General features: G+C 63.6%; 62 protein-coding genes (2 of these 62 running past the window's edge). 21 read left to right on the plus strand and 41 right to left on the minus strand.

The genetic code is table 11. From position 1 onward, the window contains the following. A protein-coding gene (locus FN835_RS06970; RefSeq protein ID WP_142662483.1) for an adenine deaminase crosses the window boundary here: on the minus strand, nucleotides 1-1083 show its 5' portion. It extends 699 nt beyond the left edge of the window; only the first 1083 of its 1782 coding nucleotides appear in the window; its start codon is at nucleotides 1081-1083; its stop codon lies off the left edge, out of view. 63 nt (nucleotides 1084-1146) lie between these two features. Here FN835_RS06970 and recO point away from each other — a divergent pair, with 63 nt between their 5' ends. Further along, nucleotides 1147-1863 (plus strand): DNA repair protein RecO, encoded by a 717-nt coding sequence (recO, locus tag FN835_RS06975; RefSeq protein WP_142662484.1) that lies wholly within the window; start codon nucleotides 1147-1149, stop codon nucleotides 1861-1863. Here the strand turns inward: recO and FN835_RS06980 are convergent, their stop codons facing one another. Then, nucleotides 1864-2286 (minus strand): META domain-containing protein, encoded by a 423-nt coding sequence (locus tag FN835_RS06980; protein WP_142662485.1) that lies wholly within the window; start codon nucleotides 2284-2286, stop codon nucleotides 1864-1866. It lies immediately after the preceding gene. 78 nt (nucleotides 2287-2364) lie between these two features. After that, nucleotides 2365-4017, minus strand: a complete 1653-nt coding sequence (locus FN835_RS06985) for an acyl-CoA dehydrogenase family protein (RefSeq protein ID WP_142662486.1) — start codon at nucleotides 4015-4017, stop codon at nucleotides 2365-2367. 148 nt (nucleotides 4018-4165) lie between these two features. Between FN835_RS06985 and FN835_RS06990 the strand changes: the two genes are divergently transcribed. Genes FN835_RS06990 through FN835_RS07010 form a run of 5 tightly spaced genes read left to right on the plus strand, consistent with a single transcriptional unit; the run spans nucleotide 4166 to nucleotide 8460 of the window. Then, complete coding sequence (locus FN835_RS06990) at nucleotides 4166-4927, plus strand: sulfite exporter TauE/SafE family protein (protein WP_142662487.1); 762 nt, start codon at nucleotides 4166-4168, stop codon at nucleotides 4925-4927. A 38-nt stretch (nucleotides 4928-4965) separates the two neighbouring features. After that, nucleotides 4966-6114, plus strand: coding sequence for a succinyl-diaminopimelate desuccinylase (dapE, locus tag FN835_RS06995; protein ID WP_142662488.1), 1149 nt, complete (start codon nucleotides 4966-4968; stop codon nucleotides 6112-6114). Further along, on the plus strand, nucleotides 6111-6527 hold the full coding sequence (locus FN835_RS07000) for a GNAT family N-acetyltransferase (RefSeq protein WP_142662489.1): 417 nt from the start codon (nucleotides 6111-6113) through the stop codon (nucleotides 6525-6527). The genes dapE and FN835_RS07000 overlap by 4 nt, the downstream gene beginning before the upstream one ends. Continuing rightward, on the plus strand, nucleotides 6528-7031 hold the full coding sequence (locus FN835_RS07005; protein ID WP_142662490.1) for a hypothetical protein: 504 nt from the start codon (nucleotides 6528-6530) through the stop codon (nucleotides 7029-7031). A gap of 49 nt (nucleotides 7032-7080) precedes the next feature. Beyond that, nucleotides 7081-8460 (plus strand): glutamate--cysteine ligase, encoded by a 1380-nt coding sequence (locus tag FN835_RS07010; RefSeq protein WP_142662491.1) that lies wholly within the window; start codon nucleotides 7081-7083, stop codon nucleotides 8458-8460. Between the two features lie 37 nt (nucleotides 8461-8497). On the opposite strand, the gene FN835_RS07015 is transcribed toward FN835_RS07010, so the two are convergent. From FN835_RS07015 to FN835_RS07040, 6 genes are all read right to left on the minus strand, one after another. Next, complete coding sequence (locus FN835_RS07015; protein ID WP_142662492.1) at nucleotides 8498-8908, minus strand: DUF2852 domain-containing protein; 411 nt, start codon at nucleotides 8906-8908, stop codon at nucleotides 8498-8500. A gap of 86 nt (nucleotides 8909-8994) precedes the next feature. Beyond that, on the minus strand, nucleotides 8995-9606 hold the full coding sequence (locus FN835_RS07020) for a TetR/AcrR family transcriptional regulator (protein WP_142662493.1): 612 nt from the start codon (nucleotides 9604-9606) through the stop codon (nucleotides 8995-8997). Between the two features lie 11 nt (nucleotides 9607-9617). Next, nucleotides 9618-9908 (minus strand): HPr family phosphocarrier protein, encoded by a 291-nt coding sequence (locus FN835_RS07025; protein WP_142662494.1) that lies wholly within the window; start codon nucleotides 9906-9908, stop codon nucleotides 9618-9620. Beyond that, the gene (locus FN835_RS07030) at nucleotides 9905-10330 is read right to left on the minus strand and encodes a PTS sugar transporter subunit IIA (RefSeq protein WP_142662495.1); all 426 of its coding nucleotides are present in this window, start codon (nucleotides 10328-10330) and stop codon (nucleotides 9905-9907) included. Before FN835_RS07030 ends, FN835_RS07025 begins: the two co-directional genes overlap by 4 nt. A 31-nt stretch (nucleotides 10331-10361) precedes the next feature. Further along, a complete protein-coding gene (rapZ, locus tag FN835_RS07035) occupies nucleotides 10362-11312 on the minus strand; it encodes an RNase adapter RapZ (protein ID WP_425467461.1) in 951 nt (316 codons plus the stop codon). A 51-nt stretch (nucleotides 11313-11363) separates the two neighbouring features. Next, complete coding sequence (locus FN835_RS07040) at nucleotides 11364-11945, minus strand: HPr kinase/phosphorylase (protein WP_342778589.1); 582 nt, start codon at nucleotides 11943-11945, stop codon at nucleotides 11364-11366. Between the two features lie 73 nt (nucleotides 11946-12018). Between FN835_RS07040 and FN835_RS07045 the strand changes: the two genes are divergently transcribed. Both FN835_RS07045 and FN835_RS07050 read left to right on the plus strand, forming a co-directional pair. After that, a complete protein-coding gene (locus FN835_RS07045) occupies nucleotides 12019-13617 on the plus strand; it encodes a phosphoenolpyruvate carboxykinase (protein WP_142662497.1) in 1599 nt (532 codons plus the stop codon). Nucleotides 13618-13826: 209 nt separating this feature from the next. Continuing rightward, the gene (locus tag FN835_RS07050) at nucleotides 13827-14465 is read left to right on the plus strand and encodes a DUF3885 domain-containing protein (RefSeq protein ID WP_185958607.1); all 639 of its coding nucleotides are present in this window, start codon (nucleotides 13827-13829) and stop codon (nucleotides 14463-14465) included. A 56-nt stretch (nucleotides 14466-14521) separates the two neighbouring features. Here the strand turns inward: FN835_RS07050 and rnr are convergent, their stop codons facing one another. Next, nucleotides 14522-16777 carry a ribonuclease R gene (gene rnr, locus FN835_RS07055; protein ID WP_142662499.1) on the minus strand — a complete coding sequence of 752 codons (2256 nt, stop codon included), beginning with the start codon at nucleotides 16775-16777 and terminating at the stop codon, nucleotides 14522-14524. A gap of 138 nt (nucleotides 16778-16915) precedes the next feature. Between rnr and FN835_RS07060 the strand changes: the two genes are divergently transcribed. Then, nucleotides 16916-18553, plus strand: a complete 1638-nt coding sequence (locus FN835_RS07060) for an FMN-binding glutamate synthase family protein (RefSeq protein WP_142662500.1) — start codon at nucleotides 16916-16918, stop codon at nucleotides 18551-18553. Nucleotides 18554-18992: 439 nt separating this feature from the next. On the opposite strand, the gene FN835_RS07065 is transcribed toward FN835_RS07060, so the two are convergent. The 8 genes from FN835_RS07065 to purC all read right to left on the minus strand — a co-directional run bounded on the left by FN835_RS07065 (nucleotide 18993) and on the right by purC (nucleotide 26991). Next, nucleotides 18993-19232: a formate dehydrogenase subunit delta gene (locus FN835_RS07065; RefSeq protein ID WP_142662501.1), complete on the minus strand. Its 240-nt coding sequence runs from the start codon at nucleotides 19230-19232 to the stop codon at nucleotides 18993-18995. Beyond that, nucleotides 19229-20032, minus strand: a complete 804-nt coding sequence (gene fdhD / locus FN835_RS07070) for a formate dehydrogenase accessory sulfurtransferase FdhD (RefSeq protein ID WP_142662502.1) — start codon at nucleotides 20030-20032, stop codon at nucleotides 19229-19231. Before fdhD ends, FN835_RS07065 begins: the two co-directional genes overlap by 4 nt. Nucleotide 20033: 1 nt before the next feature. Beyond that, nucleotides 20034-22913, minus strand: a complete 2880-nt coding sequence (fdhF, locus tag FN835_RS07075) for a formate dehydrogenase subunit alpha (protein ID WP_142662503.1) — start codon at nucleotides 22911-22913, stop codon at nucleotides 20034-20036. Further along, the gene (locus FN835_RS07080) at nucleotides 22910-24436 is read right to left on the minus strand and encodes a formate dehydrogenase beta subunit (protein WP_142662504.1); all 1527 of its coding nucleotides are present in this window, start codon (nucleotides 24434-24436) and stop codon (nucleotides 22910-22912) included. Before FN835_RS07080 ends, fdhF begins: the two co-directional genes overlap by 4 nt. Next, on the minus strand, nucleotides 24433-24912 hold the full coding sequence (locus FN835_RS07085) for a formate dehydrogenase subunit gamma (RefSeq protein WP_142662505.1): 480 nt from the start codon (nucleotides 24910-24912) through the stop codon (nucleotides 24433-24435). The genes FN835_RS07080 and FN835_RS07085 overlap by 4 nt, the downstream gene beginning before the upstream one ends. A 78-nt stretch (nucleotides 24913-24990) precedes the next feature. Then, complete coding sequence (locus FN835_RS07090; protein WP_142662506.1) at nucleotides 24991-25863, minus strand: LysR family transcriptional regulator; 873 nt, start codon at nucleotides 25861-25863, stop codon at nucleotides 24991-24993. Nucleotides 25864-25973: 110 nt separating this feature from the next. After that, on the minus strand, nucleotides 25974-26213 hold the full coding sequence (purS, locus tag FN835_RS07095; RefSeq protein ID WP_142662507.1) for a phosphoribosylformylglycinamidine synthase subunit PurS: 240 nt from the start codon (nucleotides 26211-26213) through the stop codon (nucleotides 25974-25976). A 13-nt stretch (nucleotides 26214-26226) separates the two neighbouring features. Further along, on the minus strand, nucleotides 26227-26991 hold the full coding sequence (gene purC / locus FN835_RS07100; protein WP_142662508.1) for a phosphoribosylaminoimidazolesuccinocarboxamide synthase: 765 nt from the start codon (nucleotides 26989-26991) through the stop codon (nucleotides 26227-26229). Between the two features lie 147 nt (nucleotides 26992-27138). Here purC and FN835_RS07105 point away from each other — a divergent pair, with 147 nt between their 5' ends. Then, nucleotides 27139-27453, plus strand: coding sequence for a DUF1476 domain-containing protein (locus tag FN835_RS07105; RefSeq protein WP_142662509.1), 315 nt, complete (start codon nucleotides 27139-27141; stop codon nucleotides 27451-27453). Between the two features lie 109 nt (nucleotides 27454-27562). Here the strand turns inward: FN835_RS07105 and FN835_RS07110 are convergent, their stop codons facing one another. The 3 genes from FN835_RS07110 to FN835_RS07120 form a co-directional block, all read right to left on the minus strand. Next, entirely contained in the window at nucleotides 27563-27985 is a 423-nt protein-coding gene (locus FN835_RS07110; protein WP_142662510.1) for a hypothetical protein, read from the minus strand. A 115-nt stretch (nucleotides 27986-28100) separates the two neighbouring features. Further along, nucleotides 28101-28604, minus strand: a complete 504-nt coding sequence (locus tag FN835_RS07115) for a PaaI family thioesterase (RefSeq protein WP_142662511.1) — start codon at nucleotides 28602-28604, stop codon at nucleotides 28101-28103. 3 nt (nucleotides 28605-28607) lie between these two features. After that, nucleotides 28608-29057 carry a PaaI family thioesterase gene (locus FN835_RS07120; protein ID WP_142662560.1) on the minus strand — a complete coding sequence of 150 codons (450 nt, stop codon included), beginning with the start codon at nucleotides 29055-29057 and terminating at the stop codon, nucleotides 28608-28610. 139 nt (nucleotides 29058-29196) lie between these two features. On the opposite strand from FN835_RS07120, the gene FN835_RS07125 reads away from it, so the two are divergent. From FN835_RS07125 to FN835_RS07150, 6 genes are all read left to right on the plus strand, one after another. After that, nucleotides 29197-29595: a MerR family transcriptional regulator gene (locus FN835_RS07125; RefSeq protein ID WP_142662512.1), complete on the plus strand. Its 399-nt coding sequence runs from the start codon at nucleotides 29197-29199 to the stop codon at nucleotides 29593-29595. Nucleotides 29596-29693: 98 nt separating this feature from the next. Further along, nucleotides 29694-30083 (plus strand): MerR family transcriptional regulator, encoded by a 390-nt coding sequence (locus FN835_RS07130; RefSeq protein ID WP_142662513.1) that lies wholly within the window; start codon nucleotides 29694-29696, stop codon nucleotides 30081-30083. Between the two features lie 27 nt (nucleotides 30084-30110). Then, a complete protein-coding gene (locus tag FN835_RS07135) occupies nucleotides 30111-31889 on the plus strand; it encodes an acyl-CoA dehydrogenase C-terminal domain-containing protein (RefSeq protein WP_142662514.1) in 1779 nt (592 codons plus the stop codon). A 278-nt stretch (nucleotides 31890-32167) separates the two neighbouring features. After that, nucleotides 32168-32812 carry a glutathione S-transferase family protein gene (locus tag FN835_RS07140; RefSeq protein WP_142662515.1) on the plus strand — a complete coding sequence of 215 codons (645 nt, stop codon included), beginning with the start codon at nucleotides 32168-32170 and terminating at the stop codon, nucleotides 32810-32812. Continuing rightward, nucleotides 32809-34020, plus strand: coding sequence for an acetyl-CoA C-acetyltransferase (locus tag FN835_RS07145; protein ID WP_142662516.1), 1212 nt, complete (start codon nucleotides 32809-32811; stop codon nucleotides 34018-34020). Before FN835_RS07140 ends, FN835_RS07145 begins: the two co-directional genes overlap by 4 nt. An 11-nt stretch (nucleotides 34021-34031) precedes the next feature. After that, nucleotides 34032-36215 carry a 3-hydroxyacyl-CoA dehydrogenase NAD-binding domain-containing protein gene (locus FN835_RS07150; protein WP_142662517.1) on the plus strand — a complete coding sequence of 728 codons (2184 nt, stop codon included), beginning with the start codon at nucleotides 34032-34034 and terminating at the stop codon, nucleotides 36213-36215. 85 nt (nucleotides 36216-36300) lie between these two features. Here the strand turns inward: FN835_RS07150 and FN835_RS07155 are convergent, their stop codons facing one another. Beyond that, entirely contained in the window at nucleotides 36301-37308 is a 1008-nt protein-coding gene (locus FN835_RS07155; RefSeq protein WP_142662518.1) for an adenosine kinase, read from the minus strand. Beyond that, complete coding sequence (nth, locus tag FN835_RS07160) at nucleotides 37305-37973, minus strand: endonuclease III (RefSeq protein WP_142662519.1); 669 nt, start codon at nucleotides 37971-37973, stop codon at nucleotides 37305-37307. Before nth ends, FN835_RS07155 begins: the two co-directional genes overlap by 4 nt. A gap of 91 nt (nucleotides 37974-38064) precedes the next feature. Between nth and FN835_RS07165 the strand changes: the two genes are divergently transcribed. Next, nucleotides 38065-38664 carry a methylated-DNA--[protein]-cysteine S-methyltransferase gene (locus tag FN835_RS07165; RefSeq protein WP_142662520.1) on the plus strand — a complete coding sequence of 200 codons (600 nt, stop codon included), beginning with the start codon at nucleotides 38065-38067 and terminating at the stop codon, nucleotides 38662-38664. A 161-nt stretch (nucleotides 38665-38825) separates the two neighbouring features. Beyond that, nucleotides 38826-39491 (plus strand): YiaD family glycine zipper/OmpA-like lipoprotein, encoded by a 666-nt coding sequence (locus FN835_RS07170; RefSeq protein ID WP_142662521.1) that lies wholly within the window; start codon nucleotides 38826-38828, stop codon nucleotides 39489-39491. 64 nt (nucleotides 39492-39555) lie between these two features. Here the strand turns inward: FN835_RS07170 and FN835_RS07175 are convergent, their stop codons facing one another. From FN835_RS07175 to FN835_RS07200, 6 genes are all read right to left on the minus strand, one after another. Beyond that, nucleotides 39556-39735: a DUF294 nucleotidyltransferase-like/CBS domain-containing protein gene (locus FN835_RS07175; protein ID WP_142662522.1), complete on the minus strand. Its 180-nt coding sequence runs from the start codon at nucleotides 39733-39735 to the stop codon at nucleotides 39556-39558. Nucleotides 39736-40077: 342 nt separating this feature from the next. Further along, nucleotides 40078-40632, minus strand: coding sequence for a F0F1 ATP synthase subunit B (locus tag FN835_RS07180; RefSeq protein WP_142662523.1), 555 nt, complete (start codon nucleotides 40630-40632; stop codon nucleotides 40078-40080). After that, nucleotides 40629-41276 carry a F0F1 ATP synthase subunit B' gene (locus FN835_RS07185; protein WP_142662524.1) on the minus strand — a complete coding sequence of 216 codons (648 nt, stop codon included), beginning with the start codon at nucleotides 41274-41276 and terminating at the stop codon, nucleotides 40629-40631. Before FN835_RS07185 ends, FN835_RS07180 begins: the two co-directional genes overlap by 4 nt. 76 nt (nucleotides 41277-41352) lie before the next feature. After that, nucleotides 41353-41586, minus strand: coding sequence for a F0F1 ATP synthase subunit C (locus tag FN835_RS07190; protein ID WP_036740245.1), 234 nt, complete (start codon nucleotides 41584-41586; stop codon nucleotides 41353-41355). Nucleotides 41587-41646: 60 nt separating this feature from the next. After that, nucleotides 41647-42399, minus strand: a complete 753-nt coding sequence (locus FN835_RS07195) for a F0F1 ATP synthase subunit A (protein WP_425467460.1) — start codon at nucleotides 42397-42399, stop codon at nucleotides 41647-41649. Nucleotides 42400-42401: 2 nt separating this feature from the next. Next, nucleotides 42402-42695 (minus strand): AtpZ/AtpI family protein, encoded by a 294-nt coding sequence (locus FN835_RS07200; RefSeq protein ID WP_246098665.1) that lies wholly within the window; start codon nucleotides 42693-42695, stop codon nucleotides 42402-42404. Between the two features lie 237 nt (nucleotides 42696-42932). On the opposite strand from FN835_RS07200, the gene FN835_RS07205 reads away from it, so the two are divergent. Further along, nucleotides 42933-43286 (plus strand): ArsR/SmtB family transcription factor, encoded by a 354-nt coding sequence (locus FN835_RS07205; protein WP_142662527.1) that lies wholly within the window; start codon nucleotides 42933-42935, stop codon nucleotides 43284-43286. A 2-nt stretch (nucleotides 43287-43288) separates the two neighbouring features. Here FN835_RS07205 and FN835_RS07210 read toward each other — a convergent pair whose 3' ends face one another. Further along, nucleotides 43289-44890: a bifunctional metallophosphatase/5'-nucleotidase gene (locus FN835_RS07210; protein WP_142662528.1), complete on the minus strand. Its 1602-nt coding sequence runs from the start codon at nucleotides 44888-44890 to the stop codon at nucleotides 43289-43291. A gap of 128 nt (nucleotides 44891-45018) precedes the next feature. On the opposite strand from FN835_RS07210, the gene FN835_RS07215 reads away from it, so the two are divergent. Both FN835_RS07215 and FN835_RS07220 read left to right on the plus strand, forming a co-directional pair. Beyond that, nucleotides 45019-45351 (plus strand): DUF952 domain-containing protein, encoded by a 333-nt coding sequence (locus tag FN835_RS07215; protein WP_142662561.1) that lies wholly within the window; start codon nucleotides 45019-45021, stop codon nucleotides 45349-45351. Continuing rightward, a complete protein-coding gene (locus FN835_RS07220) occupies nucleotides 45348-46418 on the plus strand; it encodes a quinone-dependent dihydroorotate dehydrogenase (RefSeq protein ID WP_142662529.1) in 1071 nt (356 codons plus the stop codon). The genes FN835_RS07215 and FN835_RS07220 overlap by 4 nt, the downstream gene beginning before the upstream one ends. Nucleotides 46419-46422: 4 nt before the next feature. Here FN835_RS07220 and cysE read toward each other — a convergent pair whose 3' ends face one another. From cysE to FN835_RS07275, 11 genes are all read right to left on the minus strand, one after another. After that, nucleotides 46423-47265, minus strand: coding sequence for a serine O-acetyltransferase (cysE, locus tag FN835_RS07225; RefSeq protein WP_142662530.1), 843 nt, complete (start codon nucleotides 47263-47265; stop codon nucleotides 46423-46425). A gap of 66 nt (nucleotides 47266-47331) precedes the next feature. Continuing rightward, a complete protein-coding gene (locus FN835_RS07230) occupies nucleotides 47332-48042 on the minus strand; it encodes a DUF2793 domain-containing protein (RefSeq protein ID WP_142662531.1) in 711 nt (236 codons plus the stop codon). Next, nucleotides 48035-51925 carry a baseplate multidomain protein megatron gene (locus tag FN835_RS07235; RefSeq protein WP_142662532.1) on the minus strand — a complete coding sequence of 1297 codons (3891 nt, stop codon included), beginning with the start codon at nucleotides 51923-51925 and terminating at the stop codon, nucleotides 48035-48037. The genes FN835_RS07230 and FN835_RS07235 overlap by 8 nt, the downstream gene beginning before the upstream one ends. A gap of 15 nt (nucleotides 51926-51940) precedes the next feature. Continuing rightward, entirely contained in the window at nucleotides 51941-52366 is a 426-nt protein-coding gene (locus FN835_RS07240) for an NlpC/P60 family protein (protein WP_142662533.1), read from the minus strand. Beyond that, complete coding sequence (locus tag FN835_RS07245; protein ID WP_142662534.1) at nucleotides 52363-53181, minus strand: DUF2163 domain-containing protein; 819 nt, start codon at nucleotides 53179-53181, stop codon at nucleotides 52363-52365. Before FN835_RS07245 ends, FN835_RS07240 begins: the two co-directional genes overlap by 4 nt. Further along, entirely contained in the window at nucleotides 53178-53810 is a 633-nt protein-coding gene (locus FN835_RS07250; RefSeq protein ID WP_142662535.1) for a DUF2460 domain-containing protein, read from the minus strand. The genes FN835_RS07245 and FN835_RS07250 overlap by 4 nt, the downstream gene beginning before the upstream one ends. A gap of 1 nt (nucleotide 53811) precedes the next feature. Further along, nucleotides 53812-54477 carry a phage tail tape measure protein gene (locus tag FN835_RS07255; protein WP_142662536.1) on the minus strand — a complete coding sequence of 222 codons (666 nt, stop codon included), beginning with the start codon at nucleotides 54475-54477 and terminating at the stop codon, nucleotides 53812-53814. Nucleotides 54478-54495: 18 nt separating this feature from the next. Further along, on the minus strand, nucleotides 54496-54717 hold the full coding sequence (locus FN835_RS07260) for a phage tail assembly chaperone (protein WP_142662537.1): 222 nt from the start codon (nucleotides 54715-54717) through the stop codon (nucleotides 54496-54498). Further along, complete coding sequence (locus FN835_RS07265; protein ID WP_142662538.1) at nucleotides 54714-55031, minus strand: gene transfer agent family protein; 318 nt, start codon at nucleotides 55029-55031, stop codon at nucleotides 54714-54716. Before FN835_RS07265 ends, FN835_RS07260 begins: the two co-directional genes overlap by 4 nt. A gap of 1 nt (nucleotide 55032) precedes the next feature. Beyond that, entirely contained in the window at nucleotides 55033-55446 is a 414-nt protein-coding gene (locus FN835_RS07270) for a phage major tail protein, TP901-1 family (RefSeq protein ID WP_142662539.1), read from the minus strand. A 3-nt stretch (nucleotides 55447-55449) separates the two neighbouring features. After that, nucleotides 55450-55602, minus strand: the final stretch of a protein-coding gene (locus tag FN835_RS07275; protein WP_142662540.1) for a DUF3168 domain-containing protein. 276 nt of this gene lie beyond the right edge of the window; 153 of the gene's 429 nt are visible here — the last part of the coding sequence; its start codon lies beyond the right edge, outside the window; the stop codon is at nucleotides 55450-55452.

Here is a 55602-nt window from a genome sequence, read left to right on the forward strand (position 1 = left end):
CCCCTGCGCCACGACCAGCTCGATCGGCAGGGTCGCAAGATCGCTGGTCAAGATCACATCGGCCCGCCGCCCCGGCGTGATGCTGCCCAATTCACGCTCCAGCCCGAAATGGCTGGCGGCGTTGATCGTGGCCATCTGGATCGCGACCAGCGGGTCGCAGCCGCAGTCGATGGCGTGGCGCACCACGCGGTCCATATGACCGTCATGGACCAGCGTGCCGGAATGACTGTCATCGGTGCACAGGATGAAGAAACGCGGGTCGAGCCCCTTTTCGGTGATCGCGGTGATCTGCGTCTGCACGTCATACCACGCGCTGCCCAGCCGCATCATGCAGCCCATGCCCTGACGGACGCGGGCGATACCCTGAGCCTCGGTCGTGGTTTCATGATCATCCGCCGCGCCGCCCGCGACATAGGCGTGGAAAGGCCGGCCCAGATCGGGGCTGGCATAATGTCCGCCGACCGTCTTGCCCGCGGCGCGGGTTGCGGCGATCTCGGCCAGCATCTGGCGGTCGCCTGCGGCCACGCCGGGAAAGTTCATCATCTCACCCAGACCGATGATGCCGTCCCAGCCCATGGCCTGAGCTACCTCGCCCTCGGTGATGGGCTGGCCGGTGGTTTCCAGACCGGGGGCCGAGGGTGCGCAGCTTGGCATCTGCGTGAACATGCTGATGGGTTGGATCAGCGACTCGTCCCGCATCAGCCGCACGCCTTCCAGCCCCATGACATTCGCAATCTCATGCGGGTCGTGGAAAATCGTCGTGGTGCCATGCGGGATGACGGCGGCGGCGAAACCGGCGGGCGTCAGCATCCCCGATTCCACGTGCATATGCGCGTCGATCAGTCCCGGCACCATGAAGCGTCCCTGCGCGTCGATCACCTGCGTCTCCGGCCCGATCGCGGAGCCTGCATCGGGGCCGACATAGGCGATGCGGCCACAGGCCACCGCCACATCCGTCGCAGGGATGGTTTCGCGGGTATGGACATTGACCCAGACGCCGCCCCGGATCACCAGATCGGCGGGCGCGCGGCCTGCCGCGATCTCTACCAGTCTTGCCTGTGCCTCGATCCAGGGTTTCAACATGGCTGTCTCCTTGTCCATTCCGCCCAATTTGCGGCAGGGTGATTGCGAAGGAAAGGTGAATGCATGGAATGGCACGGTGAGGCAAGCGTGATGCGGACCCGCAGGCACGGCGAAAACGCTGTGATCCTGACGGTGCTGGCACGCGATGCGGGGCTGGTCTCGGGGGTGGTTCCCGGCGGCGCCAGCGCAAAGCGCGCCGCCATGCTGCAACCCGGCAATCGCATCAGCCTGCGCTGGCGGGCGCGGCTTGAGGATCAGCTGGGCACCTTCAGCGCCGAACCTGCGCGCGCCCGTCCCGGTCTGCTGAACAGCGCCGATGCCTTGGCGGGCATCAACGCGGTGACGGGACTTCTGACCTATGCCCTGCCCGAACGCGACCCCCATCCGCGCCTGACCGACGCGACCGAGGCGCTGATGGACCGCATGGATACCGGCGACCCATGGGCCGAGGATTATCTGCGATGGGAGCTGGGCCTGCTGGATGAGTTGGGCTTTGGCCTTGATCTGGGCAGTTGCGCCGTGACCGGATCGCGCGACGGTCTGGCCTATGTCAGCCCGCGTTCGGGTCGTGCGGTCAGCGCACAGGCGGCGGGTGATTGGGCACCCAAGCTGTTGCCTTTGCCCGCGATGCTTGGCGGGCGCGGCAATGGCGGGGTCGCGGACGCCCTGGCGCTGACGGGGTATTTTCTGGAAACCCGGCTGGCCGAGCTTCACGCAGGCAAGCCCCTGCCGCCATCGCGCGCCAGACTGGTTGCGCGGCTGATGGCGGCAGAGCGGTGATCACTGTTCCTTGCGGTAGCCCGGCTCATAGGTCAGGTAGGTCGGGCCGGTGATGATCAGCACGCCACCCTCATATTTGATGCCATCGGCCTGTGACAGCGCCTCGAAATAGCGGTTCTCAAGGCGGCCGGCATTGCCCGAACAGGCCATGCGGGTGTTGGTCACCGCACCCAGCTTGAAGGCCGGCGGTTCGGCGGTCTGGGGCGCGTTATAGTGGTTGCAGGGCGCCTGCCCGGAAAGCGAGCCATCCGCCTCGATCGTCAGGCCGACATTGCGCTGGGGCACGGTATCCGAACCGATCCCCACCAGAACATATTGCCCGGTCGGGATGTTATGCGCCGGATCGGTCGGCGCGGCAGGTTCGCAGGCGGCCAGCGCGGTGACGGCAGCCAGCGCGGCAGAAAGGGTCAGGATACGGGTCATATGAGGCTCCATTCTGTCATGTTGCGGCCATAATGCCCGAACGCCCCCCGCTGTCCAGCCGGAGGCGATATTTTCCCGCTACCCCAGTAACCTGCGTGCAATAACCTGAGCCTGAATCTCGGCGGCACCCTCGAAGATGTTCAGGATACGGGCGTCGCACAGCACGCGGCTGATGGTGTATTCCAGCGCAAACCCGTTTCCGCCGTGGATCTGCAGCGCATTATCGGCCGAGGACCACGCCACCCGTGCGCCCAGCAGCTTGGCCATCCCAGCCTCAAGATCGCAGCGGCGACCGTGATCCTTTTCCCAGGCGCTGAAATAGGTCAGCTGGCGGGCGATCATGATTTCCACCGCCATCATGGCCAGCTTGTCGGCCACGCGCGGAAACTGCACCAACGAGCGCCCGAACTGCTTGCGGTCCAGCGCATATTGCAGCCCGGTCTCGCACGCGGACTGGGCCACCCCCACAGCACGAGCAGCGGTCTGAATACGGGCGGATTCAAAGGTTTCCATCAACTGTTTAAAGCCGCGTCCAGGTTCGCCGCCCAACAGGTTTTCGCCGCGCACCCGGAACCCGTCAAATGCCAGTTCGTATTCCTTCATGCCGCGATAGCCCAGCACCTCGATCTCACCCCCCGTCATGCCGGGGGTCGGGAACGGCTCGTTATCCGTGCCGGGGGTCTTTTCGGCCAGAAACATCGACAGCCCGCGCCAGTCGCTGCTGGCCGGGTCGGTCCGGGCCAGAAGCGTCATCACATGGGTGCGCTGCGCATGGGTGATCCATGTCTTGTTGCCGGTGACAACCCAATCGTCACCGTCCTGCACGGCCCGCGTCCGCAGGCTACCAAGGTCCGAGCCGGTATTTGGCTCGGTAAACACAGCCGTCGACAATATTTCGCCCGAGGCCAGACCGGGCAGCCATTTCGCCTTTTGCGCCTCTGTCCCGCCGCACAGGATCAGCTCTGCGGCAATCTCGCTGCGCGTGCCCAGCGAGCCTACGCCGATATAGCCGCGCGACAATTCCTCGGTCACGACCGCCATCGAGGCTTTGGACAGGCCCAAGCCCCCATATTCTTCTGGGATGGTCAGCCCGAAAACGCCAAGTTCGGCCAGTTCCTGAATGATTTCAATGGGGATCAACTGATCCGTCAGGTGCCATTCATGGGCGTTCGGGATCACGCGTTCATCGGCATAGCGACGGAACTGGTCGCGGATCATCTCCAGTTCCTCGTCCAGACCCGAGGCGCCAAAGGTCGCACGGCCCTGATTTTCCTGCATCAAGGCCACAAGTTCGGCACGTGCGGCAGGGGTGTTTCCGGCCATCAGGCGGCGCAAATCGGCATCGGGCTGCCAGTCCAGCCCAAGATCCGACAGGCGGGCGAATTCCGTCTGGCTCATCGGGATGCCGCCCGCGATCTGGGACAGGTATTCGCCCAGACCGATCTGCAGGATCAGCGCCTCGGCCCGGCCCAAGCCGACCGTTTGCGCCAGACGGTCCGCCCAACCCGTAAGCTGGCGCAACGATTCGACATAGGTGGCCAGCCAGGACAGCGCATGGGCCGCGTGCTGATGTTCGTCCAAAAGCGCGGGATCAGGCTTGCCCGCTGGTGCCACAAGGGCGCGCAAAGCTTCGGTCGCATCGGTCAAAATCACGCCAAGGCCGGGCATCGCGGCCTTGGCGGCATCAAGCAGGGCGGCGGGCTGGTCGGCCATGGCAGGCGCATCCTTCATCGGCATTTCCCCTATGCGGCAATGCAGCATGTTTAGCCGCTTCGCAGCGTTCGCGCAACTATCATGCCAATTGCTGGCATAAAAAGAACGATTGTAACCTTCGCGATCCCGCTTGCATCCGGTCGCACAGCGGTTATCCCATGCTGCCATGTTCGGCCTTGATCCCTTTCACCTATGGACCGCCATTGCCGTCACGCTGTTTGCGGGCTTCGTGAAGGGCGCGATCGGCTTTGCGATGCCCATTATCATGGTGTCGGTGCTTGGATCGTTCCTGACCGCGCAGCAGGCATTGGCTGCGGTCATCCTGCCTGTCCTGATCACTAACATTCATCAGGCACTGCGGCATGGCTGGGGTCCGGCTTGGCAGGCCGTGGTCAGCTATCGCTGGCATATCGGCGCAGTACTGGCGATGATCCCGGTCAGTGCGGGGCTTGCGACCTTAATTCCGCAATGGCTGATGTATGGGCTGCTGGGCCTGCCGATCACGCTATATGCGGTCTGGCAGCTGACCGGGCGCAGCATGGTGGTGCCGCTGCATCACCGGCGCCGGGCCGAGATCGTCACGGGCATCATCGGCGGGCTTTACGGCGGCATCTCGGGTATCTGGGGGCCGCCGCTGATCGTATTCCTGCTGTCCACCAACGTCCCCAAGGAAGAACAGATGCGCGTGCAGGGCGTCGTGTTCTTTCTGGGCGCTGCGGTTCTTAGCGTCACCCATATCCAGACCGGCGTGCTAAATGCCGACAGCCTGCCGTTTTCGGCGCTGCTGGTCATTCCGGCGATCATCGGCATGGCCATCGGCTATCTGGCGCATGACCGGCTGGACATCGCCCAGTTCCGGCGCTGGACGCTGATCCTGCTGGTGCTGACGGGCCTGAATCTGCTGCGGCGCGCGCTGGAGCTTTTCTGACGCGCGGTGTAACCCTGCCTCCACGACAGGAGGCCGCTATGACCCATATCCCCGACGCCGCCGCGCTGACCGCGCAACTGATCCGCTGCCCCTCGGTCACCCCCGAGGAAGGCGGCGCACTGGTCCTGCTGACCGAAGTGCTGGCCGAAGCGGGTTTCGAATGTCAGCGCATCGACCGCAATGGCACGCCGAACCTGTTTGCCCGCTGGGGTGCCAAGGGGGCCGAACGGACCTTTGGCTTTAACGGCCATACCGATGTCGTGCCGCCCGGCGATGTGGCCGCATGGACCCATCCGCCGTTTTCGGGGCACGAGGCGGACGGGCTGATCTGGGGGCGCGGCGCGACCGACATGAAATCCGGCGTCGCGGCCTTCGTCGCGGCAGCCGTCGCGCTGGTGACGGAAAACCCGCCAGACGGCGCGATCATCCTGACCATCACCGGCGATGAGGAAGGCCCAAGCCGCGACGGCACACGCGCCCTGCTGGACTGGATGGCCGCTGCGGGTGAACGCATGGATGTCTGCATCGTGGGCGAGCCGTCGAACCCTGACCGCATGGGCGAGATGATCAAGATCGGGCGGCGCGGCTCGATGACGTTGCAGATTGCGGCGCGTGGCATTCAGGGCCATGCCGCCTATCCGCATCGGGCCAGAAACCCGCTTCATGCACTGGTCGCGCTGCTGAATGACCTGACCGCCCGACCGCTGGACAATGGGACCGAGCATTTCGATCCCTCGGGGCTGCAGGTCACCACCGTCGATTGCGGCAATCCGGCATCGAACGTGATCCCGGCCCTTGCGCGCGCCACCGTGAACATCCGCTTCAACGACGCGCATAGCTCGGAAAGCCTTGACCGGATGATCCGCGACAAGGCCGCAGCGATCGCCGAAGCCACCGGCGTCAGCTTCGAGATCGAAACCGAGGTATCGGGCGAAAGCTTCCTGACCCGCCCCGGCCCCTTTGTCGATCTGGTGCGCGGCGTCGTGCAGCAGGCGACGGGGCTTGATCCGGTCCTGTCCACCTCGGGCGGGACTTCGGATGCGCGTTTCGTCAAAGACCACTGCCCGGTCCTTGAATTCGGCCTTGTGGGCCATTTCATGCATCAGGTCGATGAGCGTGTGCCCGCAGATCAGGTCCGCCAGCTTGCCGCCATCTATCGCACCATTCTGGAACGCTATTTCGCATGATCGAAAAGACCCAAGACATCGCCACCTGCCGCCAGATCCGCCATGAAGTTTTCGTGGTCGAGCAACTGGTCCCCGAAGCCGAGGAATGGGACGACCTCGACGGCGATGCGATCCACCTGATCGCCCGCGACGACAGCGGACAACCCATCGGCACGGCGCGCATCCTGTTCGACGGTGAAACCGGCAAGATCGGCCGCGTCGCCGTGCGCAAGGCTGGACGCGGCACCGGCATCGGCGCGGCCCTGATCCGCGCCGCGCTGGAGGAACTGGCCCAGACCCCCGGCATCACCCGCGCGAAGCTGGGTGCGCAGACCCATGCCATCGGTTTTTACGAAAAGCTGGGTTTCACCGTCTATGGTCCCGAATATCAGGACGGCGGCATCCCCCATCGCGACATGACGCGGGAGCTGTGATTGATCCGCCCCGAGCTGCGTCCATGGGCTGAAACGGTTGCCGCGCTGGCCGCGACGGCCTTCGGCATCTGGGTCTTCTCATTGGGTGGGTTCATCCTGTGGCCTGTCGGCACGCTGATCGCGGGCGCGTCGGCCATCTGGGCGCTGGACGCGCGGCGGCGCATGCGATTTCACAGCAATGCCTCGGCCCCCGGCGTGGTCGAACTGGATGAGGGCGCGATTCGCTATCTTTCCCCAGACCGCGTGCTGGGCGGAGAGATCCCGCTGCGCGACCTGTCCGAAATCCGGCTGATGCGCCTGAATGAACGGCGGCACTGGCGGCTGAAAAGCCTTGACGGTCAAGCCCTTCTGATCCCGGTCGAGGCGAAGGGCGCCGAAGGTCTGGCCAGCGCCTTTGCCGCGCTGCCGGGCGTGGACATGGGGCGCATCGCAAATGCCCTGTCAAGTGACGGCCCCGCAATCCAGACCCTTTGGACGAGGACGGATCGCCCCCGCTTGACTTGAGCCGCTGGGATTGCCACCTGTGGCGGATAAAGGCAACGAAAGGCCACCGATGTCCATTCCTCAACAGGGCGGCGGCCCGATCGAGCGTCCCGAACAACTGGCGGAATATATCGCCTCGGGCGAAAAACCCAAGGATCGCTGGCGTATCGGCACCGAGCACGAGAAATTCGGCTATCGCCATTCCGACCTTGCCCCCCTGCCCTATGACGCGCCCGAAGGTCAGGCCAGCGTCAAGGCGATGCTGGAAGGGATCGGCAACCGCTATGGCTGGTCACCGGTGCGCGAGGCCGGGCATATCATCGGGCTGGAACGCGACGGCGCGAATGTCAGCCTTGAACCCGGTGGGCAACTGGAACTGTCCGGCGCCCCGGTCGAAACCATCCATCAGACCTGCGACGAGGTGAACCAGCATCTGGCCGAGGTGAAATCCGTGGCCGACGATCTGGGCGCCGGCTTCATCGGTCTTGGCGCGGCCCCGGTCTGGTCGCAGGACCAGATGCCGATGATGCCCAAGGGCCGCTACCGGCTGATGACCGACTATATGGGCCGGGTGGGCGAACTTGGCACGCAGATGATGTATCGCACCTGCACCGTGCAGGTGAACCTGGACTTCGGGTCGGAAGCCGACATGGTGCAGAAGCTGCGCGTGGCGCTGGCACTGCAACCGGTTGCGACGGCGCTGTTTGCGAACTCGCCCTTCCTCGACAACAAACCCAACGGCATGAAAAGCTGGCGGGCGCATATCTGGCAGAACCTGGACGAGGCCCGCACCGGCCTGCTGCCCTTCGCCTTTGAAGACGGCATGGGCTATGAACGCTGGGTGGATTACGTTTTGGACGTGCCGATGTATTTCGTCTATCGCGACGGCAAATACATCAACGCGCTGGGGCAAAGCTTCCGCGACTTTATGAAGGGTCAGCTTCCCGCGCTGCCGGGCGAGATCCCCACACTGTCGGACTGGGCCGATCACCTGACGACCGTTTTCCCCGAAGCCCGCGTCAAGAAGTTCATCGAAATGCGCGGCGCCGATGGTGGCCCGTGGCGCCGCCTTTGCGCCCTGCCCGCGCTGTGGGTCGGCCTGATCTATGACCAGTCGGCGCTGGATGCGGCATGGGATCTGTGCAAGGGCTGGACGCATGAACAGCGCAACGGTCTGCGCGTGGCGGCGGCGCGTCAGGGTCTGCAAGGCGAATATGACGGGCTGCGCCTGCATGACATCGCCCGCGACGTGCTGGAAATCGCCGAGCATGGGTTGAAGAACCGCGCGCGCCCCGGCCAGAACGGTCTGGTCCCAGATGAAACCCATTTCCTGAACGCGCTGAAGGAAAGCGTCGATAGCGGCAAGGTTCCGGCGGATGAGTTGCTGGCACGCTATCACGGCGAATGGGGCGGCGATCTGTCCAAGATCTACGGCGAATATTCTTACTGAAAAGCGAAGGGCCGGGGATCACCCGGCCCTTTTGGCATCACGACTGCAATTCGCGCGGTTCCTTGCGGCTTTGCATGAACTGGTCGAATTCCGACTTGTCCTTGGCTTCGCGCAGCTTCTGCAGGAAGTCCAGAAACTCATTATGTTCATCTTCCAGACGCTTCAGGGTTTCTTCGCGGTAGGCGTCAAAAACCGTGTTGCCGCTGGACTGGAACTGGCTGCTGTGGCGGCTGCGACGGTCATGGCGGTGGCGGCAGGAAAACATACGTTTGCTCCAGATCATATATCCCAGAATGGCAAGGCCGACAGGCCAGGCCGCGACAAAGGCCAGGATCATCGCGACGATCCAGGCGCCCTTGCCACGCTCATCCAGCCAGTCGCGGATGGCGGCCAGGGCCGTGCCGATCCGGTCCATGACGGACGGGCGTGTGGCGAAGTCAGTGTTCATTTGGCTCCCTTTCTCTATGTGAATGTTAATCACATTTACATAGATGGAGAGCCTTGGCCCGCCTTCAATGGGTCGGGTGCAAAAATTTATGCCGAAATTACGCCAAGCCCGCGCAGATAGATCAGCGCCCCGCTTTCCAGCATGTCTTCTGGCGAAATGGGCGAACGGCCACCCGGCTTGCCGCGGCTGAACAGTTCGACCACGCCATGGCTCATGGCCCAGATGTGATCGGCGACCATCCAGGCGGGCGGGCGCTGCCCCCCTGTGGCGTTGCGAAACAACTCTTCGGCACCGCGCACCAGCACGCCACGCGCGCGGTCGGCAGCCTGGGTCAGGCCGGAATTCCCGGTGATCGAGATGCCCGATTCGAACATGGCGATGTAAGAGCCGCGCCGTTCTGCGGCAAAGGCCAGATAGGCTTTGCCCATATGCAGGAACGCGGTCAAAGCTGTGGGACGTCCATCGGCAAAGGCGGCTTCCAGCCGATCGGCGAATTCCTCGAAGCCCTGCCGGGCGACTTCCTCAAGCAATTCGTCCCGACCGGCAAAATGGCGATAGGGCGCGGCGGCGCTGACGCCCGCCTGACGCGCAGCCTCAGCCAGAGTAAAGGCTTGCGGGCCCTTCTCCTCGATCAGTTGCACGGTCGCTTCGACCAGCGCCTGACGCAGATTGCCGTGATGGTATGAGGAACGGGCCAAGTCAGCGGCCCTTACATGCCTTCGCCGAAGTAATCCCCGACCAGCGCGGACAAGGCATCGGCCAATTCACCTGCCTGCGCGCCCTTAGTCGTGACGCGGATCGTGCTGCCGCGCGGCGCGGTCAGCATCAAAAGACCCATGATCGAATCGCCGGACACGCTCATCCCATCCTTTTCGACGGTGGCGCGGGCATCGAAACGCTCGACGGTTTCGACGAATTTGGCGCTGGCCCGCGCGTGCAGACCTTTTTCGTTGATGATTTGCAGTTCGCGGGTAACTGACCCGTGGCTTAGATCATTCATGAGGCGGCGCGGCTTGGAACGGGGATGATGTCGGCAGGCAGCACATCGTAACTGTTGATGTATTTCCGACCCGCGTCCTTGGCCAGCGTTACCGCATCCGCCACCGACAATTTGCGCGATTTTGCCAGCTTTACCAGCATGGGCAGGTTCGCACCGTATAGGATTGAGCGATTGCGCGCATGACACGCCATCAGCGAAAGGTTCGAGGGCGAGCCGCCAAACAGATCCGTGACCACCACGACCCCATCCCCGGTATCGACCGAGTCGGCGGCGGCGCAGATTTCGGCCTGCTTTTCGCCGCGATCATGGTTTTCCTCAATCGTCACGGCGCGGATACCCGATTGTGGCCCAACGACATGCTCGACCGCCGAGAGATATTCTCGGGCGAGCCCCCCATGTGCCACGATGACAATTCCGATCAAATTTCCCCACCACGCATGGTCTGCCGCATGTTCACGCCGAAACTGCGCGGGGACTGGCGTTCTGGCCATCATCCGCAGGTGCCGGCGCCTTTTCACGGCGTTCAAGTTCCCGATGTCTAGTTGACACTTGCCAGCCTGCTTTCGCAAGCGCATCTGCCATTTTTTCCGCCATTGTGACGGAACGGTGTTGCCCTCCGGTGCAGCCAAAGCCGATCACCAGATGGGCTTTGCCCTCCTCCAGATGTGCGGGAAGGACAAAAAGCAGCAATTCCAGAATGCGGTCAAAGAATTCGGCGAATCGCGAATCAGCGGCGACGTATTCCTGCACCGCAGCATCGCACCCGTTCAAAGGGCGCAAAGACGGCTCCCAATGCGGATTTGCCAGAAAGCGGCAGTCGAACATCGTATCGACCCCGCGCGGCACCCCCCGCTTATAGGAAAACGACTGGACCGAGACGGTCAGCCGCCGCCCTGGCTCGGTATCGAACCAGCGCGCCAGCTCGGCCTTCAGGTCATGGGGTGACAGTTCGGATGTATCGACCAGCACATCGGCCCGCGCCTTGATCGGGGCCAGCATGTCGCGTTCAGCCAGAATCGCGTCCAGCGGCGCACCTTCGGACCGTAAAGGATGGCGGCGGCGCGTTTCGTTGAAGCGGCGCAAAAGCTGTTCGGTGGCGCAGTCCAGAAACAGCACCTCGGGTTCATAAGCGGGCAGACGGGTCAGCCGATCAATCAGTTCGATCAGGTTCGCCGCCGAAAAGTCACGATTGCGCACGTCCAGCCCCAGTGCCAGCGGAACCGGCCGCGCAGGCCCGTCCAGCAAGCGCGGCACCAGCGACAAAGGCAGATTGTCGATTGCCTCGTAACCCAGATCTTCCAGCACGTTGATCGCGGTCGAGCGCCCGGCCCCGGATGGGCCGGTGATCAGGACCAGCCGCTGGGTCTGGTCGTCAGGCTTGATGTCTGTGGTCATGGCGGGCATCGACATGATGGTTCGGGGCACTGCCTTTAGGGCGACCGATGGCCACTGGGGTCAAGTCTCCTCGGGGTCGGCACGCCTTGCGATCAGATATTGCAACAGGACTGGTGCAAGATGATCACGCCCCCGCCCCCAGACAAGAGGCAGGGACCGTCCCAGAAGATCAAGTTTTCTGTGAGGCGGCAGGCGTTGCGGTTCACTGCGGTCCAGATCGACGACAAGCGCCAGTTCGACCGGTCCCGCGGGCGCGGCGTGAAGAATGCCGACGCCCCGCGCCTCGATCCGACCCAGAATGGCGTCGGGGCAATGCGCGATCAAACGCCCGTCCCGCAGGGTCACGATCACGCGGTCGTCCGCGACCAGAGCCGCGCCCAAAGCCATCAACGCAAGCGCGAGCGTCGATTTTCCCGCCCCCGAGGCGCCAAGAATCATTAACCCCCGATTTTGCACCGCCACGCAGGTGCCATGCAGCATGATTTGGGCTTTATCATCCATTGGGCGAAACTGCTTCTTTGTTTGAATGAAGAACAATGGGAACTGCGCACATAAAAACCCCAGCAAAACCCCTATTTGATGATTGTTTGCGCCAACATCCTGTGGTTGCGCTAAACTTGTCCATAAGTGCGCTTTCGTCACTCAATTGCCATGCTATAGCACGAACCAACTGCTGGGCCCCACGGCCCGTCGATCATCAGGAGTTAAGCAGGACATGTCCGAACCGCGCGTAAATCCGAATTGCCGTCTCGAAGATCAGGGGATCTCGGGCCTTGGCAATGTCCATTACAATCTGGTCGAACCCGCGCTGATCGACGCCGCCCTGCAGCGCGGCGAAGGCAAGCTGGGTCTGGGCGGGACGTTCCTTGTCTCGACCGGCGCGCATACCGGCCGTTCGCCCAAGGACAAGTTCGTCGTCCGCACGCCCTCGGTGGAGGATTCGATCTGGTGGGAAAACAACAAGCCGATGGCCCCCGAGGCTTTCGACGTGCTTTACGCCGACATGCTGGCCCATATGAAGGGCAAGGACTATTTCGTTCAGGACCTGTTCGGCGGCGCCGATCCCGCGCTGCGCCTTGACGTCCGCGTCGTGACCGAACTGGCATGGCACAACCTGTTCATCCGCCACCTGCTGCGCCGCCCCGAGGCTGCGGAACTGGCGACCTTCGTTCCCGAATTCACCATCATCAACTGCCCGTCGTTCAAGGCCGACCCGGCCAAGCACGGCTGCCGTTCGGAAACGGTGATCGCGCTGAATTTCGACAAGAAGCTGATCCTGATCGGTGGCACCGCCTATGCGGGCGAAAACAAGAAGTCGGTCTTCACGCTGCTGAACTACATCCTGCCGGAAAAAGGCGTGATGCCGATGCACTGTTCGGCCAACCACGCCATCGGCAACCCCGATGACAGCGCGATCTTCTTCGGCCTGTCGGGCACCGGCAAGACCACGCTTTCGGCAGACCCCTCGCGCACGCTGATCGGCGATGACGAACATGGCTGGTCGGATCACGGCATCTTCAACTTCGAAGGCGGCTGCTACGCCAAGACGATCAACCTGTCGGCGGAAGCCGAGCCGGAGATCTATGCGACCTGCAGCAAGTTCGGGACCGTGATCGAGAACATGGTCTATGATCCCGAAACGCTTGTGCTGGACTTCGAGGACAACTCGATCACCGACAACATGCGCTGCGCCTATCCGCTGGACCAGATCTCGAACGCCTCGGCGGACAGTCTGGGCGGGATGCCGAAAAACGTCATCATGCTGACCTGCGATGCCTACGGCGTGCTGCCGCCCATCGCGCGTCTGACGCCGGCGCAGGCGATGTATCACTTCCTGTCGGGCTTCACGTCCAAGACGCCGGGGACCGAGGTGGGTGTGGTCGAGCCGACCCCGACCTTCTCGACCTGCTTCGGCGCGCCCTTCATGCCGCGCCGCCCCGAGGTTTACGGCAAGCTGCTGCAGGAAAAGATCAACGCCACCGGCGCACATTGCTGGCTGGTGAACACCGGCTGGACCGGCGGCGCCTTCGGCACCGGCAAGCGCATGCCGATCAAGGCGACCCGCGCGCTGCTGACCGCCGCGCTGGACGGTTCGCTGAACGACGTGCAGTTCCGCAAGGATCCGAATTTCGGCTTCGAGGTTCCGGTCTCGGTTCCGGGCGTTGACGACAAGCTGCTGGACCCGCGCCAGACTTGGGCAGACGGTTCGGCCTATGACGCGCAGGCATCGAAACTGGTGGGCATGTTCAGCGACAACTTCGCGCAATATGCCGACAAGATCGACGACGACGTGAAAGCCGCTGCGATCGGTTGAAGCCTTGGGACGGGGGCTCTGCCCCCCGCCTTTTTTGACCCCTGAACGGGGTCATAAAAGGCGCCCCCGGGGTATTTTCAGAACAGAGAAGAGCGGTCCTGCGGGGCCGCTTTTTCTTTTTCCATATGTGTTGGTGCAACCTTGCGGACATTGCTCAGCTTCGCAGTTTCGCAGATGATCCCGTAGCATCGGCGCATGGGATCAAAGCAGTGCAGCGACTCGAACAGGTATTCGGATGGGCCGACTTCCCCCAGCCATTATTTTACGAATGCGATTTCGCGCTCAGATTCGAGTTAGGCGGCACTCATGAAATGGGACCGATGCGCTTCTTGCAGGCAATGGACCGCGCTCGTTTAATCGCGTCTGAGGTGTTCGCCGGTGTTGAAACGCTGACCGTGATCATTCCCTTCCGAAGCCGTGGCTCCGGGGAAGAGATTCCTTTCCGATTGCGTAAGACCGCGCAGGCCATTGGCCTGTCCATAGCAAATGGCGCGACGACATATATGCCTCCTCGAGATTCAGGCGAGGCCGCGGATGAGATGGCAGGCTGGTGCCGCTTTCTTTTCTCCTTCGAGATTCGTAACGGCCCGGAGCAGATTTCCTGCTTGATCTGGGCGGCAGTCGCGAACGGAATGGGAATCAGACCTTCTTTCCCTCATATGGCCGCCAACTACATTGTAGACCTTGCAAGAGGTATTGCCATGCGTGTCTATGATGACCGTGGTATGGATTTGGTTGCAATCAGGCCTTCGCTACTGCGTCCCAGTTACGAACGATTCAATGGGTGGTTGCTTGACTATGATCGCGAACGGATGGCTGCGATGTTCGCCGCTGATCCGATGCAATAACAGTTCAGCAACATCCCGATGAATCACCGGTCCTGCAAACCGGCGCACACGCCCCATTAAACCCGCTTGCGCCGCCTTTTCGCCGCGCGCTTCACCTCGGCCAGCCGGGCCTGCGTGGCGCGTTTGCGCATCGGGCCCTTGCCGCGTCCGCGCGTGCCAGCGGATGGCATCGCCCGACCCTCGACCTCCAGCAATTCCAGCATCAGCCCGCCGGTCAACGGCACGGCTTCGGACAGGCGCACGGTGACGCGCTGGCCGATGCCGATTTCCAGCCCGGTCTCGGAACCCATCAGCACCTGCGCCTCGGGGTCGTAATGGAAATATTCGCGCCCGATTTCGCGGATCGGCAGCAACCCGTCGGCGCCAGTTTCATCCAGCCGGATGAACGCGCCGAATTTCTGCACGCCCGAGACTCTGCCGCTGAATTCCGCGCCCACCCGGTCAGCCAGATAGGCCGCCAGATAACGGTCGGTCGTGTCGCGTTCGGCGGCCATGGATCGGCGTTCGGTATCGCTTATCTGTTTCGCGGTTTCGGACAGGTTTTCGATATCCCAGTCTGACAGCCCGTCATTGCCCCATTTATGCCCAAGGATCAGTGCGCGATGCACGATCAGGTCGGAATAGCGCCGGATGGGTGAGGTGAAATGCGCATAGGACCGCAATGCCAGACCGAAATGGCCGTAGTTTTCGGGGTGGTAATAGGCCTGCTGCATCGACCGCAGCGCCGTCATGTTGATCAGTTCGTCGAAATCAGAACCCGCGGCCTGTTCCAGCAGCCGGTTCAGGTGACGGGTCTGCAAGACCTGCCCTTTGGCAAGGGTAAAGCCCGACGCCTCGGCCACCTCGCGCAGCGCATCCAGTTTCTCGGTGCTTGGTTCTTCATGGACGCGATACAGCAGCGGGCGGCGCAGCTTTTCCAGCTCCTCGGCGGCGGCGACGTTTGCCAGCACCATGAATTCCTCGATCAGCTTATGCGCATCGAAGCGTTCGCGGAAATTCACCGATTTCACCCGCCCGTCCGGGGTCAGGATGATCTTGCGTTCCGGCAGGTCCAGTTCCAGCGGCTGACGACGCGCGCGGGCGGATTTCAGCAGCGCGTATGCGTGCCATAGCGGCCTGATCACAGCGTCGATCAAAGGCGCGGTCTGGTCGTCAGGGTTGCCATCCGCCGCAGCCTGCGCCTGTTCATAGGAAAGGCTGGCCGGGCTGCGCATCATGCCGCGATGAAAGGTATGGCTGGTCTTGTTGCCGTCCGCGTCCAGCCGCATCCGCACCGCGATGACCGGGCGGTCTACGCCTTCGTGCAGCGAGCACAAATCGCCCGACAGCACATCGGGCAGCATCGGCACCACGCGGTCGGGGAAATAGCTGGAATTGCCGCGTTTGCGCGCCTCGCGGTCCAAAGCGGTGTTGGGGCGAACGTAATGCGCCACATCGGCAATGGCGACCCAGATATCGGCGCCGCCATCGTCGCGGATTTCGGCGGCCACAGCGTCGTCGTGGTCGCGCGCGTCCGACGGGTCGATGGTGACCAGCGGCAATTGGCGCAGATCCTCGCGCCCCTTCATGGTTGCGGGCTTGGCGGCATCGGCTTCGGCGATGACCTCATCGGGGAAATCGTCGGGGATGCCGTGCTGGTGAATGGCGATCAGGCTGACCGCGCGCGGGGCCGAGGGATCGCCCAGCCGTTCCGTCACCCGTGCCAGCGGCAGGCCGATACGACCGCGCGGGCCGACCTGTTCCGCCTCGACCAGCTCGCCGTTCTGCGCACCGTGGGCGTCGCCCGCGCGGACCTGCCATTCCTTGTCGCTGCCCTTGTCGATGGGCATGATCCGGCCACCTGCATCGGGGTTCGCACCCGCGCGATAGATACCCACGACGCGATGCGTGACCGTGCCGATGCGGCGGATCAGACGGGCCTGATAGGCGTGATCCTCGCCGCCTGTGGGGATCAGCCGGGCCAGAATGCGTTCACCGGGGGCCAGCGCCGGATCGGATTTCAGCGCCGCATACAGGATGCGCGGCATCGGACCGTCGCCCTGCCATTCCATGGGACGCGCGAAGATATCGCCGTCCTTGTCTGGCGGCAAAAGCTGCACCACGGTCACGGGCGGCAGTTTTTCGGCATCGTGGTAATGCCTGCGGCGGCGTTCCAGCAGCCCTTCCGCCTCAAGCTCTTTCAAAAGGCGCTTCAGCTCAATCCGCTCTGCCCCCTTGATGCCGAAGGCCTTGGCGATGTCGCGCTTGGCGGTGGCGTCGGGATGGGCCGAAACCCAGTCGAGAATCTGTTGTCGGGAAGGAAGCTGTGCCATGGGGCCACGCTATCACGCCGCATTGCCGCGCGGCAGATGCAAAAATGCGGGAGATGCTAAACGGAAAATTCACCGAATCGTCGTATATGTTGCACGTTACCTCGTCACAGGAGATCCCGCCCCAGGCAGGAGGAAAGATTGCCCCGGCTGCATAACCTGACCCGCTTTACCGTGCTGGGGCTTTGCGTCCTGTCATCCTTGTTCTTTGCCATCGTGCTGGCCGCAGGCTGGCGTTTCAGTGGGCTGTTTCTGCTGCTGTCGTTGGCGCTGGTCGCCTTGGGTATCCGCGATCTTTTTCAGCGCAACCACTCGATCCTGCGCAATTACCCCATCATCGGGCACATGCGTTTCATGTTCGAAGACATCCGCCCCGAGATGCGGCAATATCTGATCGAAAGCGACACGGACGAGCTGCCCTTTTCCCGCGAGACGCGCAGTCTGGTCTATCAGCGCGCTAAGGGGCAGGAAGATAAGCGCCCCTTCGGCACGACGGAAAAGGTGTATGAGGCGGGCTATGCTTGGGTGACGCATTCGGTCGCGCCCAAGACGATCACCGATACGGATTTCCGCTTGCTGATCGGCGGGCCGGATTGTCGCCAGCCCTATTCGGCATCGCTTTACAACATCTCGGCCATGAGCTTCGGGGCGCTGTCGGCGAATGCCATTCAGGCGCTGAACCGTGGGGCCAGCCTTGGCGGGTTTGCGCATGATACCGGCGAAGGCGGGATCAGCAGGCATCACCGTCAGCATGGCGGCGATCTGATCTATCAGGTCGCCTCGGGCTATTTCGGCTGCCGCGACGACCATGGACGCTTCGACCCGGAAAAATTCCGTGCACAGGCTGCCGATCCGCAGATCAAGATGATCGAGCTGAAGCTGAGCCAAGGGGCCAAACCCGGTCATGGCGGCATGTTGCCCGCCGCCAAGATCAGCCCCGAGATTGCCGAGGCGCGCGGCGTGCCCATGGGCGTCGATTGCATCTCTCCGCCGTCGCATAGCGCGTTCTCGACCCCGATCGAGATGATGGAGTTCATCAGGCAGCTGCGCGAATTGTCGGACGGCAAGCCCGTGGGCTTCAAGCTGTGTATCGGGCATCGTCGCGAATTCATGTGCATCGTCAAGGCGATGCTGCAAACCGGGATCACCCCCGATTTCATCGTCGTGGACGGTAAAGAAGGCGGCACCGGCTCGGCCCCGATGGAATTTGCAAGCCGCGTGGGGATGCCCATGCGCGAGGGGCTGCATTTCGTCCACAACACCCTGCGCGGCGCGGGTCTGCGCGACCGCATCAAGATCTGTGCGGCGGGCAAGATCGTGACCGCTTTCGACATCGCCCGCGCGTTGGCGCTGGGGGCTGACTGGTGCAATTCGGCGCGCGGCTTCATGTTCGCCATCGGCTGTATCCAGTCCCAGTCCTGCCACACCAACGCCTGCCCCGTCGGCATCGCGACGCAGGACAAGCTGCGTCAGCGCGCGCTGGATGTGGGCGACAAGGCCGAACGGGTGGCGCGTTTCCACCGCAACACGCTGCATGCGCTGGCCGAGATCGCAGGGGCAGCGGGCCTGAACTCTCCGGCAGAGTTTCTGCCCTATCACTTCATGTTCCGCCACAATGACGGGACTTTTCAGGATGGCAACGAAGCCTATCCCTATATGCCCGAGGGGTTCCTGTTCAGCGACCAACCATCGGAAGAACTGGATGTGTGGCGCCGCAGATGGGGCCGCGCCATGGCCGACACCTTCTCGCCCAAGGAAATCCCCAGCGGACGGTTCTAGGATTGCACAGCAAAGCGGACGACAGGAACGCCAACAGCCTTTGCCCGCTTTGCTGCACGAGAACGGAAGAAACCGAATGGCTGCGGGGTGCGACCTGTGCTTACGGCTGCCGCCACCGGAACCAAGCTGGCAGTAACGTTCAGAAGCAGCCAAGGATCGCATAAGCGGCAAGCGCGCTGGTCCTGAAAATTCCTGCCGAAATGCCGTCAGGTCAGCTGAATTCCTTGCCTCGGGTTATGCCCAAATACACGCTTTAAACCTGCGCTTTGCACAAGCCGCGGCAGCGGCGTTCGAACCGAAGCAAAGACTGCGGCGTCCACGAAGCGGGCGCGGGTCAAAACCGGGGCGCATCGTATCGCACCGGCAATCTGCGTTCGATCGGGATCGCATGTCATCCCGCCATACACGCCTCGATCCCGACGCCCGGTCGCAATATCCGTCAGGTCGGGGCGTCGCAGCCCTGCTGCACCAGCCGCACAAAGGCTGCGGCATCGCGCACGATCGGATCGGCCTCGGCCCCCGAATTGATCAGCGCCACGAAATCCTGCCGCATCCGGGGTGCCCAGTTGTGGTTGATATGGTCGGCCACCGCCTCGGGGGCGGGGCGGTCGGGCTGGCTGCGAAAGAAATCGGCCATCTGCGTGGCCATGCGGATCAGCTTGTCGTTCGGATTGCTCATTCAGGCGTCCTGATGCGTCTTGGATGGGTATGAAGATCGAAGCGGTCGCCGCGTGCGCGCGCAATGACGGTGATGCCCGCGCGCGCGGCCCAGTCCAGCGCCAAGCCGGTCGGCGCGCTGGCGCCGATCAGGACCGGCGCACCGATCCGCGCCGCTTTCTGCACCAGATCGACCGACAGACGCGATGACATGACGATGGCACCCTGCCCCGCGTCGATGCCGCGATCCGCAAGCGCACCTGCCAGCTTGTCCAGCGCATTGTGGCGGCCCACATCCTCGCGCACCACAGCGGTATGGCCGTTCCAGAACGCCGCGCCGTGGATCGCCGGAGTATCACGGCGCAGAACTTGACCAGCGGCCAAGGCCTGCATCGCGCGGCTCACGTCTTCAGGCGGCATGGCCCAGTCTGAGGTGACGGGAACGATGGCGGGCAATGCCTGCGCGATACTGTCCACGCCGCACAGCCCGCAACCCACAGGCCCGACCATGCTGCGCCGCCGTTCGGCCAGACCCGCCGCCAGACCGGGGCGCAACCACAACCGCGCCTCGTGCGCCGGGAAACCGTCCGCGGCCACCTCGGCCTGCTCGAATTCCAGCACATCGGCGGGGTTGGCGATCAGCCCCTCGGTCAGGGCAAAACCCAGAGCGAAGTCGCGCAGATCATGCGGGGTCGCCATCAGCACGGCCTGAGACATGCCGTCGATGACGATAGCGACCGGACATTCCTCTGGCTCGGGGGGCAGCGCGGCATCGTGCCACGCGCCGTCCCAGCGCAGCGCGCCGTCATGGCCGTCCCGCATCTTATTCGGCTGCGGTGGGCAGGATGCGGCGCGACTGGTCCGAATGGCTCTGATACTCCTCTTGCCATTCCGACGGGCCGTTCGAGGGGCTGACCTGCACGGCCGTCACCTTGAATTCGGGGCAGTTGGTGGCCCAGTCGGAATTATCCGTCGTCACCACATTGGCCTGAGTCGTCGGGTGATGGAAGGTCGTATAGACCACCCCCGGCGCGACGCGATCGGTGATCAGCGCCCGCAGGCTGGTATCGCCGGAACGCGATGCCACGCGCACCCAATCCCCATCCCGCACGCCACGGTTCTCCGCGTCCGAGGGGTGAATTTCCAGAATATCCTCGGGGTGCCACGCCGTGTTGTCGGTGCGCCGGGTCTGCGCGCCCACGTTATATTGCGACAGGATACGCCCCGTCGTCAGCAGCAGCGGGAAGCGTGCGCCGGTGCGTTCCTCGGTCGCGACGTATTCGGTATGGATGAACTTGCCCTTGCCGCGCACGAAGCCATCGATATGCATCAGGGGCGTGCCCAGCGGCGCGGCCTCATTACACGGCCACTGGACCGAGCCTTCGCGTTCCAGCAGGTCATAGGTCACATTGGCAAAGCTGGGCGTGGTCAGGGCAATCTCGGCCATGATCTCGCGCGGATGTTCATAGGTCCAGTTCGCGCCCAAACGGTTCGCCAGCAGCTGCGTGACTTCCCAATCCTCATAGCCGTTCTTCGGCGTCATGGCGCGGTTCACCAGATTGATGCGGCGTTCCGCATTGGTGAACGTCCCGTCTTTCTCAAGGAAGGACGACCCCGGCAGGAAGACATGCGCGTAGTTCGAGGTCTCGTTCAGGAACAGGTCATGGACGATGACGATGTCCATTGCCGACAGCGCGCCGGTGACGTGGCGGGTGTCGGGGTCGGATTGGACAATGTCCTCGCCTTGGCAGTAAAGCCCGCGGAAACGACCGGCCAGCGCCTCGTCGAACATATTGGGGATGCGCAGGCCGGGTTCGGGCGACAGCTCGACCCCCCAGACGCGCTGGTAAAGTTCGCGCGTGGCATCGTCGCTGACATGGCGATAGCCCGGATATTCATGCGGGAAGCTGCCCATATCGCAGGAACCCTGCACGTTGTTCTGACCGCGCAGCGGGTTCACACCCGTGCCCGGCACGCCGATATTGCCGCACATCATGGCAAGGTTGGCGATCGCCATGACGGTCGTGGACCCTTGCGAATGTTCGGTCACGCCCAGCCCGTAATAGATGCTGCCACGGGGGGCGCTCGCATAGGCGCGGGCGGCCTTGCGGATCAGGTCTGCCGGAACCTTGGACAGCTTCTCGACTTCCTCGGGCGAATGCTTGGGATCCAAAGCGAAATCGGCATAGGCGAGGAATTCATCCCAATCGCATTTCTCGCGGATGAACGCCTCGTCATACAGCTTCTCGGCCACGATCACATGCGCCAGCGAGGTCACCACGGCGACGTTCGTTCCCGGACGCAGCGGCAGGTGCATGCTGTCGCCCATATGCGGCGTGGACAGCAGGTCGATCTCGCGCGGGTCGATGACGATCAGCCCCGCCCCCTGCCGCAACCGCTTGCGCAGGCGGCTTCCGAAGACCGGATGCCCGTCCGTCGGGTTCGCGCCGATGACCAGCGCCAGATCGGTGTCCTCGACCGAGTCGAAGTCATGCGTGCCTGCCGAGGTGCCGAACGCGGTCTTCAGACCATAGCCGGTCGGCGAATGGCAGACGCGGGCGCAGGTGTCGGTGTTGTTGTTGCCAAAGACCGCGCGGGCCAGCTTCTGCACCAGATAGGTTTCTTCATTGGTGCAGCGCGACGAGGTAATCACCCCGATGGAATCGCGCCCATGATCGGCCTGCGACTTGCGAAGCCGGTCGGCGGCAAAGCCCAACGCCTCGTCCCACGACACCACCCGCCACGGATCGGTGATCTTTTCGCGGATCATCGGCTCCAGCTTGCGGTCTTGGTGCGTAGCATAGCCCCAGGCAAAGCGGCCCTTGACGCAGCTATGGCCACGGTTCGCCTTGCCATCCATCGACGGCACCATGCGGACCACTTCCTCGCCACGCATATGCACGTCAAATGAACAGCCGACGCCGCAATAGGCGCAGGTGGTTTTCACGATATGCTCGGGCGTGCCGATTTCGATCACTTTGTTTTCGATCAGCGTCGCGGTCGGGCAGACCTGCACGCAGGCGCCGCAGGACACGCAATCCGAGGACAGGAAGCTGTCGCTTTCCATCCCCGCCGAGACGCGGCTGTCAAAGCCCCGGCCCTCGATGGTCAGCGCGAAAGTGCCCTGCACTTCCTCGCAGGCGCGGACGCAGCGCGAACAGACGATGCATTTCGCGGGATCGAAGGTGAAATAAGGGTTCGACTGATCCTTGGGCCGGTATTCCGGGTTCGGCCCTTCGGCGGAACGCTTGGCGAAATGGTTCTGGCCGGGCTCATAGCGGACCTCGCGCAGGCCCACGGCCCCCGCCATGTCCTGCAATTCGCAATCACCATTGGCGGCGCAGGTCAGGCAGTCCAGCGGGTGGTCGGAGATATAAAGCTCCATCACGCCCTTGCGGATCTGCGCGACCTCATCGGTCTGGGTTCGCACGACCATGCCTTCGCCCACGGGCGTCGTGCAGGACGCGGGCGTGCCGCGCATCCCGTCGATCTGCACCACGCACAGGCGGCAGGATCCAAAGGCCGAAACGTGATCGGTGGCGCACAGCTTCGGGACCGAGATCCCGGCCACAGCCGCCGCCCGCATGACGCTGGTGCCCGACGGCACGCTGACCGGAATACCGTCCACGGTCAGATTGACAATCACATCGGATTTGACCGCCGGGGTGCCCATGTCGCGGCTGGGAATGATGAAGTCCTTCATTCTGCGGCCTCCTTGCGGGGTTGGCCCCGCCCGCTGAAATCTTCGGGGAAATGGGTCAATGCGGACATGACCGGGAAGGGCGCAAAGCCCCCCAGCGCGCAAAGCGAGCCCCATTTCATGGTGTTGCACAGGTCTTTCAGGATCGGGATGCCGTCTTCGTCACCCGATGCGATGCGGTCGATGGTTTCCACCCCGCGGATCGAACCGATGCGGCAGGGCGTGCATTTGCCGCAGCTTTCGACGGCGCAGAACTCCATCGCGAAACGCGCGAGGCTCAGCATGTCGGCCGTGTCGTCAAAGACGCTGATTCCGGCATGGCCCAGCAGCGCGTCCTTGGCCCCCAGTTCCTCATACCCAAAGGGCGCATCGAAATTCGACACCGGGACATAAGCCCCCAGCGGCCCACCGACCTGCGCCGCGCGCACTGGACGACCCGAGGCCGTGCCGCCTCCGATGTCATTGATGATCTGGCCCAGTGTCATGCCAAAGGCCGCCTCGAACAGACCGCCATATTTCACGTTCCCGGCAATCTGGATCGGGATCGTGCCCTTCGACCGCCCGATGCCCAGCTTGGCATATTCCGCCCCGCCATGTGCCATGATCCACGGCACCGAGGCCAGCGAGATCACGTTGTTCACCACGGTCGGACGGCCAAGGAAGCCTTCCAGCGCCGGGATCGGCGGCTTGGCGCGGACTGTGCCGCGCTTGCCCTCAAGGCTGTTCAGCAGGCTGGTCTCCTCGCCGCAGACATAGGCGCCCGCGCCGACGCGCACCTCCATGTCATAGGCATATTGCGACCCGAGGACAGATTGCCCAAGGATGCCCGCCTGCCGCGCCTTTCCGATGGCAGCTTCGAAGATGCGGATCGCGTCGGGGTATTCGCTACGGATATACAGGTATCCCTGCACCGCACCGACGGCGATGCCGGCAATCGCCATGCCCTCGATCAGGGTCAGCGGGTCGCCTTCCATCAGCATCCGGTCGGCAAAGCTGCCGCTGTCGCCCTCGTCGGCATTGCACACGATGTATTTGCGCGGCGCTTTCGCCCCGGCCACGGTCTTCCACTTGATGCCGGTCGGGAAACCCGCACCGCCGCGACCGCGCAGACCGGAATCGGTCACCTCGGTCACGATCGCCTCGGGTCCGATTTCGATGGCGCGTTGCAGACCCTGCAAGCCGCCATGCGCTTCGTATTCGCTGACCGACAGGGGGTCGGTCACGCCGACACGGGCAAAGGTCAGCCGGGTCTGCTGGCGCATCCACGGCAGTTCCTCGACCGGCCCCAAGGCCAGCGGATGATCGCTGCCATCACGGATCGCCTGCGCGACGGATGCGGCATCCTCGGGCTCGACCGGGCCATAGCCGTAACGAATGCCGTCGCGCTCGACCTCGACCAACGGCTCAAGCCAGATCATGCCGCGCGTGCCATTTCGGGTGACGGCGAAATCCGGCGCGAGCGCCTCGGCGACCTCATCAGCCCCCAACGCACGGGCGGCGGCATCAAGCGGAACCCAGACCCTCATGCGCCTGCCCCCGCAACCAGCCGCTGCACCTTGGCCAGCGTCGCGCGGCCCATCAGCCGATCGCCCATCTGCGCCGAGGGCGCACAGGCACAAAGGCCAAGGCAAAACACCGGCTCAAGCGTCAGGCGTCCGTCCGGCGTCGTTTCGTGCCAATCCAGACCCAACGCGGCCTGCACCTGCGCGGCCAGCGCATCCGCACCCATCGACTGGCACGCTTCGGCCCGGCAAAGCCGCAGCACGTGACGCCCAGAGGGATGGTCACGGAAATCGTGATAGAAGCTTACAACCCCATGCACCTCGGCCCGCGTCAGGCCAAGCGCCTCGGCGATGATGGGCTGCGCGGCTTCGGGCACGAACCCCCATTCTTCCTGAATATCATGCAAAATGGGCAACATCGGACCTTCACGATCCTTATGCGCGGCGATGATTTCGGCAATGCGCTCGGTCAGCTCGACGGGGCTTGCAGGTAAACTCATGGCTAGGGACAGTCCAGGCTAGGGTTAGTTGGACTAGGCTAGGCCCGCATCATAGCCAGAACAATCGCGAAGTCCCGTCTATTGATTGACGATATCTATCGCTTCGACGGTCTTCAGCAGGGCATCGACCAATGGCGGGTGCGGTTCTCGGCGGGCGACGACAAGACCGACCATATGACCTTCGCCGCTAAGATCGCGGGCGCTTACGCCGTCCGGCAAAGGCAATCCGCGCGCGATGCTATGGGGCAGGATGGCAGCCCAGTCGCCGGTCGCCACATGCGCCAAAATCGCCAGCATCGACGTAGATTCCACGCGCGGCATGGCATCCGCACCTGCGTCCAGCAAGTGGCGCGTGACAATGCGGCGGTTTTGCATATCGGGCGTCAGAAGGCACAAAGGCCGCGCCGCAGCATCTGCCCAGCCGACGGGGCCGGTTTCCGGGTCGCGCGACACAAGGCAATAGGTTTCGCGGTAAAGCGGCAGGCTTTGCACACGGCCCAGCGGCTCGCTGTCCAGATAGGTGACGCCCGCGTCCAGCTCCATCGCCTCGATCTGTTCGCGGATCTCGTCCGAGGAACGCGACAGGATCGAGACCCCGGCATTTGGATGGCGGCGCAGGAACGGGCCGGTCAGTTCGGCGATGCGCGGCATGGCGGTCGGGATCACGCCTAGTCGCAGCAAGCCGGACACGCCTTTGCGCCGCGCCTGCATTTCCGCCTGCATGGCGCGGGCATCGCCCACGATGCGGCGCGCCCAGCCCAAGACCCGCTCACCCTCGGGTGTCAGGCCCTGATAACGGGAGCCGCGCCGGACCAGTTGCACGCCAAGCTGATCCTCAAGCGCCTTGATGGCGGATGACAATGTGGGCTGGGTGACGCCAAGCGCCTCGGCGGCGCGACCGAAATGCTCTTCGCGCGCCAGAACCATGAACATGGATAGCTTGTCGATCATGCGCGCGCCCCTCCCCGGCGCCCGTCATGGCCGCGCCCTTGCGGGGCGCGTCCGACCGGCCCCATCCAGGGGCCGACCGGCCGGGGGTCACGCCCCCTTGCCTGCAAAGATCAGACGATCTCGACCGCGTATTTCTCGATGACGGTATTGGCCAGCAGACCTTCGCACATGCGCGCGACTTCGGCACGGGCCGCCTCGGCATCGCCTGCGGCCAGATCGAGTTCGATCACCTTGCCCTGACGCACGCCCGAGACGCTTTGAAAGCCAAGCCCCCCAAGCGCGTGGCGGATCGCCTCGCCCTGCGGGTCAAGGACGCCGTCTTTCAGCATGATGGTGACACGGGCTTTCATGGTCGGCAGTCCTTCAGTTGATCAGGGTCGGCTTGGTCAGCGAGGTGGTGTTGGCAGGCATAAGGCCCAGCCGGCGCGCCACTTCGGTATAGGCATCGGTCAGGCTGCCAAGGTCGCGGCGGAACACGTCCTTGTCCAGCTTCTGGCCGGTCTTCACGTCCCAAAGGCGGCAGCTGTCAGGGCTGATTTCATCGGCCACGACAAGGCGCATGAAATCACCGTCCCAGATGCGCCCGATCTCGATCTTGAAATCGATCAGCTTGATGCCCGCGCCAAAGAACACGCCCGACAGGAAGTCGTTCACGCGCAGCGCCAAGGACACGATGTCGTCCAGATCCTGCTGCGACGCCCAGCCGAAGGCGATGATGTATTCTTCGGAAACGAAGGGGTCGCCCAGCTCGTCGTTCTTGAAGCTGTATTCCACGATCGGGCGCGGCAGAGGCGTTCCCTCCTCCATGCCCAGACGCTTGGCGATCGAGCCGGCGGCGAAGTTGCGCACGATCACTTCCAGCGGAATGATCTCGACCTGGCGGACCAGCTGTTCGCGCATGTTGATGCGACGGATGAAGTGGTTCGGCACGCCGATATTCGTCAGGCCGGTCATGAAGAATTCGGACAGGCGGTTGTTCAGAACCCCCTTGCCTTCGATCGTCGCCTTCTTCTGCGCGTTGAAGGCGGTGGCATCATCCTTGAAATACTGGATCAGGGTGCCCGGCTCGGTGCCTTCGTAAAGGATCTTCGCCTTGCCTTCGTAGATTTTCTTGCGCCTTGGTGCCATGCTGCGCGTCTCCCGTCCGCAAGGTAACCGTTCTTTTATTGGCCTATAGGCCAGAAACGGGGTCAGGGGCAATACAGGCTTGCGATGGGATGCGGGCGTCGGCATATCTGAAACGGTGTCATCCCGACACGGAAGCCGGAGGCCGCCATGACCACTTTTGACGACCGCGAACGCGCATACGAATCCAAATTCGCGCATGATGCCGAGCTGAACTTCAAGGCCGAGGCCCGGCGCAACCGACTGCTGGGCGAATGGGCCGCCGCGATTCTGGGCAAGACCGGCGACGACGCACGCGCCTATGCGCTGACGGTCGTGACCTCGGATTTCGACGAGCCGGGCGACGAAGACGTGTTCCGCAAGCTGTCGGCCGATCTTTCCGACAAGGCCGATGAGGTCACGATCCGCACCAAGATGGCCGAACTGCGCCTGACCGCCCGCGAGCAGATCCTGAACGAAAGCTGATCCACCCGCAAAGCGCCTGAAACGCCCCGCAATCACTGCGGGGCTTTTTTTGTTTGGGGTTGGGCTTATGAGGGGCGGCTTAGCGGACGAAGCGGCCGTTCGCCCTCCATCACATCGTGTCAGGCAACTCGATCTCCCGCTGCTCAGCAACGTCGATGAAGCGGATCCTGCGCCCGCCTTGGGATGTCTCTTCGAAGCGACCGATGTAGAACAGATCAGCGTAAAACTGCGATTTGCTCGCCTCTGCTCCTGTGACCTGCGCTACAGCAGGTTCTAGCTGAAGCGGCCCGCCGCTCTTCTCGCAGGAGATACCGTTCCCAGCAACGAATGCAGGCGGGCTGATCGTAAAGTATGTGCAGCCTCCCTGTCCCTCGTGAAGGACATAAACCCCGGATTTGTGAACATAAAGGTTTGACCCTCGCCACCAGCCGGTATCTGTCTGCAGTTCGATTTCTTCACTGGCATCAGGCCCGCTTATAAGCAGAGACCGATGCCAGTCACTCTGCAAGCTCCACATGGTACGAACGCTCATTGCCACTTCATCTCCATGAGGCAGTGACGCGGTATGTCTAGGGAGCAGATACGGCGCTTTGGAACTTCCGCAACGGGCTCAAAGCCGCCCACCCATCGAATTAACCCCTGCCCTATCACCCCTGCTCGGGCATCACGAAATGCCCCGTCGCCTGCGCGAACAAGCGCGATCGGTTGTCCTGCCATGCTTCAACCTGCACGCTGGCATAGCGGCGGCCTGACCGCACCACGCGGGCGCGGGCATAGGCGTCGCGGGGCAGGCCAGAACGCAGATAGTCCACGGTAAAATCGATGGTCTTGGGCAGCCGCGGCAGGCTTTCGGGAACGGCGGCATCGGGGGCGATGCGCCCTTCCTCCATATCCTGCCAGATGGCGGTCCATGTCAGCTCGACGATGGCCGTCACCTCCAGAAAGGCGGCCGTGACCCCGCCGTGGATGGCGGGCAGCATCGGATTGCCGATCAGCTTTTCGTCAAAAGGCAGGATCGCCGTCAGCTCATCCCCGCGCCGGTCAAAGGTGATGCCCAGAAACCGGATATAGGGCACGCCCGCGACAAGTGCGTTCAGCGTGTTGTTGCGGCGCGATTTGATGGCGGCAAGGGGTTCGTTGCGGTCGGCCATGGCTCAGCGCTCAAAGGTAAAGGCCCCGGTGGCGGCGGCCACGGGGCGGGTTTCGTCGTCATCCATCGCCCATGCCCGCACGAAGGCGACCGAGCGTGTGACGTGATAGCACTCGGCCCGCGCGCGTATCCCCTGCCGGGGCGTCGCCGCGCGCATATAGTCGATGCGCAGATCAATTGTCGCCGTGACCTTGGCCCCGTCGGGATGCGCCATGACCGCAGCACCGCAGCAGGTATCCATAAGTGCAGAGATCACGCCGCCATGAATGACGCCGCTATGCGGATCGCCGACCAGATCGGCGTTCCAGGGCATCGAAATCGCCGCATTGCCCGGCCCCAATTCGTCCAGTTGCATCCCCAGCGCGCGGGCATGGGGAATGGCCTGAATGAACTGCCGCGCGATGCGGCGGCGTTGTTCGTCCTGGGTTTCGACGCTGTCCTGATCTGCGGTCATCGCAACCCCTTTCGGCTGGCTTTCGGGCTTGGCCATGGCTTAAACCTGTCGATACTGTGTCACAAGTCCGTATCATTTCCGATGGTTGAGTTTGCCCAAGGCCTGGGCTAGGCTCGGCCCAACCTGCCAGGTCCCATTGATGACAGACAGCGGATATATCAGTTTCAAGGAAATGTGCGCACGCTTCGACGTGACGCCGCGCACGCTGCGCTATTACGAGTATATCGAACTGCTCGACCCCAAAAAGGAAGGCCGCTCGCGCTTTTACGGCGCGCGCGAGATTGCGCGGATGAAGCTGATCCTGCGTGGTCGGCGCTTCGGCTTCTCTCTTGAGGAGATCCGGCAATGGCTGCTGATCTATGAAGAAAAGGGCACGCGCGAACAGTATCGTGTCTGGGTCGATCTGGCCGATCGGCAGCTGGACACGCTGACCAGGCAGCACGAAGAAATCGAAACCGCCATCACCGAGTTGCGCGCGCTGCGCGACGAAACCTCGGGGATTCTGGCGGGTATGGGGCCGGATCGCGACAAGGATTAGGGCGCAGCCGCCACAGGCTGACGCCACGTCGCCCCTTACGTTCACGTCAACTTCACATATATTCCGGACAACCATCTGGAGTTTGGGGAGGGACGGCCATGAGCGATCGGTTAATGACCATCCGCGAGATGTGCGACACCTATGACGTGACGCCCCGCACCCTGCGCTTTTATGAATCGCGCGAGCTTTTGTTTCCCGAACGCCGCGGCCAACACCGGCTTTACGACCGCAAGGACCGGGCGCGGCTGACGCTGATCCTGCGCGGCAAACGCTTCGGTTTTTCGCTGGAACAGATCCGCCAGCTTCTGGAACTTTACGATCCGGCCGAGCGTAACCTGACGCAGGCCACCGCGACCATCGCCACCGCGCGCGAGCGGCTGGCCGATATGGAACGCCAGCAAGAAGAGCTTGCGGCAGCCATCACCGACCTGCGCCAGCAGATCGCCGAGGGCGAAACGATGCTGAAAACCCTGCAATCCGGCGCCTGATCCGGCGTGACTTCCTTCGGAGGAAACATGACGACCTATACCGCCCCCGTCCGCGACCTTCAGTTTGTCCTGCATGACCTGCTTGACATCTCGACGCTGGACCTGCCGGGCTATGGCGATCTGGACCGCGAATTCACCGAAGCCGTGCTGGACGCCGCAGGCAAGCTGGCATCCGAGGTGCTGGCCCCGCTGAATGGCGTGGGCGACCGGCAGGGTTGCCGTCTGGAAAACGGCGTGGTGCGCACGCCCGACGGCTTCAAGGCCGCGTTCGACCAGATGCGGGACGGCGGCTGGACGGCACTTGATTGCGACCCCGAATATGGCGGCCAAGGCATGCCCTATGTCATGGGCCTGTCGGCAGGAGAGATGTTTTCCGGCTCGAACATGGCATTTGCAATGTATCCGGGCCTGACGCACGGCGCCTATTCCGCGATTCACGCCCATGGCACCGATGCGCAAAAGGCCACGTATCTGCCACGCATGGTCAGCTGCGAATGGACCGGCACGATGAACCTGACCGAACCCCATGCGGGCACGGATCTTGGCCTTTTGCGCACCAAGGCCGAGCCGCAGGACGATGGCAGCTATCTGATCACCGGTCAAAAAATCTTCATCTCGGCCGGGGATCACGACATGGCCGATAACGTCATCCATCTGGTGCTGGCCAAAGCGCCGGGTGGCGGAGAAGGCACGCGCGGTATCTCGCTTTTCATCGTGCCCAAGTTTCTGGTCAATGATGACGGCAGCCTTGGCGAACGCAATGCGGTGTCGGTCGGCAATCTGGAAGAAAAGATGGGCATCCACGGCAATGCCACCTGCGTGATGAACTATGACGGCGCACGCGGCTGGCTGCTGGGCGAGCTGCACAAGGGCATGCGCGCCATGTTCACCATGATGAACGAAGCCCGTATCGGCGTTGGCCTGCAGGGATACGCCGTGGCCGAGGCCGCCTATCAGAACGCCGTCGCATATGCCCGCGACCGCCTGCAAGGCCGTGCAGTGACGGGCGATGCCAATCCGGCAGGCCCCGCCGATCCGCTGATCGTGCACCCGGACATCCGCCGCAACCTGATGGACCAGAAAAGCTTCGTCGAAGGCGCGCGGGCCTTGGCGACATGGTGCGCGCATCTGATCGACCGCAGCCATCTGGCGCAGGATGCGGATGCCGAGGCGCTGGTTTCGCTGCTCACCCCCGTGGTCAAGGGTTTCTTGACCGACAAGGGCTTCGAGACGGCCGTCCAGGCGCAGCAGGTCTTTGGCGGCCACGGCTATATCGAGGAACAGGGCATGTCCCAGTTCACCCGCGACGCCCGCATCGCCATGATCTATGAAGGCGCGAACGGGGTTCAGGCGCTGGATCTGGTGGGCCGCAAACTGGCCGCTGAGGGTGGCAAGCCGATCATGGCCTTTTTCGAGATGATCAAGGCCGAGATCAAAGCCCATGACACCGACGAAGATCTGAAAACCTCCTTCTGCGACCCCCTGAAAACCGCATCAAAGGATCTGCAAACCGCCGCCATGTTCTTCATGGAACAGGGCATGAAAAACCCGAACGCGGCACTCTCGGGGTCCTATGACTTCATGCACTTGTTCGGCCATGTAGCGCTTGGGCTGATGTGGACCCGCATGGCAGCCGCCGCCGGCAAGGCGCTGGCCGAAGGCACGGGCGACCGCAGTTTCTATGAAGCCAAAATCGCCACGGGCCGCTATTACATGGCACGGCAGTTGCCAATGACCGGGGCGCATCTGGCACGCATCCGTTCGGGGGCCGAGCCGGTGATGGCGCTGGATGCCGGGCAGTTCTGAAAGATCGAGGGATAGCGCCGGGTGGAGGGGTCGCATGGGTATTTGCAGAACTGAGAAATCCCAAGGTTGCGCCCCGATCGCCCCGCTGTGCCGGCGGGAAAGGTTATTGGCCAAGCGACCGGGGCGACTTCTCAGTTCGCGGTCATCGGGTCCCCACCCTGTACCGCTCCCTCAGCCTTAGACTTAAAAGGTTAAAAAAGCCCTAACGACTTCTTAGTTCTAAAAATACCCACAGCAACTGCTCAATTCGGCGTCACCGCAACCAGTCAGGGAACCAAATGGCAGCAAAACTTCACTGTTTCGGCGAATCCGGCCATTCCTACAAGGTCGCGTTGATGCTGGAATTGACCGGAACGCAATGGGAACCGATTTTCATCGACTTCTTCGGTGGCGCGACCCGCAGCCCAGAATACCGTGCGCAATTGAACGAAATGGGCGAGGCTCCGGTCTTCATCGACGGCGACACGACCTTGACCCAATCCGGGGTCATCCTGCTGCATCTGGTGGAACGGACCGGACAATTTGGCGATGGCGATCCGAACGAAATCCTGCGCTGGCTGTTTTGGGACAATCACAAAGGCTCGGCGCAATTCGGGATGCTGCGTTTTCTGCGCAACTTCCTGCCCGAGGACAAACGCCCGACCGAGGCGATCGCATTCCTGCAGGGCCGGGTCGATGCAGCACTGGCCACGCTGGACAAGCGGCTGCAAGACCGCAGCTGGCTGGCTGGCGATAAGCCCACCATCGCGGACCTGTCCTGCTGCGGATACCTGTTCTATCCTGAACCTTTTGGCTTCACGCCCGAAAAGCACATCCATATCGCCGCATGGCTACAGCGCATCGCCACGCTGCCCGGCTGGAAACACCCCTATGACCTGATGCCCGGCAATCCAGCGGACCGGGCCGCCAAGGAGGACGCATGACCGACGCCTATATCTATGACGCCGCCCGCACCCCGCGCGGCAAGGGCCGCCCCGATGGCAGCCTGCATGAGGTCACCTCGGTCGCGCTGTCGGCGCGTCTGCTGAACGCCGTCAAGGCGCGCAACGGGCTGGAAGGTCATGCGGTCGAAGATGTGATCTGGGGCAATGTCACGCAGGTCAAGGAACAGGGCGGCTGTCTTGCGCGCTCGGCCGTGCTGGAATCCGAACTGGACGAGTCGATCCCCGGCCTGGCCATCAACCGCTTCTGCGCCTCGGGCATGGAGGCGGTGAACCTTGCGGCCAATCAGGTCAAGGGCGGCGCGGGCCAGGCCTATATCGCGGGCGGGGTCGAAATGATGGGCCGCGTCGCCATGGGCAGCGACGGCGCGGCGATTGCCGTCGATCCGACGCTGACCTTTGGGACATATTTCGTGCCGCAGGGCATCTCGGCCGACATCATCGCCACGGAGTACGGTTTTACCCGCGAAGATGCCGACAAGCTGGCCGTCGAAAGCCAGCGCCGCGCGGCACTTGCGTGGCAGGAAAACCGTTTCGCCAAATCCATCGTCCCGGTTCTGGATCAGAACGGCCTGACCATTCTGGACCGCGACGAATACATGCGCCCCGGCACCTCGTTCGAGGATCTGGCCAAGTTGCGCGCCAGTTTCAAGGACATGGGCGAATCCATGCCCGGCTTCGACAAGGTGGCGATGCTGAAATACCCGCATCTGTCGCATATCGAACATATCCACCATGCCGGGAACAGCTCGGGCATCGTGGACGGGGCCGCCGCCGTGCTGATCGGCAACGAGGAATTCGGCAAGGCTTACGGCCTGAAACCCCGCGCCCGCATCCGCGCCACCGCCAAGATCGGCACCGATCCCACGATCATGCTGACCGGCCCGGTGCCGGTAACCGAGAAAATCCTGCGCGACAGCGGCATGTCCATCAGCGACATCGACCTGTTCGAGGTAAACGAGGCATTCGCCAGCGTCGTTTTGCGCTTCATGCAGGCGTTCCAGGTCGATCCGGCGCTGGTCAACGTCAACGGCGGCGCCATTGCCATGGGCCACCCGCTGGGCGCAACCGGCGCCATCATCATCGGCACGCTGCTGGACGAACTGGAACGGCAGGACAAGACCGTCGGCCTTGCCACGCTGTGCATCGCGTCCGGCATGGGCGCGGCCACCATCATCGAACGCGTCTGAGGGAGGAAACCATGACCGATTTCACCATCCAGAAAGACGCGGACGGCGTGGCCGTCATCACCTGGGATGTGCCGGGCAAGTCGATGAACGTGCTGTCGCTGGACGGCGCGGCGGACCTGAACGCGCTGATCGACGACGCGCTGGCCGATGATGCCGTCAAGGGCATCGTGCTGACCAGTGGCAAGAAGGATTTTGCCGGCGGCATGGATCTGAACGTCATCGCCGGCATGAAGCAGGGCGGCGCGCAGGCGGTCTTTGACGGGATCATGGGCCTGCATCACCTGCTGCGCAAGATCGAGCTTGCGGGCATGGACCCCAAGACGAAAAAGGGCGGCAAGCCCATCGCGACCGCTCTGCCCGGCACGGCGCTTGGCATCGGGCTGGAGCTGCCCTTGGCCACGCATCGCATCTTTGCCGCTGACAACCCCAAGGCCAAGATCGGCCTGCCCGAGATCATGGTCGGCATCTTCCCCGGCGGCGGGGGCACGACGCGGCTGGTGCGCAAACTGGGCGCGATGGCCGCAGCCCCCTTCCTGCTGGAGGGTAAGCTCAGCGACCCGGCCCGCGCCAAATCGGCAGGGTTGATCGACGAAGTGGCCGCCGATCCGGTCGCCGCCGCCCGCGCATGGGTGCTGGCGGCAGGTGATGCCGATCTGGTCAAGCCGTGGGACGCCAAGGGCTACAAGATGCCCGGCGGCGAGCCCTATCACCCGGCGGGCTTCATGACCTTCGTGGGTGCCTCGGCGATGGTGCATGGCAAGACGCTGGGCGTCTATCCCGCCGCCAAAGCTTTGCTAAGCGCGGTCTATGAAGGCGCGATGGTCCCCTTCGACACCGCACTGAAGATCGAGGCGCGCTGGTTCACCAACGTGCTGATGAACCCCAGCAGCACGGCGATGATCCGCAGCCTGTTCATCAACAAGGAAGCGTTGGAAAAAGGCGCGAACCGCCCCGACGCCCCCGACCAGACCGTGCGCAAGGTCGGCATCCTTGGCGCGGGCATGATGGGTGCGGGCATCGCCTATGTCAGCGCCATGGCCGGGATTCAGGTGGTGCTGATCGACGCGGCGCAGGATTCGGCGGATCGCGGCAAGGCCCATTCCGCCGATCTGCTGGACAAAGCCATCAGCCGCAAGAAATCCACCGAGGAGAAAAAGACCGAGGTTCTTGCCCGCATCACCGCCACCACCGATTATGCCGCCCTGCAAGGCTGCGACCTGATCGTGGAAGCCGTGTTCGAAGACCCCAAGGTCAAGGCCGAGGTCACCGCCAAGGCCGAAGCCGTGATCGGCGCAGATGCGGTTTTCGCCACCAACACCTCGACCCTGCCAATCAGCGATCTGGCCAAAGCCAGCGCGCGTCCTGAACAGTTCATCGGCATTCACTTCTTCAGCCCGGTGGACAAGATGCTGCTGGTCGAAATCATCAAGGGCCAACAGACTGGTCCGGTCGCCGTTGCCAAAGCGCTGGATTTCGTGCGCCAGATCCGCAAGACGCCCATCGTGGTGAATGACGCACGCTTCTTCTACGCCAATCGCTGCATCATCCCGTATATCAACGAAGGCATCCGCATGGTGGCCGAAGGGGTCAGCCCTACGCTGATAGAAAACGCCGCCAAGATGATGGGCATGCCGCTCGGGCCGCTGCAACTGGTCGATGAGACGTCGATTGATCTGGGCGTCAAGATCGCCAAGGCCACCAAGGCGGCAATGGGCAACGCCTATCCCGACGGCGCGGTGGATGACGTGATCTTCAAGATGGCAGATCAGGGACGTCTGGGCCGCAAGGCCAAGGCGGGCTTCTACGATTACGACGACGCGGGCAAACGACAAGGCTTCTGGCCCGGTCTCGGCACCGATTGGCCCGTATCTGACGACCAGCCCGAACTGACCCAGATCCAGCACCGCCTGATGTTCGCCCAAAGCCTCGAAGCCGTGCGCGCTCTGCAAGACGGTGTTCTGGAAGACATCCGCGAAGGCGACGTGGGCGCCATCCTCGGCTGGGGCTTTGCACCTTGGTCGGGCGGACCCTTCGGCTGGCTCGATATGCTGGGCGCGCCCCGCGCCGTGGAAATCGCCGACGACCTGACAGAAAAATTCGGCCCCCGCTTCGTCGCGCCCGACCTGCTGCGTGACATGGCGGCGAAAGGCGACAGCTTCTATGCCCGCTTCGGCGCTGGCAAGAAAGCCGCCTGACAAACCGCAACAACGACAAGGGCAGGGGCGCAAACCCCTGCCCTTCTCAGTTCTTCAAATACCCAAAGACCGCGCAATCAGCGCCTCAGATCAGCCCCTCGGCACGGAAGGCCGCAACCAGATCGCTTTCGGGCCGCGGGCCCACGTGGCCGATTACCTCGGCCGCTGCGATACAGCCCATCCGTCCGGCGACCGCCAGCGGCAGCCCGCGCGCCAGACCATAGATCAGCCCGGCCGCAAACTGATCGCCCGCACCCGTCGCATCGACCGGCACCACGCGATGCACCGGTGCCGTCACCCGTTCGCCCTTGCGGATCAGGATCGCGTCCTCGCCCGAACGCGTGCAGATCACCGTATCGCAATCGGCAGCGGCAAGGCGCAGCGCCTCCTCCAGATCCGCGACCTGATAAAGCGAGGTCCATTCATGCGAATTGCCGATCATGTAATCCATCGGACCCGCAACCAGACGCCGGAAGCCTTCGCGGTGACGATCGACGCAGAACGGGTCCGACAGCGCGATGCCCGCCTGCCCGCCCGCCGCATGGCAGGCCTCGGCGGCACGCAGAAACGCGGCCTTGCCCTGATCCTTGTCGAACAGATAACCCTCAAGGAACAGCCAATCCGCACCGCTGAAGGTCGCCGGGTTCACATCGTCAGGCCCCAGATCGCCCGAGATCCCCAGATAGGTGTTCATCGACCGCTCGCCATCCGGCGTCACGAAGATGATCGAACGTGAGGTGGGCAGCACCTCGCCCGCGACCGGCGGATTGACAAAAACCGTGCCCGCAGCCTCGGTCTGCTCGGCATAGGACAGCCCCAGCGCATCGGCGGCGACGCGACCGATGAAGGCGGTCTTCAGCCCCATCATCCCCAGCCCCGCCAGCGTATTCGCGACTGAGCCGCCCGGCACCAGCCGCGCCTTTTGCGCATCGGTATCCGCCGATTGCGCCGCCATCAGATATTCCGAGCGGTCGCGCTCGATCAGCTGCATGATCCCCTTTTCGATGCCCAGCCGCGACAAGGTGGCATCCGAGGTCGGCGCGATGACGTCGATGATCGCATTGCCGATCCCGATCACATAGGGGGTGGTCATTCGGTCTTCTCCTCAAAGGGGCAAAGGTCTTCTATGGGGCAGATCTTGCAGCGCGGCCGCTTGGCCTGGCAGACATAACGCCCGTGCAGGATCAGCCAGTGATGCGCGTTCTGCTGGAAGGTCACGGGCACATTGTCCTCGATCGCGCGCTCGACGGCTTCGACATCGCGGCCCGGCGCGATGCGGGTGCGGTTGCCGACGCGAAAGATATGGGTATCGACCGCCTGCGCCGGAAAATCGAAGACGCTGTTCAGGACGACATTGGCGGTCTTGCGACCGACGCCCGGCAGGGTCATCAGGGCGGCGCGCGACTGCGGCACCTCGCCGCCATATTCATCGACAAGGCGCTGCGACAGCGCGATGACGTTCTTGGCCTTTTGCCGGAACAGGCCGATGGTCTTGATATGGTCGGTCAGCGCCTCAAGCCCCAGCTCCAACATCTGCTGCGGGGTCGAGACCTTGGCAAACAGCGCCTTGGTCGCCTTGTTCACGCCCACGTCAGTCGCCTGCGCCGAAAGCGCGACGGCCACCAGCAGGGTGAAGGCATTGCGGTATTCCAGCTCGGTCACCGGATGCGGCTCTGCCTCGCGGAAACGCGAAAAAATCGCGACCTGCGCGGCATAGGGCAGCGGAGCGGGAATGCGGGCGGAAACAGCACGGACCATGCGCCACCAGATGCCCTGCCCCGCAGACCAGTGCAAGGCGCGACTGGGATTTTCCGCCGCTTTGATCTAGCCTGTGGGCAAAGGGGGCCACATGACCCAGATTGCCATGAGTTTCGGGGAAACCGGCCCCTCCGGGCTGAATGTCACCGTCACCGCAATGCCCGGCGACGATGCAGGCGCAGTGCTGTGCCATGGCACGTTCCCCTCGCCCATCGGAACCCTCGTGGCGCTTGGCGCGGACGGCGCGCTATGGGGTCTGGGCATCGCAGGCGACATGACCCCGGCCAAGGTGCTGACGGATCTGGCGATCCGCTGGCCCCGCGCCCGGCTGGTTGACAACCCAAAGGCGCTGACCCCCGCCATCGACACCCTTCTGACCGGTCATGGCGACGTGACCGTGCGCCTTGTCGGGACCGAATTTCAGATGCTGGTCTGGCGGGCGCTGCTGAATATTCCTTTGGGGGAATTGATCAGCTACGCGGGTCTGGCCCAACGGATCGGCAGGCCCAAGGCTCTGCGCGCCATCGGCACGGCGGTCGGGCAAAACCCCGTCTCATGGATCGTGCCCTGCCACCGTGTCACCCGATCCGGCGGCGGCATCGGCGGCTATCACTGGGGCGAGGCCGTGAAACATGCCCTGCTGACCCGCGAAGGCGCGAGCATCGCCCCCCGCCCCATCGCTGCAATGTGAGGGGGCCGTGCAATTTTTCCGCGCATTCCGGTAGAGTTGGCTCGGAACCCGTGCCATGTTGCCCACGTTTGGGCATCAGCCGCTGTTCAGCCTGTGAAACAGGCAACGGCCGCGTCGTAGGACAGGCGACGTAGGATCGCCCCATGAAGAAAGGTGATAAAATGAAACTCCGTATTTCGCTGCTGGCCGTATCCGCGGGCGTGCTTGCCCTTGGCGCCTGCGCCACGACCGACCCCTATGGCAACCCCACGACGCCGGGCAGCAACATGAGCCGCACCCAGCAGGGCGCTATTGCGGGTGCCGTTGTCGGCGGCCTGATCGGCGCGGGCGAAAGCCGCGAAAACGCGTTGAAAGGCGCGGTGATCGGCGCGACCGCCGGTGCGGTCGGCGGCTCGATCCTTGATCAGCAGCAGCGCGCGCTTCAGCAATCGCTGAACAACCCGAACATCCAGATCGTGAACCACGGCAGCTACCTGTCGGTCATCATGCCGGAATCGACCCTGTTCGCCACGGATTCCGCTGCGGTCGGTGCGCAAGGCCAGAACGACCTTTACACCATCGCGCGCAACCTGAACCAATATCCGAACAGCCGCATTCAGGTTATCGGCCATACCGACAGCACCGGTTCGGCCGCCTATAACCAAGATCTGTCCGAGCGTCGCGCACGTTCGGTTTCGGGCATCCTTGCCGCCGGTGGCGTGTCGCAAGGCCGCCTCGCGACCTCTGGCCGTGGCGCATCGAACCCGGTGGCCTCGAACGACAGCGCGGCTGGCCGTGCCCAGAACCGCCGCGTCGAAATCCAGATCATACCGACCACGACCCGCTAAGCGATCCGATAGCGACAAGGCATGGGCCGGCAGCATGACTGCCGGCCCTTTGCATGTCAGCAACCTAGCGCAGCCGCTTTCGCACGTCGCGCAGCTCGACGATGCCGCAGGGATAGCCGCGATCAGCGATGACGGTCGCGGCCCCGTCCGCCGATTGTTCCAGCCATATCGCGGCCTCCTCCAGCGTCACGCTTTCGGGCAATTCCATCGGTGGCCATGTCCGATTGCTGCGTCGGCGGTGCATGACCGCCCCGACCCGTAAAGGGCGCAGCGCCCGTCTTTGTCTGGAATGCGAAACCTGATCGATCATCTTGATATGTCCCGAATGACTTGCGGCTGACCCGCAGCACCGCGTGGTCACAGGACCAGGGCGGCTGCCCGACAAGGTGACGATGATCGCATTGTGTTTCGAGCGGCGCGCGGATCCAAAGAAATAAGCGCAGCATAGGGGGCGTATCGTACCACGCTCGTTCCGGTATGTTTCCCGGCCCTGTCCCGAACCGCAAATGCAAAAAAGCCCCGGATGCGGCTGCATCCGGGGCTTTTTCACTGTCCAAAGGGTCTCGGGCGAGCCCTTTTCTCGTTATCAGTTCAGGCGACGTGCGACGTCGTCGATGGCCTTGTCGATGCCTGCGCTGCGCTGGTCGGCAGTTGCCTGCTGGCCCAGAATCTCAGTCGCGGCGGCGATGGCCGTCTGGATCGCACGGTCACGCACGGCACGCACGGCATCGGCCTCAGCACCTGCGATCTGCTCTTCGGCGGCTTTCAGGCGACGCTCGATCGAAACCTGCAGGGCTTTCTTGGCCTTTTCAGCTTCGCTGGTCGCTTCGCGCTTGGCATTGGCGACGATCTCATCGGCCTGACCTTTGACTTCGCGCTGACGACGCTCATAGCTGGCATAGATCTCCTGCGCTTCTTCGCGCAGGCGACGTGCCTCGACCAGATCGTTGCGGATGCCCTCGGCGCGTTTGTCCAGAAGACCGCCGATCAGTTGCGGCACGCGGAAATAGATCAGGATCCCCACAAAGACCAGGAAGGCCAGCGTGACGATGAAATCCGTGTTCCGCAGCGAAAAGAACGGGCCCGAAGCCGCAAAGGCGGGGCTTGCCAGCAGGGCGAAAAGGACGCTCAGACGTTTCATTGCAGCGCCCCCTTCAGTCGCTGATCGACGGCCGCGTTGATCAGACCCTGATCCGCATTGCCACCGAAGCTCTGGACCAGCGCCTCGGTCACTTCGCGGGCCACGCTGCGCGCGTCCTCGACAGCCGAAGCCCTGATTTCACCGATGCGCTTTTCGGATTCGACAGCGCGCGCGGCGATTTCCGCATCCGCATGTGCGATGGCAGCATCGAGTTCCTTCTGGATCTCAGCCTTGTTCGCGGCGACGATCTTGCTTGCTTCTGCCCGCGCATCGGCCAGCGCCTTATCATAGGCGGCTTCCGCGTCCTTGGCTTTCTGCTTGAATTCCTCGGCCGCCATAAGATCGCCGGTGATGGCGCCCTGACGATCGCTGATGACCCCACCGATACGCGGCAAAGCCACGCGCGACAGGACCCAATAAATCACGGCCAGCACCACAAGCAGCCAGAAGATCTGGTTGCCGAAGGTGGTGATATCCAACTGCGGCATGCCGGGTGCGCTTGCTGCGTGGCCAGCGGCGCCAGCCGCAGCATGCGCTGCATCTGCACCATGTGCCGCCGCCGCTTCCGCGCCGTGCTCGGTGATGATCACCGTTTCTGATTCTTCGACCACGACTGGCGCGGTCTGTTGCAACAGGCTGATCATGTCCTACCCCATGCCGGTCGTTTCACAATCGGGTGGGCGCATCACGCCCCCACCCAACCGCAAGGATGGCAAAGGATCAGACTGCGAACAGCAGCAGCAGAGCGACGAGGAACGAGAAGATCCCCAGAGCTTCGGCGAAGGCCATGCCGATGAACAGCGTGGCGGTTTGCGAAGCAGCAGCCGACGGGTTGCGCAGGGCGCCCGACAGGTAGTTGCCAGCAACGTTGCCCACACCCATGGCAGCCCCGGCCATGCCGATGCAAGCCAGACCGGCGCCGAGATACTGACCGAGTTGACCCAGATTTTCCATATTCATGCTCCTTGAGGCTTTGGAAAGGGTTTCGATTATCCTGAAACTGCGGGGCCGCGCTTAGTGCGACGGATGCAGCGCGTCTTTCAGATAGACGCAGGTCAGGATGGTAAAGACATAGGCTTGGATGGTCACAACCAGCACTTCCAGCGCGTAGACGCCGACGATCGCCAGGATCGACACGGGTGCCAGGGCTGCGACTGCGCCAAAGGCTGCGAACACCTTCATAACGGCGTGGCCTGCCATGATGTTGCCGGCAAGACGAATGGAGTGGCTGACCGGACGCACGAAGTAGGAGATCAGTTCGATCACGGCCAGAACCGGACGCATCAGCGCCGGGGCCGAGCTGACCCAGAACAGACCCAGGAAATGCGTGCCGTTCTTGACGAAGCCCAGAACCGTCACGCCGACGAAAACCATCATTGCCAGCACCGCCGTCACAGCGATCTGCGAGGTGGACGAGAAGGACATGGGCAGCAAGGCCAGCGCGTTCGCAAACAGGATGAAGCAGAACAGCGTCATGATATAGGGGAAGTATTTCAGCCCCTCTTTGCCGGTGATGTCTTCGACCATCTTGCGGACCATGCCATACATCAGTTCCGCGATGGACTGGCTGCGGCTGGGAATGATGGCGCGGCCACGGGTGCCGAACACCAGCAACGCGATCACGGCCAACGCGGTCAGCGCCATCCACAGCGTTGCGTTGGTGGGCGTGAACCAATGGATTTCCGTCCCGCCGAACAGCGGCTTGACGGTGAACTGGTCCATCGGGTGGAAAACCAGACCCTCAACTTTTTCTTCAGTCACAGCCATCGTCATTCACCCTTGTCGTCGCCGGGCTGCCCCGGTGCCTTGCCAATTTCCCTGGCCGTCCGCAGCATCGTCTTCACCCCGGCCGCCAGGCCGAACAGCACGAAGACGACCATCAGGAGCGGCGTGGTGCCGAACAATGTGTCCAGCCCGAACCCGACCCCGAAACCGATGCCCAATCCAGCCACCAGCTCGGTCACCATGCGCCAGGCCATATTGGCCTGACTGAAATGTTCTTCCCCGCCAGAGCCGGGTGTTTTCGCAGCCCGTTCACCCAATCGGGTTTCAAGGTCGCGCAACCGCTCCGCGTCTCGGGCTCGCGAAGCGTCATGGTCCGGTTCTTCGGCCACGGCTCACACCCCCGTTATCAGTTGGGGCGGTGATAGGTGTTGACGCGCGCCAAGTCAAGCAATGGGGCACGCAAAATAAGTCGTTGAAAGTTAATCATTTAACGGTAACGTTCTTGGCAGGTTTCGCCGATAGCGTATCCGTTAGCAGCAGTAGCCTTTATTCAACTCATCGGTTAAACAAACGCGATGACCGGACCCAACCCGCAACTTGACGCTATTTTCGCCGCTCTGGCCGATCCGACACGGCGAGCGATCCTTGGCATGTTGCTGGAGGATGACATGTCCGTCACCGATGTCGCAGCCCCGTTCGAGATGAGCCTTGCAGCCATTTCCAAGCATCTTGCGGTGCTGGCGGGGGCGGGACTGATCCGGCAGGAGCGGCGGGGTCGGATCATCTGGTGCAAGCTGGAACCCGAAAGCCTGCGCAGCGCATCGGTCTGGATGCAGGGCTTCGGGCAGTTCGACCCGGTCGATCTGGACGATTTCGAACGCTTTCTGCAAAGCGAACTCGACCGCACTGAAACGACCGACCGGGGCTAAGATTACTTCACCGTGATGCGGCCATCCAGCACGGGCACGAAATCCGGGCCTTGCGCGGCAAGATATTCGGCCAGCACATCCGCCAGGTCGGGGCCAAAGTCATATGCATCGGTCGCATTGGTTTCGAAGACCTTGTAGCCGTCGCCACCCGCCCGCATGTAGTTGTTCGAGGCGACGCCATAAACCTTGGCCGGATCGATCGCGACCCAGTTCTCGCCTTCGCGGACCATCACTTCGGAAATACGCTGACCGGCGGCCGCCTTGGTATCCACGGTGTATTTCAGGCCCGCGACCTGTGCGAAACGACCTGCGCCCTGTTCATACTGGCTCGCGCCATTTTCCAGCGCCGCGACAATATCCGCGCCCTTCAGATCAAAGGTGGACAGCGTGTTCTGGAACGGCAACACGTTCAGCACATCACCCATCGTCACCAGACCCTCCTGGATCGAGGCACGAAGTCCGCCGCCATTTTCGATCGCGATGGTGATGCCCTGCGATTTGACGCGGGCCAGCATGGCATCCGTCACCACATTGCCCATCTCGCATTCGCGCTGGCGGCAGTTCTCACGCTCGCCGCCGATGGGGGCCTTGATCTCGGCCACGCGCTTTTGCTTCAACTCCTCGATCGGGGCGGCCATTTCTGTGACCCGTGCGGCGATACGCGCATCGGGCGTCACCGAAGCATCCAACAGGATCGGCGCCCCCTCCACCTTGGTCAGCTTGCCAGCATCGTCCCAAGTCAGAACCAGATGCCCCAGATATTTGCCGTAAGCATAGGCCGTCGCAATCGGGACTTCAGCCCCGTCCGGTCCCTTGATCATGGTGGGATAAGGACCAGCCGCGCCCTCCATATCGCCCAGCAGCGTGTGGCTGTGGCCCCCGATGATCGCGTCGATACCGGCAACTTCGGCTGCGATGGTTTGGTCGCGCAGATAGCCTTCGTGGGTCAACGCCACGATCTTGGTCACGCCCTGATCGGTCAGTTCCTGCACATCGGCCTTCAGGCTGTCCAGATCGTTCTGAAAGATCACCTTGTCACCGGGAGACGAGATGTCCGGCGTGTCCATCGTCAGCGCCGAAACGATGCCGACCTTCTGACCGCCCACATCCAGCGTCAACGCGCCACCGACCGCATCCTTAAGCTCGGGCGATTGAGACAGATCCAGATTGCCCGAAACGACCGGGAACTTTGCGCCGTCCGTCAGCACCTTCAGCCCTGCCGGACCGTCGTCGAATTCATGGTTGCCGACCGCCATGGCGTCAAAGCCGATGGCATTCATGAACTCAACGGTATCCTTGCCCTTATAGGTCGTGTAAAACAGGCTGCCCTGATACTGATCGCCCGCGTCCAGCACGACGACATTCTGCCCTTCGGCACGAAGTTGATCGCGCAATTCGTTAATCTTGCTGGAAAGTCGCGCGACCCCGCCGAAGCATTCGCCCTTTGCATCCGTCTCGGCGTCGCAGGTGCTGTCGTATTTGTTGATGGCTTCGACGCGGCTGTGGAAATCGTTGATATGCAGGACGTGCAGCGTGAAATCCGCCTTTGCCTGCCCCACACCAAGCGCCAGAACGGCGGCCGAAACCAGAAGCCAGCTTTTCATCTCATATCCTCGCCGATGGATGTCAGGGGCAGCTTCCGGGATGGGCGGGGTGCAGTCAACCAAGGATGGCACCTGTCGGAAAAGGTTCACGCTTGACGGCACGCATGGCGCGGCGCATGAACTCGGTCATGCTGGCCTATAAGATTTTCCGCAAGTCCGAATACGATGCCTTTCTGCGCCAAGGCCGCAGTTCCGGCGCACCTGTCGATCTGGCCGATGGCTACATCCACCTGTCCACCGCCGATCAGGTTCCAGGCACGCTGGCCAAGCATTTCGCAGCCGAGCGGGATCTACGCCTGCTGGCCGTGGATACGACAGCACTTGAACCGCTGCGCTGGGAACCTTCGCGCGGGGGGGCGCTGTTTCCCCATCTTTATCGCGACCTGACCCGCGACGACATCCTGTGGTCGCGCGACATCGCCCTTGGCCCCGAAGGCCACGACCCCGGAGAGCTGACGTGAACCTGCTTGAACATTTCGGCCTTCGCGCCCTGCACAAGCTGGACCCGGAAAAAGCGCATGACCTGTCGATCCGGGCGCTGTCGAACGGCATGGTCCCGCTGCCCGGCAAGCCTGCGACCTCGGACCGGTTGCGGATCAATCTGGCGGGGCTGGACCTGCCGAACCCTGTCGGGCTAGCCGCCGGGTATGACAAGAACGCCCGCGTGCTGCCCGCGCTGATGAAAGCCGGTTTCGGATTTATCGAGGTGGGCGCGGCAACACCGCGTCCCCAGCCCGGCAACCCCAAGCCCCGCCTGTTCCGGCTGACCGAAGATCGGGCGATCATCAACCGCTTCGGCTTCAACAACCAAGGGGCCGAGGCGATTGCCGCGCGTCTTGCCGCACGTCCGCGCCGCTATCCCGAAGGCATTCCCGTGGGCCTGAACATTGGCGCGAACAAGGACAGCACCGACAAAAGCACCGATTTCGCCACCGTCATCCGCATCGCGGGCGAGACGGCGGATTTCCTGACCGTCAACGTCTCGTCGCCCAACACCGAAAAGCTGCGCGATCTGCAGGGGGCGGATGCGCTGGCCGCGCTGCTGGACGGGGCGGTCGCGGCACGCGATGCGCTTGGCCGTCGCCCGCCGCTTTTCGTCAAGATCGCGCCCGACCTTGATGAGGCGGCGATTGCCGATGTCGCATCCGTTGCGCTTGGCGCAGGCATCGACGGCATCATCGCCACCAACACGACACTTGCCCGCGACGGCATTGGTCCGCGCCACGCGCAAGAAACCGGCGGGCTCTCCGGCGCGCCGCTTTTCGCCAAATCGACGCATGTTCTGGCCCGGCTGGCACGACAGATCGACGGGCGACTGCCGATCATAGGCGTCGGCGGCATCGGATCGACCGAACAGGCATGGCAGAAGCTGCGCGCAGGTGCATCGGCGGTGCAGATCTATTCCGCGCTGATCTATCAGGGCTTTTCACTGGCCGACCGCATCGCGCGTGAACTGGACGCGCGACTGGCCAAAGAAAAACTGACGCTGCAGGAACTCAGCGGCAGCGGGATCGACGACTGGCTCTGACGGATCAGAACAAGTCGTCGTGACCTAGCAGCTGGTTCATCGTATTCGACGGATCGGTGCAACCCGCGTCACCCACGATCCGCGCGGGCACACCTGCGACGGTCTTGCACGGCGGCACGTCGCGCAGAACCACCGAGCCGGCGGCGATGCGGGAATGGTGGCCGACCTGAATATTGCCCAGAACCTTGGCCCCGGCACCTATCATGACGCCATTGCCGATCTTGGGATGGCGGTCGCCGTCTTCCTTGCCTGTGCCGCCCAGTGTCACCGAGTGCAGCATCGATACGTCATTGCCGACTACGGCGGTTTCGCCGATGACGATGGAATGGGCGTGATCGATCATCACCCCCGTGCCGATCCGCGCCGCCGGATGAATATCGACCCCGAACACCTCCGAGCAGCGCATCTGCACGAAATAAGCCATGTCCGAACGGCCCTGCTGCCACAGCCAATGGCCAATCCGGTAAGCCTGCAACGCCTGATAACCCTTGAAGAACAGGATGGGCTGCATCAGCCGATGCGTCGCCGGGTCGCGATCATAGACCGCCAGCAAATCCGCCTGCCCTGCCTTTGCCAAATCTGGCGAACGCGCAAAAGCGTCATCCGCGATCTCGCGCAGGATCTGCTCGCTCATCTCACGCGATGCGAGCTTGAGCGAGAAGCGATAGGCCATCGCTGCCTCAAACGTCGAATGATGCAGGAGCCCCGCATGAATCAGCGCGCCCAGCAACGGCTCGTCGCGGACAGCGATCCGGGCCTCGCGCTGAATCCGCGACCAGATCAAGGCACGCTCATCATGGCGCGCCTCGTCCGAAATCGGTTCGATCATGTCCTTTTGAAGGTTCATAGCGGCGCGTCCGTCTGGCTTGTTGAACCAGACTTAATGGATCGCGGCAAAATCTTAAAGGCCCGCTCAATCAGGAATGCGCAACTCCCACCAATGAATGACGACGCGGACCCGCCCGCCTGCGAATTGCCCACCTACCGCCGTCAGCCGCAAAGCCAAAGGATTCCAATAGGTCATCGGTGCTGAAAGGATGCCGCGCGACCACGATCCGACCGTTTTGCCCAAGCCCTCGCCGAAACGGTTAAGCGCATCGGCATGACCGAGTGACCAGCTTGTCGCGGTGCCGGTAATCGCGGTCAGCACCCGCGCGGTCACACCGATGACCATCGCGCCCGCCGGAATGACCATCGCGGTCGTCGCGGCGGCCCCGGCGCTCAGGGTCACATCCTCGGATAGTTGCCCAGCGATCATCCCCGAGCCGTGCTGCCCAAGGCTGACCGCGCCGATGACCCAGGCCGCGCCGTTGTGGATGGCACCGACGCCGCGATCCGCGATCCACGCGCGCCGGCCAAAGCGCGGTTGCACGAAGATCCAGCCGCCATTCGCGCCGATGGCGATCCTGCCGCCTTGCCCCTCCCATGCGTTTGTCGCGCCTGCCGGGACGCCCCAACACATGCCATCCACCACTGTTTCGGGCGGCGCGCTGCGTGTGACGCTTTGCAGCACCAGATCGACCTGCCCGTCCAGCCGCATCAGCGCGTCGTTCACCGTGACATGCTTTTGCGCCTGTGCAGGCAGCAGCAGCGGCAAGTCCATATTCGCGGTTGCATCAGCCATTGACCGTCATCCTTGCATAAGGCCCGGCGCCGAACATGTCGGACAGTTGGGCAATCTGTATCTCAAAGGCGCCACCCGCCTTTGCCGCGTTCCACATCTGCGCCGGAACCGTCCAGCGCGGCTCACCGACAATCGTTTCGGCCAGAACCGACCCGTCGCGGACCAGCCGTGCCGAATATCGCTCCTGCGCCTCGCCCAGTGGCACGTCGGGGCCACCCCAGTCATCGCCATGCACGCGGGTGCGGCGCACCCAGGTGATCGCCGTCCCGCGCACTGCCAGATGGCAGGGTGACAGCGGGCGCAGCCCCGCGCCGCGAAAGGCCGCGCCGATATGGCGATAGCTGGGATCGTCCGGCGCGCGCGTGCCCGGCCCGATGCGCCAATGCCGCATCTGGTTGCGGGCCGAGGGGGGCAGATCGACCTGCACCACAGCCGCATCCAGCAAAACGACCGTGCTGCCGACCGGCCAGACGGCGGGCATGAACGCATCCGTCCCCGCCTGCCCCCGCAGCCGCGTCTGGATTTCCCATAGCCCCGGCGCGATCAGCCTTGCATCGCGGAACTGCAGCAGCTCCCATCCCTCGGCCGAGCCGTCGCCGATTGCCATCAGGTTCGCACCGGCCAGCAACGCAGCCTCGGTCGCGCTTTCCAGCGAGCCGCCTTTGATCTGCACCCGCAACGCGGGGCCCCGATCCCAGACGCCCGGCTGGACCGCCGCCAAAGGCGTCGTCGTGACCCCCATGACCGCAGGCTGGGCCAGCATCGTATTGGGCGCATATCCTCCGGCTTCCTCGACGGATGCCCAGACAGCCGCCGATCCTGGCCATGGCGTTGCCGTTGCCGCGACGTGCGGCGCATGTGCCACCTCGTCGCCACGCAGCAGCGGCAGGTCCAGAAAGACCGGCCACACCGGGATCGGCGGCACGAATGCCCGCGAACTTGCGCCAACCTCCGGGGTCCGCGCCGGACGATAGACGCCCGGCTCGACCCGGACGGCATCGACGGTCACGGCCCCGGCGCGTTCGATCCGATCAATCCGCCAGCGCCGGACGGTCCCCGATGTCTCGGTCAACTCGACCACATCACCCGGCCCCATAACCCCCAGCGATGGCGGCAGCGCAAAGCGCACCATGTCGCGCGCCACCTGCGTCTCGGACACCCAGCGTTCCGCCATCATCTGACCGTCGCCCGGCGTCAGTGCCATGGGCAACTCACTGTCCGAGACGGTCAGGAAGGTGCCCCCCGGAACCTGCGTCTCGGCGGTGCGGGCGGCATAGTCGCCCCCCGCCTCGATATGTGTCAGCCGCACGCGGCCCGGAATCTCGGCATCGGAGGCGCGGGTGAATTCGGGACCGTCCAGATCATCCGTGATCGCCATGTCGTCCGGGCCAAGCGCCGCATCAATGCGCGCGTCGCGCATGGAAAAGCGCAGAACGCCATCGCGCTCGACCGCATCGAAACCATGCGCCAGCATCAGCGGCTGCAACGCGGCCCGTCCGCTTTCCGCGCCGCTGATCGCATATCCCTTGACCAGACCGTAAAGCCCCGAAGTGTCGAACGCCTTGACCCCCGCATCGCGGCAGATCTCGGCCACCACATCGGCCAAGGGCACCGCCCCCGCGCGACCGTTCAGCCAATGGCCGCGTTGCCATGCGGGGCCGTCCGACCACAGATCGGTGCGGGCCGGAAATGCCGGATAGGGGCGCGCATCCCAGGCCCAGACATGGGCGCGGTCCATCTCGATCATGCGCCCCGCGCCTGTGCGGCCATAGGCGGCGCGCGCCGGGTTGTTCGTCGGATCGCCCCAGTAATCGGTCATGGCGCGGATATAGGCCGCCTGCACGTTGTCGTCGCGCCGCCCGTCCGAGAACCAGGGCAACATGGATTCCGAACTCATCGCGTCCAGAAACTTGTTGGGCTGGTTGGTGCCCTTGTCCAGCGCGGCACAGCCCATTTCGGTGAACCAGATCGGCTTGGACCTTGGCACCCAAGGGGTTTTCCCGGCGCGACGCTGACCGCCCACCCGCTCATGGTGCGGGTTCGCCCACCAGTTCGCGATGTCCTTGTATCGCCACAACCAATGCTCATCGAACAGCCCATCATGGATCGGCGTGCGGACCTGCATCCGCCGATCCTCGTCGCGGACGTAATACCAGTCGTAACCCTCGCCACCCGCGACATTGGCACGCAGATAGTCGGGATTGTCGATCCGGCCCCAACGCGCATCCAGGTGATCTTCGCCATCGCGCCAGTCGGACAGCGGCATGTAGTTGTCGATGCCGATAAAGTCGATCGCGTCATCGGCCCATAGCGGGTCCAGATGGAAATACACATCGCCACTGGGCGGCTGATAGCCGAAATATTCCGACCAATCCGCCGCATAGCCGATCTTGACGCCTTCGCCCAGAATGCTGCGCACGTCCCCCGCCAGCCGCCGCAATTGCGAGACAGCCGGGAACGTGCCGTTCACCGCCTGAATCTGCGTCAGCCCGATCATTTCGGACCCGATCAGAAAGGCGTCGATGCCGCCTGCCGCCGCGCACAGATGCGCGTAATGCAGGATGAACCGGCGATAGCTCCATTCCTGCGGCCCGGTATAGGTAATGCGGTCGCCGTCGCGCGTGAACTGGTGGGCCTGTGCGCTGCCAAAGAACGCGGCGACCTCGGCAGCCGCCGCAGCCGTCCCCGCCGGACTGCCCGGACGCCCCGCCGCGATGCTTGAGGTGATCCGCCCACGCCACGGCATGACCGGCTGGTCGCCAGCCCCGCTCCACGGATCGGGACGGCCGTTCCCGGCCATCTGCTCCATCAGGATGAACGGATAGAACACCGCCCGCCGCCCGCTGGCCGCGATGTCGCGCAGCGCCTCGATGACGCTGCCATCGGCGGGTGTTCCGCCATAGATCGGGCGGCCATCCACCCGTGCCACTTCGTCGGCCTGATCCCGCGCGATGCCGCCCGCGCGCCACGCCATACCCTGACCGTCGCGCGACTTGTCCTCGACCTTGGGGCGCAGGGTGCAATCACTGACGCGCAGGTCATCGCCGAACCACGACACCACCACCGAGACCGAGCCGACACGCGGCAGTTCCCGCCCCAATGCCTGCATCGAGGCGCGGAAATCCGTTCCCGCCACCGGCGTGTTATGGTTGATGACCTGCGTTTCCCCTAGACCTTTGTCATAGCTGACAGGAGTGGTCGCCAGCGAATATTCCCCCGTTCCGGGGATTAGCGCCACGGCCTGCACCTCGCGCGACATTCCGCGCCCGTCACGCGCGGCCCGCGTCACCTCGAAATGCAGTTGCGGGACGCGGTTGCCCCAACGCTCCAGCGCCAGATCCTCCAGCACGACATAGGCGATGCCGCGATAGGCTGGCGCGTCGTCGCCCAGCAGCCCGTGAATGGCGGGATCGGGGATCTGGTCTTCATCACCCGGATAGACGCGCATGTTCAGATCGTCGGCCGAGATCTCCTCGCCATCCGCCCAGACGCGCCCCACCCCAAGGATCGGCCCTTCGCACAGGGCTAACGCGAAGCTCAGCCGATAGCCGATCTGCGTCGCGCTGGAACCCGTGCCCTTGCCGCCGCCCTGCTTGCGCCGCGTTTCGACCAGCGGACCCGACCAGATCGTGTGCCCCAGCAGCCGCATCTGGCCCCAGACCCGCGGGATCGGCTGCCCTTCGCCCGCGGTCTGGATACGCATACGATCGACGCGGCCCGTTTCGACCGCTTTCGACCCCGCACCCAGCAGGCGCTGGTCGATGACCCGACCCAAAGTCGCGCCGACCGCGCGGCCGATCACCGCACCCGACAGCCCCAGCACGGCGCTGCCAAAACCCGCACCGATGGATGCACCGGCTGCCGCCAGAAGTATCGTCGCCATAACGCCCTGCCTTTCCTAATCGATTGTCGGAAACCTGAACCTGCCCGCGATGCGCAATCGCCAGGGAGCGGATAGCGGGCTTTCGACCACGCCATGCCGGTCATAGGCATGGATGAAGCGCGGCGCGGTCCCGGTTTGCGTCAGAATACCCATGTGCTTTGCAACTGCGCCCGCGCTCATGCGAAAGATCAGCACATCGCCCGGCGCTTCTTCGGTCGCGGGCTGCAACAATCGCCCCGCACCCAGCATCAGCAATTCGCGACCGCCCATCTCGCCCCAGTCGGGGGTATAGGCTGGCATCGGCTCGGGTTCTGCACCAAAGAACTCGCGCCAGATGCCCCGGATCAGCCCCAGACAATCCGTCCCCGCCCCCTTGGCCGAGGCCTGATGCACATAAGGCGTCCCGATCCAGCCCCGCGCGGCATGGACCACGCGGCTCATCGGTTCACCTTGGGCGCAATCAGCCAATCTTCCGGGGGCAGATGTGGAAAGCCGCGAAAGTTCAGATAATTCAGAAACTTCATCCGGCATGTCTGGGGCCGCTTATCGCAACCGGCGATCAGCCTGATGCGGTCGCCGACTTTTGGATGCAGCCCAAGCGAGGTCCAAAGTCCCAACTCGCGCCCCGCCGGGCTGGCAAGATCGACTTTGATCAAGCCCCGCAAACCGGCCGCCTGCCCGGACAGCACGACAAGCTGCCCGCGCTCGAACCAACCGGCGTAGTGACCGGCGATGCCGGTCAGGACAAGGCGCTGGCCATCGGTTTCCTGCACCAGGCCTTCGGCGGAATAGCCCGTAGCAGACAGATCGAAACGGCATTTGGCGTCGCCCAGCTCAGCCGAACAGCGCGGATGATAGACCCGGCCCTGCGTCTGGTTCAGGGGCTCGGACAACCCGCGCAATTCGGCGCGGAACGCGCCCCCGCTCCGGCTGACCTCGCCCAGATGACCGCGAAAGATCAGGCTGCGGTTCGCCACGTCCGACCAGTCCACCTCCCATAGGCGCACATCGGCACTGTCCCAGCGTCCGGCCATCAGGTCGCTCTCTGTGATGGCGCTGTCCGACAGCGCGCCAACGGCTTCGGTATTGTCCACCGACAGGCCCGCGCCCTGCACGACAGCCCTGGCGCTCAGCCCCGCATCGGGACGAAACGAGATACCCTCGAACCGCAAGGCCCGGTCGTGATCCGTAAAGCCCAGCACCAGACCGTCGGCCCGCGCCAAAGCCCAAGCCCGCGCAATCGTTTCGCCCTTCACAGCCGCACCTCGATCACCGGAACCTGTGGCAGGTCGCCCGCCTGAAACGAGGCGACCGACACCGCAATCCGGTCCGTGTCAAAACGAACCGGCACATCGAATTTAAAGCCCGCGGTGATCTCGGCACCCACGGCAGGCGGCGCGTTGAAAGTCAGGATGCCCAGCGCGGCATCGACCGTGAAATCCAGCGTATCGAACTGTTCGACATTGCCGATCCCCGCCCGCACCGTGCCTGGCACGGGCTTTGCGATGGGGCGCCAGTAACGCGCTGGACCGGACTGATAGGACTTGCGCAGGGTGAACTGCACCCGCTTGCCATCCCCACGTCCGATGACCTGATCCTGATAGGCCACGGCAGCACTGGGGGCCGCCGACTTGTAATCAGACCAGTCCTTCCAGCGAAAACCGTGCAACTGGCCGGCCCGTGCCTCGAAAAAGGCGACCAAGGCCGCCACATCGTCCAGCGACCGCAGCCCCATTCCCGCGTCATATCGGCGGCGCGAATGTGCCCAGGGGCTGCGGCGTTCTTCGTGACCATTGCTCAGCGCGACGATCTCGGTGCGCCGCTCTGGCCCGCCTACACTGCCAAAGGACAGGTTTGCAGGGAACCTGATGTCGTGAAATGCCATGTCACCCGTTCCTTTCGCCACGCGCCAGCATCCGCGACAATTGTGCGGCGATCTGGCTTTGCGACCGCTGAAAGCCGCCCACATCGGGGGTCGAGACGTTGAAGGTCACATGGACCGGACGCCCCCCGCCCGCCGCCGCTACGCCCAGCTTGCCATCCGCACCACGGCGCAGAGGCATGATCGCCTCGGGCCCCGCCTCTCCCATCAGGCCGGTCGCGCCGCGCATCGGGAAATAGGTGGGGGCACTGACCACGCCGCCCTTGGCAAAGGGCATCACGCGGCCCTGCGTGAATGCACCACCATCGGCAAAGGGCATCGCGCCCGATACCAGCCCGTTCACCCCCTGCGAGATGGCGCCCGCCAGCGCCTGCTGGATCGGCTTCATCGCGACTGCAAAGGCCGTATCCGCCATGCTGCGCGCCACGCCTTTCAACGCATCGCTCAGCTTCAGACCGTCAAAGACCAGCCCCTCGAATGCGCGCCGCAGACCACCGCCGATACCCGTCGCCAACGAGCCGACTTCGCGATTGGTGTAAAGCATCCCTTCGCGCAGCCGCGAAAGCTCCTGCTCAAAGGCCGCCGTCACGCGACCGCTTTCGTCCAGACTGCGGCCCAGCGCGCTGTCCCCGGCATCGCTGAGCGCGCCGAACCCATCCTTGTTCGCCACGATGGCGCCTCCTGTTTGCTATGCTTTCGGCGGCGCAGGCCGATCGGGATAACGCGCCGCCAGTTCCGCCAGCCGGTCGCGCGACATGGCGCGCGTTCCCGGCTCGATCCCCAGCATCAGGGCCAGTTCGGCCGGGGTTAGCGCCCAGAACTGCGCAGGCGTCAGCCCCAACCCGCCCAGCCGCGCGGGGCCAAGACCCACCTTGATCAGCCCCGGCCAATCCAGCCCGCGCGCGTTCATGCGCCCTCGATGCGAAAGGCCCGTGCCAGCAGCTGCGCCGCCTGATGCGCCGCAGCCACCGGACCACCGCGCAATTCGGCGGCGGCGAACGCCGCACGGTCGCCCGCCCAGCCTCCGCCGCGCAGACCCGCGATCAGCACGGCCATCACGTCGCTGCTGGAAAACTGCCCACCCTCGAAACGTTCGACCAGCGCGATCATGCTTTCCGCGCCCAACGCGCCCTCAAGCTCGGCCAGCGCACCCAGCGTCAGCCTGGCGACATGGGGCTGGCCGTCGAGCCAGACCTCGACCTCGCCCGAATACGGGTTCGCCATCTTACAACGAGACGAAGCTGACAGCGCCCGCGCTTGCCAAGGAAATCTCATAGCTCGCCTCGCCGTTATAGCTGCCGGAATATTCCAGGGACGTGATCTGGAACGGTCCTTCGATCGTGCCGAAATCCGGCACCACAACCTGAAAGCGCGGCACTTCGCCGTCAAAGAACACCTGCCGCGCCCGTTCGTCGGTGGTTCCGTCGCGAAACACCCCCGAACCGGAGATGCTGGCCGACCGCACACCCGCGCCGCCCAGAAGCTCGCGCCAGCGGCCCTCGCTTTCGATGCCGGTGACATCCACCGTTTCCGCGTTGAACGCGATCCGCGTCGCCCGCAGGCCCGCGACCGTTTCGAAATGACCGTCCCCGGTCATGTCCATCTTGATCAGCAGGTCGCGCCCGTTCTGCACCGCCATAGCCTAACTCCTTGCCCCAAGATCAATGCGCGCGCGAAAGGTCAGATCGACCCGCCGCCCCGCGCCGTTTTCCACCCGCCGCGCCCTTGCGCGCTGAAACCAGATGCCGACCAGATGCCCGCGCGTCAGCGGCACGTCCGCCGCCTCCAGCGCCTC

The sequence above is a fragment of the Paracoccus laeviglucosivorans genome (assembly GCF_900182695.1).
Classification (GTDB): domain Bacteria; phylum Pseudomonadota; class Alphaproteobacteria; order Rhodobacterales; family Rhodobacteraceae; genus Paracoccus; species Paracoccus laeviglucosivorans.

Coding starts and splice junctions, on each gene's coding strand:
- FN835_RS07165 (WP_142662520.1), top strand. CDS start 38,065: ATGACCCAGATTGCCATGAGTTTCGGGGAAACCGGCCCCTCCGGGCTG.
- FN835_RS07105 (WP_142662509.1), top strand. CDS start 27,139: ATGACCACTTTTGACGACCGCGAACGCGCATACGAATCCAAATTCGCG.
- FN835_RS07150 (WP_142662517.1), top strand. CDS start 34,032: ATGACCGATTTCACCATCCAGAAAGACGCGGACGGCGTGGCCGTCATC.
- FN835_RS07185 (WP_142662524.1), bottom strand. CDS start 41,276: ATGATCAGCCTGTTGCAACAGACCGCGCCAGTCGTGGTCGAAGAATCA.
- purC (WP_142662508.1), bottom strand. CDS start 26,991: ATGGCACCAAGGCGCAAGAAAATCTACGAAGGCAAGGCGAAGATCCTT.
- FN835_RS07140 (WP_142662515.1), top strand. CDS start 32,168: ATGGCAGCAAAACTTCACTGTTTCGGCGAATCCGGCCATTCCTACAAG.
- FN835_RS07230 (WP_142662531.1), bottom strand. CDS start 48,042: ATGGCTGATGCAACCGCGAATATGGACTTGCCGCTGCTGCTGCCTGCA.
- FN835_RS07085 (WP_142662505.1), bottom strand. CDS start 24,912: ATGAGTTTACCTGCAAGCCCCGTCGAGCTGACCGAGCGCATTGCCGAA.
- FN835_RS07045 (WP_142662497.1), top strand. CDS start 12,019: ATGTCCGAACCGCGCGTAAATCCGAATTGCCGTCTCGAAGATCAGGGG.
- FN835_RS07180 (WP_142662523.1), bottom strand. CDS start 40,632: ATGAAACGTCTGAGCGTCCTTTTCGCCCTGCTGGCAAGCCCCGCCTTT.
- FN835_RS07265 (WP_142662538.1), bottom strand. CDS start 55,031: ATGGCGAACCCGTATTCGGGCGAGGTCGAGGTCTGGCTCGACGGCCAG.
- FN835_RS06985 (WP_142662486.1), bottom strand. CDS start 4,017: ATGAAGGATGCGCCTGCCATGGCCGACCAGCCCGCCGCCCTGCTTGAT.
- FN835_RS07215 (WP_142662561.1), top strand. CDS start 45,019: ATGCTGGCCTATAAGATTTTCCGCAAGTCCGAATACGATGCCTTTCTG.
- rapZ (WP_425467461.1), bottom strand. CDS start 11,312: ATGCCCGCCATGACCACAGACATCAAGCCTGACGACCAGACCCAGCGG.
- FN835_RS07145 (WP_142662516.1), top strand. CDS start 32,809: ATGACCGACGCCTATATCTATGACGCCGCCCGCACCCCGCGCGGCAAG.
- fdhD (WP_142662502.1), bottom strand. CDS start 20,032: ATGCGGGACGGCCATGACGGCGCGCTGCGCTGGGACGGCGCGTGGCAC.
- FN835_RS07195 (WP_425467460.1), bottom strand. CDS start 42,399: ATGGCTGTGACTGAAGAAAAAGTTGAGGGTCTGGTTTTCCACCCGATG.
- FN835_RS07250 (WP_142662535.1), bottom strand. CDS start 53,810: ATGGCATTTCACGACATCAGGTTCCCTGCAAACCTGTCCTTTGGCAGT.
- FN835_RS07205 (WP_142662527.1), top strand. CDS start 42,933: ATGACCGGACCCAACCCGCAACTTGACGCTATTTTCGCCGCTCTGGCC.
- FN835_RS07170 (WP_142662521.1), top strand. CDS start 38,826: ATGAAACTCCGTATTTCGCTGCTGGCCGTATCCGCGGGCGTGCTTGCC.
- FN835_RS07130 (WP_142662513.1), top strand. CDS start 29,694: ATGAGCGATCGGTTAATGACCATCCGCGAGATGTGCGACACCTATGAC.
- cysE (WP_142662530.1), bottom strand. CDS start 47,265: ATGAACCTTCAAAAGGACATGATCGAACCGATTTCGGACGAGGCGCGC.
- FN835_RS07260 (WP_142662537.1), bottom strand. CDS start 54,717: ATGAACGCGCGCGGGCTGGATTGGCCGGGGCTGATCAAGGTGGGTCTT.
- FN835_RS07235 (WP_142662532.1), bottom strand. CDS start 51,925: ATGGCGACGATACTTCTGGCGGCAGCCGGTGCATCCATCGGTGCGGGT.
- FN835_RS07080 (WP_142662504.1), bottom strand. CDS start 24,436: ATGAGGGTCTGGGTTCCGCTTGATGCCGCCGCCCGTGCGTTGGGGGCT.
- FN835_RS07155 (WP_142662518.1), bottom strand. CDS start 37,308: ATGACCACCCCCTATGTGATCGGGATCGGCAATGCGATCATCGACGTC.
- fdhF (WP_142662503.1), bottom strand. CDS start 22,913: ATGAAGGACTTCATCATTCCCAGCCGCGACATGGGCACCCCGGCGGTC.
- FN835_RS07210 (WP_142662528.1), bottom strand. CDS start 44,890: ATGAAAAGCTGGCTTCTGGTTTCGGCCGCCGTTCTGGCGCTTGGTGTG.
- FN835_RS07270 (WP_142662539.1), bottom strand. CDS start 55,446: ATGGCGGTGCAGAACGGGCGCGACCTGCTGATCAAGATGGACATGACC.
- FN835_RS06990 (WP_142662487.1), top strand. CDS start 4,166: ATGTTCGGCCTTGATCCCTTTCACCTATGGACCGCCATTGCCGTCACG.
- FN835_RS07175 (WP_142662522.1), bottom strand. CDS start 39,735: ATGCACCGCCGACGCAGCAATCGGACATGGCCACCGATGGAATTGCCC.
- FN835_RS07135 (WP_142662514.1), top strand. CDS start 30,111: ATGACGACCTATACCGCCCCCGTCCGCGACCTTCAGTTTGTCCTGCAT.
- FN835_RS07110 (WP_142662510.1), bottom strand. CDS start 27,985: ATGAGCGTTCGTACCATGTGGAGCTTGCAGAGTGACTGGCATCGGTCT.
- FN835_RS07025 (WP_142662494.1), bottom strand. CDS start 9,908: ATGAATGATCTAAGCCACGGGTCAGTTACCCGCGAACTGCAAATCATC.
- FN835_RS07190 (WP_036740245.1), bottom strand. CDS start 41,586: ATGGAAAATCTGGGTCAACTCGGTCAGTATCTCGGCGCCGGTCTGGCT.
- FN835_RS07090 (WP_142662506.1), bottom strand. CDS start 25,863: ATGATCGACAAGCTATCCATGTTCATGGTTCTGGCGCGCGAAGAGCAT.
- purS (WP_142662507.1), bottom strand. CDS start 26,213: ATGAAAGCCCGTGTCACCATCATGCTGAAAGACGGCGTCCTTGACCCG.
- nth (WP_142662519.1), bottom strand. CDS start 37,973: ATGGTCCGTGCTGTTTCCGCCCGCATTCCCGCTCCGCTGCCCTATGCC.
- FN835_RS07125 (WP_142662512.1), top strand. CDS start 29,197: ATGACAGACAGCGGATATATCAGTTTCAAGGAAATGTGCGCACGCTTC.
- FN835_RS07015 (WP_142662492.1), bottom strand. CDS start 8,908: ATGAACACTGACTTCGCCACACGCCCGTCCGTCATGGACCGGATCGGC.
- FN835_RS07120 (WP_142662560.1), bottom strand. CDS start 29,057: ATGACCGCAGATCAGGACAGCGTCGAAACCCAGGACGAACAACGCCGC.
- FN835_RS07115 (WP_142662511.1), bottom strand. CDS start 28,604: ATGGCCGACCGCAACGAACCCCTTGCCGCCATCAAATCGCGCCGCAAC.
- FN835_RS07010 (WP_142662491.1), top strand. CDS start 7,081: ATGTCCATTCCTCAACAGGGCGGCGGCCCGATCGAGCGTCCCGAACAA.
- FN835_RS07000 (WP_142662489.1), top strand. CDS start 6,111: ATGATCGAAAAGACCCAAGACATCGCCACCTGCCGCCAGATCCGCCAT.
- rnr (WP_142662499.1), bottom strand. CDS start 16,777: ATGGCACAGCTTCCTTCCCGACAACAGATTCTCGACTGGGTTTCGGCC.
- recO (WP_142662484.1), top strand. CDS start 1,147: ATGGAATGGCACGGTGAGGCAAGCGTGATGCGGACCCGCAGGCACGGC.
- FN835_RS06980 (WP_142662485.1), bottom strand. CDS start 2,286: ATGACCCGTATCCTGACCCTTTCTGCCGCGCTGGCTGCCGTCACCGCG.
- FN835_RS07065 (WP_142662501.1), bottom strand. CDS start 19,232: ATGAGCAATCCGAACGACAAGCTGATCCGCATGGCCACGCAGATGGCC.
- FN835_RS07240 (WP_142662533.1), bottom strand. CDS start 52,366: ATGAGCCGCGTGGTCCATGCCGCGCGGGGCTGGATCGGGACGCCTTAT.
- dapE (WP_142662488.1), top strand. CDS start 4,966: ATGACCCATATCCCCGACGCCGCCGCGCTGACCGCGCAACTGATCCGC.